Origin of the sequence: Planobispora longispora (assembly GCF_016863135.1) — a bacterium.
GTDB classification, from domain to species: Bacteria; Actinomycetota; Actinomycetes; order Streptosporangiales; family Streptosporangiaceae; genus Planobispora; species Planobispora longispora.
The window spans coordinates 1-56,217 of sequence record NZ_BOOH01000026.1 but is presented as its reverse complement, the minus strand read 5'-3'; the positions used below and the strand labels follow the sequence as shown (position 1 = coordinate 56,217).

At 70.4% G+C, this 56,217-nt stretch carries 52 protein-coding genes and 1 tRNA gene (1 of these 53 only partly in view); 23 read left to right on the top strand and 30 right to left on the bottom strand.

All coding sequences use genetic code 11. The features are described from left to right. The 11 genes from Plo01_RS18110 to Plo01_RS18060 form a co-directional block, all read right to left on the bottom strand. On the bottom strand, positions 1 to 92 hold the beginning of the coding sequence (locus tag Plo01_RS18110) for a glycosyltransferase family 2 protein (protein ID WP_203891795.1). It extends 850 nt beyond the left edge of the window; the window shows 92 of its 942 coding nt (coding positions 1–92); it begins with the start codon at positions 90 to 92; its stop codon lies beyond the left edge, outside the window. Then, positions 89 to 1,057, bottom strand: a complete 969-nt coding sequence (locus tag Plo01_RS18105) for a sulfotransferase family protein (protein ID WP_203891794.1) — start codon at positions 1,055 to 1,057, stop codon at positions 89 to 91. The genes Plo01_RS18110 and Plo01_RS18105 overlap by 4 nt, the downstream gene beginning before the upstream one ends. 285 nt (positions 1,058 to 1,342) lie before the next feature. Then, on the bottom strand, positions 1,343 to 2,605 hold the full coding sequence (cysN, locus tag Plo01_RS18100; protein ID WP_203891793.1) for a sulfate adenylyltransferase subunit CysN: 1,263 nt from the start codon (positions 2,603 to 2,605) through the stop codon (positions 1,343 to 1,345). Next, complete coding sequence (gene cysD, locus Plo01_RS18095; RefSeq protein WP_203891792.1) at positions 2,605 to 3,519, bottom strand: sulfate adenylyltransferase subunit CysD; 915 nt, start codon at positions 3,517 to 3,519, stop codon at positions 2,605 to 2,607. The genes cysN and cysD overlap by 1 nt, the downstream gene beginning before the upstream one ends. Before the next feature lie 32 nt (positions 3,520 to 3,551). Then, a complete protein-coding gene (locus Plo01_RS18090; RefSeq protein ID WP_203891791.1) occupies positions 3,552 to 4,319 on the bottom strand; it encodes a 3'(2'),5'-bisphosphate nucleotidase CysQ in 768 nt (255 codons plus the stop codon). Next, a complete protein-coding gene (locus tag Plo01_RS18085; protein WP_203891810.1) occupies positions 4,319 to 5,755 on the bottom strand; it encodes a sugar transferase in 1,437 nt (478 codons plus the stop codon). The genes Plo01_RS18090 and Plo01_RS18085 overlap by 1 nt, the downstream gene beginning before the upstream one ends. Positions 5,756 to 5,941: 186 nt before the next feature. After that, positions 5,942 to 6,538: an aminoacyl-tRNA hydrolase gene (pth, locus tag Plo01_RS18080; protein WP_239316579.1), complete on the bottom strand. Its 597-nt coding sequence runs from the start codon at positions 6,536 to 6,538 to the stop codon at positions 5,942 to 5,944. Positions 6,539 to 6,668: 130 nt separating this feature from the next. Beyond that, positions 6,669 to 7,298 carry a 50S ribosomal protein L25/general stress protein Ctc gene (locus Plo01_RS18075; protein WP_203891789.1) on the bottom strand — a complete coding sequence of 210 codons (630 nt, stop codon included), beginning with the start codon at positions 7,296 to 7,298 and terminating at the stop codon, positions 6,669 to 6,671. 235 nt (positions 7,299 to 7,533) lie between these two features. Continuing rightward, positions 7,534 to 8,511, bottom strand: a complete 978-nt coding sequence (locus Plo01_RS18070) for a ribose-phosphate diphosphokinase (protein ID WP_203891788.1) — start codon at positions 8,509 to 8,511, stop codon at positions 7,534 to 7,536. Further along, on the bottom strand, positions 8,508 to 9,962 hold the full coding sequence (gene glmU, locus Plo01_RS18065) for a bifunctional UDP-N-acetylglucosamine diphosphorylase/glucosamine-1-phosphate N-acetyltransferase GlmU (protein ID WP_203891787.1): 1,455 nt from the start codon (positions 9,960 to 9,962) through the stop codon (positions 8,508 to 8,510). The genes Plo01_RS18070 and glmU overlap by 4 nt, the downstream gene beginning before the upstream one ends. A 164-nt stretch (positions 9,963 to 10,126) precedes the next feature. Further along, positions 10,127 to 10,198 (bottom strand) — tRNA-Gln (locus Plo01_RS18060). A 410-nt stretch (positions 10,199 to 10,608) separates the two neighbouring features. Here Plo01_RS18060 and Plo01_RS18055 point away from each other — a divergent pair. From Plo01_RS18055 to Plo01_RS18040, 4 genes are all read left to right on the top strand, one after another. Then, a complete protein-coding gene (locus Plo01_RS18055; RefSeq protein WP_203891786.1) occupies positions 10,609 to 11,553 on the top strand; it encodes an acyl-CoA desaturase in 945 nt (314 codons plus the stop codon). Positions 11,554 to 11,740: 187 nt separating this feature from the next. Then, on the top strand, positions 11,741 to 12,754 hold the full coding sequence (locus Plo01_RS18050; RefSeq protein WP_373871698.1) for a TetR family transcriptional regulator: 1,014 nt from the start codon (positions 11,741 to 11,743) through the stop codon (positions 12,752 to 12,754). Positions 12,755 to 12,799: 45 nt separating this feature from the next. After that, positions 12,800 to 14,863 (top strand): RNA degradosome polyphosphate kinase, encoded by a 2,064-nt coding sequence (locus Plo01_RS18045; protein ID WP_203891785.1) that lies wholly within the window; start codon positions 12,800 to 12,802, stop codon positions 14,861 to 14,863. Then, entirely contained in the window at positions 14,856 to 15,734 is an 879-nt protein-coding gene (locus Plo01_RS18040; RefSeq protein ID WP_203891784.1) for an NUDIX hydrolase, read from the top strand. The genes Plo01_RS18045 and Plo01_RS18040 overlap by 8 nt, the downstream gene beginning before the upstream one ends. A gap of 142 nt (positions 15,735 to 15,876) precedes the next feature. On the opposite strand, the gene Plo01_RS18035 is transcribed toward Plo01_RS18040, so the two are convergent. Continuing rightward, the gene (locus Plo01_RS18035; protein ID WP_239316575.1) at positions 15,877 to 17,349 is read right to left on the bottom strand and encodes a CYTH and CHAD domain-containing protein; all 1,473 of its coding nucleotides are present in this window, start codon (positions 17,347 to 17,349) and stop codon (positions 15,877 to 15,879) included. A gap of 50 nt (positions 17,350 to 17,399) precedes the next feature. Continuing rightward, complete coding sequence (locus tag Plo01_RS18030; RefSeq protein WP_203891782.1) at positions 17,400 to 18,182, bottom strand: trans-aconitate 2-methyltransferase; 783 nt, start codon at positions 18,180 to 18,182, stop codon at positions 17,400 to 17,402. Between the two features lie 69 nt (positions 18,183 to 18,251). On the opposite strand from Plo01_RS18030, the gene Plo01_RS18025 reads away from it, so the two are divergent. Next, positions 18,252 to 18,782 carry a MarR family winged helix-turn-helix transcriptional regulator gene (locus tag Plo01_RS18025; protein ID WP_203891781.1) on the top strand — a complete coding sequence of 177 codons (531 nt, stop codon included), beginning with the start codon at positions 18,252 to 18,254 and terminating at the stop codon, positions 18,780 to 18,782. A 90-nt stretch (positions 18,783 to 18,872) separates the two neighbouring features. On the opposite strand, the gene Plo01_RS18020 is transcribed toward Plo01_RS18025, so the two are convergent. The 5 genes from Plo01_RS18020 to rsmA form a co-directional block, all read right to left on the bottom strand. Continuing rightward, complete coding sequence (locus tag Plo01_RS18020) at positions 18,873 to 19,799, bottom strand: CPBP family intramembrane glutamic endopeptidase (RefSeq protein WP_203891780.1); 927 nt, start codon at positions 19,797 to 19,799, stop codon at positions 18,873 to 18,875. After that, positions 19,796 to 20,398, bottom strand: coding sequence for a PadR family transcriptional regulator (locus Plo01_RS18015; protein WP_203891779.1), 603 nt, complete (start codon positions 20,396 to 20,398; stop codon positions 19,796 to 19,798). The genes Plo01_RS18020 and Plo01_RS18015 overlap by 4 nt, the downstream gene beginning before the upstream one ends. A 234-nt stretch (positions 20,399 to 20,632) precedes the next feature. Next, the gene (locus Plo01_RS18010; protein WP_203891778.1) at positions 20,633 to 22,459 is read right to left on the bottom strand and encodes an ABC-F family ATP-binding cassette domain-containing protein; all 1,827 of its coding nucleotides are present in this window, start codon (positions 22,457 to 22,459) and stop codon (positions 20,633 to 20,635) included. A gap of 103 nt (positions 22,460 to 22,562) precedes the next feature. Then, a complete protein-coding gene (locus Plo01_RS18005; RefSeq protein WP_203891777.1) occupies positions 22,563 to 23,486 on the bottom strand; it encodes a 4-(cytidine 5'-diphospho)-2-C-methyl-D-erythritol kinase in 924 nt (307 codons plus the stop codon). A 107-nt stretch (positions 23,487 to 23,593) separates the two neighbouring features. Continuing rightward, positions 23,594 to 24,439, bottom strand: a complete 846-nt coding sequence (rsmA, locus tag Plo01_RS18000; protein WP_203891808.1) for a 16S rRNA (adenine(1518)-N(6)/adenine(1519)-N(6))-dimethyltransferase RsmA — start codon at positions 24,437 to 24,439, stop codon at positions 23,594 to 23,596. A 127-nt stretch (positions 24,440 to 24,566) separates the two neighbouring features. Here rsmA and Plo01_RS40340 point away from each other — a divergent pair, with 127 nt between their 5' ends. After that, positions 24,567 to 26,627: a serine/threonine-protein kinase gene (locus Plo01_RS40340; RefSeq protein WP_239316573.1), complete on the top strand. Its 2,061-nt coding sequence runs from the start codon at positions 24,567 to 24,569 to the stop codon at positions 26,625 to 26,627. Beyond that, positions 26,624 to 28,006 (top strand): hypothetical protein, encoded by a 1,383-nt coding sequence (locus tag Plo01_RS17990; RefSeq protein ID WP_203891776.1) that lies wholly within the window; start codon positions 26,624 to 26,626, stop codon positions 28,004 to 28,006. Before Plo01_RS40340 ends, Plo01_RS17990 begins: the two co-directional genes overlap by 4 nt. A 43-nt stretch (positions 28,007 to 28,049) precedes the next feature. Here Plo01_RS17990 and Plo01_RS17985 read toward each other — a convergent pair whose 3' ends face one another. The 3 genes from Plo01_RS17985 to Plo01_RS17975 form a co-directional block, all read right to left on the bottom strand. Beyond that, entirely contained in the window at positions 28,050 to 28,895 is an 846-nt protein-coding gene (locus Plo01_RS17985) for a TatD family hydrolase (RefSeq protein ID WP_203891807.1), read from the bottom strand. Between the two features lie 140 nt (positions 28,896 to 29,035). Next, complete coding sequence (metG, locus tag Plo01_RS17980) at positions 29,036 to 30,826, bottom strand: methionine--tRNA ligase (RefSeq protein WP_203891775.1); 1,791 nt, start codon at positions 30,824 to 30,826, stop codon at positions 29,036 to 29,038. A 66-nt stretch (positions 30,827 to 30,892) separates the two neighbouring features. Continuing rightward, positions 30,893 to 32,122, bottom strand: a complete 1,230-nt coding sequence (locus tag Plo01_RS17975; protein ID WP_203891774.1) for a glycosyltransferase — start codon at positions 32,120 to 32,122, stop codon at positions 30,893 to 30,895. A gap of 101 nt (positions 32,123 to 32,223) precedes the next feature. Here Plo01_RS17975 and Plo01_RS17970 point away from each other — a divergent pair, with 101 nt between their 5' ends. After that, on the top strand, positions 32,224 to 33,795 hold the full coding sequence (locus Plo01_RS17970; protein WP_203891773.1) for a hypothetical protein: 1,572 nt from the start codon (positions 32,224 to 32,226) through the stop codon (positions 33,793 to 33,795). Here Plo01_RS17970 and Plo01_RS17965 read toward each other — a convergent pair. Together Plo01_RS17965 and rsmI are read right to left on the bottom strand one after the other, a co-directional pair. Continuing rightward, positions 33,743 to 35,305, bottom strand: coding sequence for a dolichyl-phosphate-mannose--protein mannosyltransferase (locus Plo01_RS17965; protein ID WP_203891772.1), 1,563 nt, complete (start codon positions 35,303 to 35,305; stop codon positions 33,743 to 33,745). The two genes, Plo01_RS17970 and Plo01_RS17965, sit on opposite strands and share 53 nt — an antisense overlap. Before the next feature lie 140 nt (positions 35,306 to 35,445). Beyond that, entirely contained in the window at positions 35,446 to 36,306 is an 861-nt protein-coding gene (gene rsmI / locus Plo01_RS17960) for a 16S rRNA (cytidine(1402)-2'-O)-methyltransferase (protein ID WP_239316587.1), read from the bottom strand. 205 nt (positions 36,307 to 36,511) lie between these two features. Between rsmI and Plo01_RS17955 the strand changes: the two genes are divergently transcribed. From Plo01_RS17955 to Plo01_RS17945, 3 genes are all read left to right on the top strand, one after another. Beyond that, on the top strand, positions 36,512 to 38,131 hold the full coding sequence (locus Plo01_RS17955) for a dolichyl-phosphate-mannose--protein mannosyltransferase (protein WP_373871697.1): 1,620 nt from the start codon (positions 36,512 to 36,514) through the stop codon (positions 38,129 to 38,131). A 110-nt stretch (positions 38,132 to 38,241) separates the two neighbouring features. Next, on the top strand, positions 38,242 to 39,462 hold the full coding sequence (locus Plo01_RS17950; protein WP_203891770.1) for a hypothetical protein: 1,221 nt from the start codon (positions 38,242 to 38,244) through the stop codon (positions 39,460 to 39,462). A 186-nt stretch (positions 39,463 to 39,648) separates the two neighbouring features. Next, the gene (locus tag Plo01_RS17945) at positions 39,649 to 40,953 is read left to right on the top strand and encodes an AI-2E family transporter (RefSeq protein ID WP_203891769.1); all 1,305 of its coding nucleotides are present in this window, start codon (positions 39,649 to 39,651) and stop codon (positions 40,951 to 40,953) included. On the opposite strand, the gene Plo01_RS17940 is transcribed toward Plo01_RS17945, so the two are convergent. Further along, entirely contained in the window at positions 40,840 to 41,601 is a 762-nt protein-coding gene (locus tag Plo01_RS17940; protein WP_203891768.1) for an SDR family NAD(P)-dependent oxidoreductase, read from the bottom strand. The two genes, Plo01_RS17945 and Plo01_RS17940, sit on opposite strands and share 114 nt — an antisense overlap. An 81-nt stretch (positions 41,602 to 41,682) precedes the next feature. Between Plo01_RS17940 and Plo01_RS17935 the strand changes: the two genes are divergently transcribed. Beyond that, positions 41,683 to 42,060 (top strand): MerR family transcriptional regulator, encoded by a 378-nt coding sequence (locus Plo01_RS17935; RefSeq protein ID WP_203891767.1) that lies wholly within the window; start codon positions 41,683 to 41,685, stop codon positions 42,058 to 42,060. Here the strand turns inward: Plo01_RS17935 and Plo01_RS17930 are convergent, their stop codons facing one another. Beyond that, positions 42,061 to 43,194, bottom strand: a complete 1,134-nt coding sequence (locus Plo01_RS17930) for a winged helix DNA-binding domain-containing protein (protein ID WP_203891766.1) — start codon at positions 43,192 to 43,194, stop codon at positions 42,061 to 42,063. It lies immediately after the preceding gene. A gap of 287 nt (positions 43,195 to 43,481) precedes the next feature. Beyond that, complete coding sequence (locus tag Plo01_RS17925) at positions 43,482 to 44,576, bottom strand: SMP-30/gluconolactonase/LRE family protein (RefSeq protein ID WP_203891765.1); 1,095 nt, start codon at positions 44,574 to 44,576, stop codon at positions 43,482 to 43,484. Positions 44,577 to 44,676: 100 nt separating this feature from the next. Here Plo01_RS17925 and Plo01_RS17920 point away from each other — a divergent pair, with 100 nt between their 5' ends. Then, positions 44,677 to 45,120 carry a MarR family winged helix-turn-helix transcriptional regulator gene (locus Plo01_RS17920; RefSeq protein ID WP_203891764.1) on the top strand — a complete coding sequence of 148 codons (444 nt, stop codon included), beginning with the start codon at positions 44,677 to 44,679 and terminating at the stop codon, positions 45,118 to 45,120. A gap of 110 nt (positions 45,121 to 45,230) precedes the next feature. Here the strand turns inward: Plo01_RS17920 and Plo01_RS41490 are convergent, their stop codons facing one another. Then, entirely contained in the window at positions 45,231 to 45,746 is a 516-nt protein-coding gene (locus tag Plo01_RS41490; protein ID WP_239316571.1) for a DoxX family protein, read from the bottom strand. Between the two features lie 152 nt (positions 45,747 to 45,898). Then, on the bottom strand, positions 45,899 to 46,507 hold the full coding sequence (locus tag Plo01_RS17910) for a TetR-like C-terminal domain-containing protein (protein WP_203891763.1): 609 nt from the start codon (positions 46,505 to 46,507) through the stop codon (positions 45,899 to 45,901). An 85-nt stretch (positions 46,508 to 46,592) separates the two neighbouring features. On the opposite strand from Plo01_RS17910, the gene Plo01_RS17905 reads away from it, so the two are divergent. The 4 genes from Plo01_RS17905 to Plo01_RS17890 all read left to right on the top strand — a co-directional run bounded on the left by Plo01_RS17905 (position 46,593) and on the right by Plo01_RS17890 (position 49,062). Then, positions 46,593 to 47,765, top strand: coding sequence for a DUF418 domain-containing protein (locus tag Plo01_RS17905; protein WP_203891762.1), 1,173 nt, complete (start codon positions 46,593 to 46,595; stop codon positions 47,763 to 47,765). A gap of 63 nt (positions 47,766 to 47,828) precedes the next feature. Then, positions 47,829 to 48,212, top strand: coding sequence for a nuclear transport factor 2 family protein (locus Plo01_RS17900; RefSeq protein WP_239316570.1), 384 nt, complete (start codon positions 47,829 to 47,831; stop codon positions 48,210 to 48,212). Between the two features lie 169 nt (positions 48,213 to 48,381). Then, positions 48,382 to 48,576 (top strand): hypothetical protein, encoded by a 195-nt coding sequence (locus tag Plo01_RS17895; protein WP_203891760.1) that lies wholly within the window; start codon positions 48,382 to 48,384, stop codon positions 48,574 to 48,576. Between the two features lie 126 nt (positions 48,577 to 48,702). Next, positions 48,703 to 49,062: a hypothetical protein gene (locus Plo01_RS17890; RefSeq protein WP_203891759.1), complete on the top strand. Its 360-nt coding sequence runs from the start codon at positions 48,703 to 48,705 to the stop codon at positions 49,060 to 49,062. Between the two features lie 63 nt (positions 49,063 to 49,125). Here the strand turns inward: Plo01_RS17890 and Plo01_RS17885 are convergent, their stop codons facing one another. Beyond that, positions 49,126 to 49,413, bottom strand: a complete 288-nt coding sequence (locus Plo01_RS17885) for a DUF4287 domain-containing protein (protein ID WP_203891758.1) — start codon at positions 49,411 to 49,413, stop codon at positions 49,126 to 49,128. A gap of 409 nt (positions 49,414 to 49,822) precedes the next feature. On the opposite strand from Plo01_RS17885, the gene Plo01_RS17880 reads away from it, so the two are divergent. From Plo01_RS17880 to cutA, 6 genes are all read left to right on the top strand, one after another. After that, a complete protein-coding gene (locus tag Plo01_RS17880; protein ID WP_203891757.1) occupies positions 49,823 to 50,185 on the top strand; it encodes an antibiotic biosynthesis monooxygenase in 363 nt (120 codons plus the stop codon). Positions 50,186 to 50,229: 44 nt separating this feature from the next. Further along, entirely contained in the window at positions 50,230 to 50,931 is a 702-nt protein-coding gene (locus tag Plo01_RS17875) for a DsbA family oxidoreductase (protein WP_239316568.1), read from the top strand. Positions 50,932 to 51,395: 464 nt separating this feature from the next. Next, positions 51,396 to 51,797 (top strand): tyrosine-type recombinase/integrase, encoded by a 402-nt coding sequence (locus Plo01_RS40330; RefSeq protein WP_239316566.1) that lies wholly within the window; start codon positions 51,396 to 51,398, stop codon positions 51,795 to 51,797. A 76-nt stretch (positions 51,798 to 51,873) separates the two neighbouring features. Next, complete coding sequence (locus tag Plo01_RS17865) at positions 51,874 to 52,044, top strand: hypothetical protein (RefSeq protein ID WP_203891756.1); 171 nt, start codon at positions 51,874 to 51,876, stop codon at positions 52,042 to 52,044. A gap of 1,248 nt (positions 52,045 to 53,292) precedes the next feature. After that, a complete protein-coding gene (locus Plo01_RS17860) occupies positions 53,293 to 54,132 on the top strand; it encodes a hypothetical protein (RefSeq protein ID WP_203891755.1) in 840 nt (279 codons plus the stop codon). A 240-nt stretch (positions 54,133 to 54,372) separates the two neighbouring features. Continuing rightward, the gene (gene cutA / locus Plo01_RS17855; RefSeq protein ID WP_203891754.1) at positions 54,373 to 54,699 is read left to right on the top strand and encodes a divalent-cation tolerance protein CutA; all 327 of its coding nucleotides are present in this window, start codon (positions 54,373 to 54,375) and stop codon (positions 54,697 to 54,699) included. On the opposite strand, the gene Plo01_RS17850 is transcribed toward cutA, so the two are convergent. Continuing rightward, positions 54,668 to 56,077: a helix-turn-helix domain-containing protein gene (locus tag Plo01_RS17850; RefSeq protein ID WP_203891753.1), complete on the bottom strand. Its 1,410-nt coding sequence runs from the start codon at positions 56,075 to 56,077 to the stop codon at positions 54,668 to 54,670. The two genes, cutA and Plo01_RS17850, sit on opposite strands and share 32 nt — an antisense overlap. Between the last annotated feature and the right edge of the window lie 140 nt (positions 56,078 to 56,217).

Below are 56,217 nucleotides of genomic sequence, written 5' to 3'. Positions count from 1 at the left end.
TAGTCCTGCGCCAGAGCGGCGCGTACGGCGGCGCGCAGCTGGCGGGGCCGGTGTCCCCTGGTGGGGATGACCACGCCCACCGATGGACTCATCGGAACCTCCAGGAATAGTCGTATCGGATCATGAGTGGCCAGGTCAGTGCGGTGACCAGGCGCAGGTGCCGGGACGGGGCCGAGGTGCGCCAGCGGTCGTCCCGGGCGAGCTCGACGCGGCCCACCGTGAAGCGCATGGGGTTGCCCGAGACGGTGTGCGCGGGCGACAGCTCGGCCGTGCCGCCGTCGAGGAAGCCGAGCGGCGGCGGGCGCAGGCCGAACCCGCCGACCAGCTGCCCGAGGATCCGCGCGGGATCGGCCAGCAGGTCCTCGTAGCGGACCCGGGTGACCGGCACGCCCCGGCGGGCCAGGAGTTCGAGGCCGAGGTTCTGGGCCAGCCAGTGCAGCGAGGTGCGGGCCGGCGGCCAGCGGGTCATGTGGGCGCCGTCCTCGGGGCGGGAGACCCGCCGGTGCCAGGAGTGCGCGACCGCGCGGGGGTCGCGCACGACGTGCACGACGTGCACGTCGGTTCCGGCCGCCGCCAGGCAGAAGGCCAGGGAGGCGTGCTTGCTGGAGTCGACGACGACCGAGCGGCCCGCCGCCTCGCCCGCGGCGTCGTAGAGGCGGCGGTAGGCGGCGGCGTATTCTTCCAGCTCGGTGGGCTCCTCCAGGAGCCGCCCGCCGTCTCCGGTCCCCGTCTCCTCCCCGGCGAGGAGGGCCGCCAGCGCGGGGATCCGCCGGGTGCGGTCCACCCGCCAGCGCAGCGCGAGCATGCGCTCGGCCCGTTCGCGGGACCATCCGCCGAACGCCCTGTCGCCGACCTGGAGCCAGAAGGGGCACGCGCCGAACGGCTCGCCGCACCCGCAGGCCTCACCGGCCAGCACGCCCCGCTCCCAGAGGTGGACCACCTCGCCGAGCGCGGCGATCCCGGGGACCTCCCCCAGCAACCGCTCCAGCAGCGTGGTGCCGCTACGGCCGAGGCCACCCAGGAAAACGACCCGGACAGGGGACGGACTGGTAGGCACGGGCACGAATCCTCACCACGGCGGATACGGAACGTGCCGACCCTAGCGCGGAGAGTAACTCGCCAGTCAGTGAACGGTCAAACAATCTACCTACGGCCCCGGCGAGATGATCATGGTCGTCGCGCCTCGGGAACCGTACGGCGACGGCGCCCGCCGCCGCCGTCCGCGCAGCGGCGGACAGCGGTGACAGGCGCCGCGAAAGCACACGTCAGAGCGTGTTCTCCGGACCGTCCGGCCCGCCGTGGCCGCTCACGGGACCACGGCGGCGGAGACCGGGGAGGCGGTCTACCGGGCGTCGACGATCATGCCGGCGCCGACGGTGTTGTTGGTGGACTCGTCCACCAGGATGAAGCCGCCGGTGAGGCGGTTCCTCGCGTAGTCGTCCACGAACAGGGGCTGGGTGACCCGGAGGGAGACCCGGCCGATCTCGTTCAGGCCGAGCGACTGCGCCGCCTCGTCGCGGTGCAGGGTGTTGACGTCCAGCCGGTAGTGCAGGTCGCGCACCAGCGCCCGCGCCGTCCTGGTGGTGTGCTTGATGGTCAGCTTGGTGCGCGGGCCCAGCTTGCTCGCGTCGGTCATCCAGCAGACCATCGCCTCCAGCTCCTGGGCGGCGTGCGGCTGGTTGTTCGGGCGGCAGATCATGTCGCCGCGCGAGATGTCGATGTCGTCCTCCAGCCGGAGGGTGACCGACATCGGCGCGAACGCCTCCTCCACCGGGCCGTCGTAGGTGTCGATGGAGGCGATGCGGGTGCTCAGGCCGGACGGCAGGTGCATGACCTCGTCCCCCGGCTTCAGCACGCCCCCGGCGACCTGGCCCGCGTAACCGCGGTAGTCGTGCAGGGCCGGGTCGGTGGCCCGCTGGGGGCGGATGACGTACTGGACGGGGAAGCGCACGTCGACGAGGTTGCGGTCGGAGGCGATGTGCACGTTCTCCAGGTGGTGCAGGAGCGACGACCCGTTGTACCAGGGCATGTTCTGCGAGCGGGACACCACGTTGTCGCCGAGCAGCGCCGAGATCGGGATGAACGTCAGGTCGGGCGCGTTCAGCTTGGAGGCGAACGCGGTGAACTCCTCGCGGATCTCCTCGAAGCGCTCCTCGGAGTAGTCGACGAGGTCCATCTTGTTGACGGCCAGCACCAGGTGCGGCACCCGCAGCAGGGTCGTCAGGAACGCGTGCCGCCGCGACTGCTCCAGCACGCCCTTGCGGGCGTCGATCAGAATGATCGCCAGGTCCGCGGTGGAGGCGCCGGTGACCATGTTCCGGGTGTACTGGATGTGCCCGGGGGTGTCGGCGATGATGAACTTGCGCCGCGGGGTGGCGAAGTAGCGGTAGGCCACGTCGATCGTGATGCCCTGCTCCCGCTCGGCCCGCAGGCCGTCGGTGAGCAGCGACAGGTCGGTGTACTCCGTGCCGCGGTCGCGGGAGGTGCGCTCGACCGCCTCCAGCTGGTCCTCGAAGATCGCCTTGGAGTCGAAGAGCAACCGGCCGATCAGGGTCGACTTTCCGTCGTCGACGCTTCCCGCGGTGGCAAAGCGAAGAATGTCCATCAGAAGTAGCCTTCCCTCTTGCGGTCTTCCATCGCGGCCTCGGAGGCGCGGTCGTCGGCGCGGGTGGCGCCGCGCTCGGTGATGCGGGTGGCGGCGATCTCGTCGATGATCTCCTCGACCGTCCCGGCGCTCGACTGCACCGCCCCGGTGCAGGTGGCGTCGCCCACCGTGCGGTAGCGCACGACGGCCTCGAAGAGCGGCTCGTCGTCGCCCCGGGTGATCCACGGGTTGTCGGCCAGCAGCATGCCATCGCGCTCGAACACCGCGCGGCTGTGCGCGAAGTAGATCGACGGGATCTCGATGCCCTCGCGGCGGATGTAGTCCCAGATGTCCAGCTCGGTCCAGTTGGACAGCGGGAAGACCCGGATGTGCTCGCCCTTGCGGATCTTGGCGTTGTACAGGTTCCACAGCTCGGGCCGCTGGTTCTTCGGGTCCCACTGGCCGAAGTCGTCGCGGAAGGAGAACACCCGCTCCTTGGCGCGGGCCTTCTCCTCGTCGCGCCGCGCGCCGCCGAACACGGCGTCGAACTCGTTCTCCTCGATGGCGTCCAGCAGCGTGGTGGTCTGCAGGCGGTTGCGGGAGGCCCGGCGGCCGGTCTCCTCCACCACCCGCCCGGCGTCGATGGAGTCCTGGACGGAGGCCACGACCAGGCGCGCGCCCAGCTCCTCGACCCGGCGGTCGCGGAACTCGATGACCTCGGGGAAGTTGTGCCCGGTGTCCACGTGCATCAGCGGGAAGGGGATCGGCGCGGGCCAGAACGCCTTCTCCGCGATGCGGAGCATCACGATGGAGTCTTTGCCCCCGGAGAAGAGCAGACACGGACGCTCGAACTCGGCTGCCACCTCACGCATGATGTGGATGGCCTCCGCTTCGAGGACATCGAGCTGCGACGTGGTGTAGTCGCGCTGGAGCATCTGACTCTCCTCGGGGATGAGAGGGTCTTCCTCTATCGGTGCAGATCCCGGATGCCGGCGAGCAAAGTTGACGCCAGTCCAGGTAGGGAAACCAGAATATCCGGTAGTGAGGGGTTGCCCTGGTTGTAGGTCAGGGATGAGCCGTCGATCCTGCTCGCGTGGGCTCCGGAGGCCAGCGCCACGGCGACCGGCGCGGCGGAGTCCCATTCGTACTGACCGCCGGCGTGGACGTAGGCCTCGACCTCTCCGGTGAGCACCGCGGAGATCTTGGCGCCCGCCGACCCGATCGGCACCAGGTCGGCGCCGACGAGACCGGCGAGGTTGCGCACGAACTCCGGAGGCCGCGTCCGGCTGACCGCGATCCGGGGCCTGGCCTCCGCCGGGAGCGGCGGCAGCGCCGGGGGATTCCCGGTGAACAGCGTCCTGCCCTGGGCGGGCAGCGCCACCGCCCCGGCGACCAGCTCGCCGCGCTCCCAGAGCGCCACGTGGACCGCCCAGTCCTGGCGGCCCTCCTCGGCGAACTCCCGCGTGCCGTCCAGCGGATCGACGATCCACACCCGGTCGGCCCTGAGCCGGCGGGGATCGAGCCGCTCCTGCTGGGTCGCCTCCTCGGACAGCACACTGTCACTCGGGCGCAGTCGCGTGAGCGCCTCCATCAGGAACCGGTGCGAGGCCGCGTCGCCCTCCTTGCGCAGCGCGGACGGGTCGCCGAAGCCCTCCTTCTCCCGGAGGGCCAGGAGCCTCTCGCCCGCGTCCTCCGCCAGATCCCTGGCCAGCTCATGATCGTCGCGAATCGTCATCAGTACGCTCCAGCTCCTCGCGCGACAGCCGACCAAGTCTTCCACAGGATCTGAAGATCCAAAGTGAGGGACCAGTTCTCCACGTAACGCAGGTCGAGCCGGACCGATTCCTCCCAGCTCAGATCGGACCTCCCGCTCACCTGCCACAGCCCCGTCATCCCCGGCTTGACCACCAGCCTGCGCCGGACGTCGTCGCCGTACCGGGCGACCTCCTCCGGCAGCGGCGGCCGGGGGCCCACCAGCGACATGTGGCCGAACAGCACGTTGATCAGCTGCGGCAGCTCGTCCAGGGAGTGACGGCGCATCCGCGCGCCCAGCGCGGTCACCCGCGGGTCGTCCCGGATCTTGAACAGCACGCCCCCGCCGTCGCTCACCAGCCCGATCTTCCGCCCCTCGGCGTCCACCGCCATCGTCCGGAACTTGTAGATCGTGAACTCCTCGCCGTCCCGCCCCACCCGCGTCTGCCGGAACAGCACCGGGCCCGGGCTCGACGCCCGGACCGCCAGCGCCAGCCCCAGCAGCAGCGGGAGCAGCGCGACCAGCAGCACCCCGGCGACGAGCCGGTCGAACAGGTTCTTGACCACCTGGCGCACGCCGACCAGCTCCGGGTGCTCCACGTGCAGCAGCGGCAGGCCCGCCACCGGGCGGATCGTGGTCCGCGGCCCGGCCACCTCCATCAGCGCCGGGGCGACCACGAGATCGGTGTGCGTCTTCTCCAGCCGCCAGGCCAGCCGGCGCAGCGCCAGCCCGTCCATCTCCGGGCAGGCCAGCACCGCCACGGTGTCGGCCTCCGCCTGTCCCACCGCGAGCGGCACGTCGGCGAAACCGCCCAGGACCGGGACCCCCGCCACCTCGTCTCTTCCGGTGTACGGCGTGCAGGCCCCCACGACCTTCATCCCGTGGTACGGCTCGCGGCGGAACCGGTCGACCAGCTCGGCGACCGCCGTACGGTGCCCCACCGCGACGACCCGCCGCATGCACCCGCCGCGCGCCCGCCTCCGGTGCAGCATCCGGCGCAGGCCGTAGCGCGCGAGCAGGGTCAGGACGGTGGTCAGCGGGACCGCCAGCACGACGTAACCCCGCGCCACGTCGGTCTTGGTCACGTAGGCGCCCACGGCGAGGGCGGCGGTGAGCATGAACCCGCACTGGATGACCCGCTGGAACTCCTCCGGGCCCAGCCCGATCAGCCGGGGCTCGTAGGCCCGGTTCAGCGCGACCGCGCACACCCACACCACGGGCAGCGCCGCGCTCAGCGCCACATAGGGCGCGACGTACGGCGTGACCTCGCCGAAGCGCACGAACAGCGCGAGGGCGCCGGCGAGACAGGCGCAGCCCACGTCCGAGACGACGGCCCGCACCCGGTGCCCGCGCACCCAGCCCGGCACCCGCGGACGGGCCGCGGGCGCCGGCCCCGGCGCCGTCTGCACGGCGGTCACGTCACGCACTCGGTTTCCTCCGTGTAATCAACCATCTACGGAATGCAATGGGATGGTATCGACGGGAGGAAAGCCCCGGAGGTTGAAGACCGAAACGTCTACGTCTATGGAAGTTGGACCTCATGCCCGGTTCGCCGGGAAAACGGATACCCGATCGGCCGGGGGAACGGCCCCGGCCCGGCGGCCCTACCGGGGCGGCCCGGACGGCTTCAGGTCGGCGGCGTGGAAGGTGTTCTGCGTCGGCTCCAGGCCCGCCTTCACCAGAGACTCCACCACGTCGGCGGCCCGGTCGACGAGGAAGCCCAGATCCTTGCGCTCGGCGGTGGCGAAGTCCTTCAGGACGAAGGAGGCGGCGTCCATCCGGCCGGGCGGGCGGCCGATGCCGAACCGCAGCCGCAGGTAGTCCCTGGTCCCCAGCGACTTCGTGATCGACTTCAGGCCGTTGTGGCCGTTGTCGCCGCCGCCCAGCTTGGCCCGGAGCGCGCCGTACGGGACGTCCAGTTCGTCGTGGACGACGATCACACGCGCCGGATCGACCTTGTAGAAGTCGGCGACGGCCTTGACCGGGCCACCCGAGAGGTTCATGAACGACAGGGGCTTGACCAGCACGGCGGGGGCGCCCGCCACCCGGCCGGTCAGCACCTCGGCCCGCGACTTGTGCGCCTTGAAGCGCTCACCCGCCCGCGCGGCCAACTCGTCCAGCACCATGAACCCCACGTTGTGCCGGTTCCCGGCGTACTCCGGCCCGGGGTTCCCCAGACCCACCACCAGCCAGCGGTCCACGGTCGGCGTCCCTTCGTCTCCATGGCGTCCATGCCGTATCCACGTCCACAACGAACCCATGCCCGGCCTCACACGCGCGTCAGGGCAGCCCGGTCCCGGACTGCCCTGACAGGTGTAGCAGAGAACGCCGTTACTCGGCGGCCTCGGCGGCCTCACCCTCGGCCGGAGCCTCGGCGGTCTCGCCCTCGGCCGGAGCCTCGGCGGCGGTCTCGCCCTCGACGGCCTCGGCGGTCGGCGCGGCGGAGATCACCAGCACCATCGCCTCCGCGTCGGCGACGAGCGTCGCGCCCTTGGGCAGCTTCAGGTCGCCCGCGGTGATCTGCGTGCCCACCTCCAGGCCCTCGACGCTGACCTCGACGCCCTCGGGGATGTGGGTCGCCTCGGCCTCGACCGAGACGGCGACCATCTGCTGGTCGAGGATGCCGTCGGCCACCTCGCCCACGACGGTGACCGGGATGTCCACGGTGACCTTCTCGCCGCGCTTGACGAGCAGCAGGTCGACGTGCTCCAGGAAGCCCTTGAGCGGGTCGCGCTGGACGCCCTTGGGCAGCGCGAGCTCGCTCACCGCGCCCTCGAGGCGGATCAGGACGTTCGGCGTGCGCAGGGCGAGCAGCAGCTCGTGGCCCGGCAGGGTCAGGTGCTGCGGGTCCGTGCCGTGGCCGTACAGGACGACGGGCACCTTGTGCTCGCGACGGATCTTGCGGGCGGCGCCCTTGCCGAACACGCTGCGCTGCTCGGCCTTGATGACTACCTCGGACACGGCGGATCTCCTAGGGATCGTCGATGACGGAGAGGCGCGCTCCCCCTCACCCGCCCTAGCGGAAGGCGTTACGAGCGCGCGCAACCTTTACAGCCTATCCTGCCCGCGGCAGCGCTCGGCCCCGCCGGGCCCGCCGCCGGGTCCCGGCCCAGCCGGCCCGGCCGGTCCGGCGCGCCCCCGGACACAGGACCGGCCCGGGGACCGCTGGTCCCCGGGCCGGTCTCTCAAGGGTCTCTCAGCAGTCGCCCTCGAACATGCTCGTCACCGAGCCGTCGCTGAACACCTCGGTGATCGCACGCGCGATCACCGGAGCGATCGACAGCACGGTCAGCTTGTCGAACTTCTTCTCCTCCGGCAGCGGCAGCGTGTTGGTGACGATGACCTCCGACACCTGCGAGTTCTTCAGGCGGTCCACCGCCGGATCGGAGAACACCGCGTGCGTGGCGGCCACGATCACGTCGGTCGCGCCCTGCTCGTACAGCGCGTCGGCGGCCTTGCAGATCGTGCCCGCCGTGTCGATCATGTCGTCGATCAGCACGCAGGTGCGGCCCCGCACCTTGCCGACGACCTCGTTCACCTTCACCTGGTTGGCCACGTCCAGGTCACGGCGCTTGTGGATGAAGGCCAGCGGCGTGCCCAGCGTGTCGGCCCAGCGCTCCGAGAGCCGCACCCGGCCGGTGTCCGGCGAGACGACCGTGGTGTTGGCCAGGTCGATCTTGTCCTTCATGTAGTTGACCAGCACCGGCATCGCGAACAGGTGGTCCACCGGGCCGTCGAAGAACCCCTGGATCTGCGAGGTGTGCAGGTCGATCGACATCAGCCGGTCGGCGCCCGCCGTCTTGAACAGGTCCGCCATCAGGCGGGCCGTGATGGGCTCGCGGCCCCGGCCCTTCTTGTCCTGGCGGGCGTAACCGAAGAACGGCATGACCACGGTGATCCGCTTGGCGGAGGCGCGCTTGAGCGCGTCCACCATGATCAGCTGCTCCATGATCCACTTGTTGATGGGCTCGGTGTGGCTCTGGATGACGAACGCGTCGCTGCCCCGCACCGACTCCTGGTAGCGGGCGTAGATCTCACCGTTGGCGAAGTCGCGCAACGTCGTCGGCGTGAGCTCCACTCCCAGATGGCTGGCCACCTCCTCCGCCAGCGCCGGATGCGAGCGCCCGGAGAAGAACATCATCTTCTTCTCGCCGGTCTGCTTGATGCTGCTCATGTGGAGGTGCTCCCCTGCTGATCTCCGGCCTCGGCCGCGCGCTGCGCCGCCTCCGCCGATCTGGTGCCCGGCCGCTTGCGCGCCGTCCACCCTTCGATGTTGCGCTGCCGCGCCCGGGCCACCCCCATCGCCCCCGGAGGGACGTCGCTGGCGATGACCGAGCCCGCGGCGGTGTAAGCGCCGTCGCCGATGTCCACCGGCGCGACGAGCATGGTGTCGCACCCCACGAACGCGTGGTCCCCCACCGTCGTGTGGTGCTTGCTGACGCCGTCGTAGTTGACGAACACCGACGAGGCCCCGATGTTCACCCCTGCCCCGAGGGTGGCGTCGCCCACATAGGTCAGGTGCGGAACCTTCGAGCCCTCGCCCACCCGGGCGTTCTTCATCTCGACGTACGTCCCGGCCTTCGCCTTGCGGGCCAGCACGGTGCCCGGGCGCAGGTAGGCGTACGGCCCCACCATGGCCTCCGGCCCGATCTCCGCCTCCACGCAGACGGCGTTGCGCACCACCGCGCCCTCGCCGACCACCGTGTCCGTCAGCGTGGTCGCCGGCCCGATCTCGGCCCCCTCGCCCACCGACGTGCGGCCGTGCAGCTGCGTGCCCGGGTGCAGCAGGACGTCCTGCTCCAGGACGACGTCCGCGTCCACCCACGTGCTGTCCGGGTCCACCACCGTCACGCCCGCCCGCATGTGCGCCTCCAGCAGCCGGGAGTTGAGCACCTTGCGCGCGAACGCCAGCTGGACCCGGTCGTTGACGCCCTCGACCTCGACGTGGTCGGCCGCGACGTACGCGCCGACCCGGTGACCGTCCCGGCGCAGGATCGACAGGACGTCGGTGAGGTACTCCTCCCCCTGGACGTTGGCGGTGGAGACCCGCTTGACCGCGTCGGCCAGCAGCGCGCCGTCGAAGGCGTAGACGCCCGAGTTCATCTCCCGGATCGCCCGCTGCTCCGCGGTGGCGTCCTTCTCCTCGACGATCTCCAGCACGGCCCCGGTCCCGTCGCGGACGATCCGCCCGTACCCGTGCGGGTCCGGGACCTCCGCGGTGAGGACCGTGACGGCGTTGCCCTCCCCGGCGTGCCGCTCCAGCAGCCCGGCGAGAGTGCTCGTGCGCAGCAGCGGCGTGTCGCCGTACGTCACCAGCACCGTGCCCTCGACGGCCCCGACCTCCTCCAGGACGGTCCGGACCGCGTGCCCCGTGCCCCGCTGTTCGGCCTGGACCACGGTCTGCGCGTCGGGACTGGTGAGCGCCAGATGCGCGCCGACCCGCTCCCGCCCGTGGCCGATGACAACAATGAGCCGCTCGGGTTCGAGACCTCGAGCGGCGGTGAGCATGTGGTCCACCAGGGTGCGACCGCACAGCTCGTGCAGGATTTTGGGTGTTTTCGATTTCATCCGGGTGCCCTCGCCTGCGGCGAGGACGATGACGGCGGCCGGGCGCGGCACACTCACGGACGAGGCTCCCTCGGCATCGCGATTGAGACATGGCGAAGCGGGATGACGTACGGCTACCTCCCGGGCACCGCACCGTCACCCACTCGACAACGTGAGGATACCTGCCGGGCCGGGATCCACCCAGCCAACCTGCCGCCCTACAAAGAGGACAAAAATCACAGCTCCGGCACCAGGACTCGAACCTGGACAACAAGGACCAAAACCTTGGGGGCTGCCAATTACCCAATGCCGGATCGCCCGGACGGTTCTCACAGGTCACGACCTGACAGAACCGCTCCGTCCCCACCTTACCGATAAGCCAGGCGACTCGCCCCTTTATGGATCAGCCGCCGGCTCCGCCGTCCGGCCATCAGCCGCCGGCTCCGCCGTCCGGCCGTCCCCGCCGCCCGCCCCTCGCGCCGTCGGCGCGGACACTTCGCGGCCACCACCCGTCCCGGAACGGTGGATTAGCGACCGTCCGGCGGGGCAGACGTACAGGGCTCGTTCCTTACCAGGTCAGAAGAGCTGGAAGCAAGGTTCGCCCGTGCCAGGAAATTCCCAGCGAAGTCGTGTTGGTTCTTGGCCACTCCTAACTTACTCTAGCGTAGGTTACGGTTGCGTAGCCGGACAAAAGGTCCATCCTTCTCCAACCGCGAGGTAGCGCATGACAGTCACCACGGACCGTCCCACCCCAGGGCCCAAGCCGGACATCGACCCGGAGCTGAAGACCACACCCGAGCTCATCACCTTCGGCGTGGTCGTGGGGGCGCCGCTGGTCGCCCTGGCCGCCGCCGTCCCCATCGCCTGGGGGTGGGGACTACTGGGCTGGACCGACGTCGTGATCGCCGGCGTCTTCTACCTGGTGTCCGGGCTGGGCGTCACCGTCGGGTTCCACCGCTACTTCACGCACGGCTCCTTCAAGGCCAAGCGCCCGCTGAAGCTCGCGCTGGGCATCGCGGGCAGCCTCTCGCTGGAGATGTCGGTGCTGGACTGGGTGGCCACCCACCGCAAGCACCACAAGTTCTCCGACAAGGACGGCGACCCGCACTCGCCGTGGCGGTTCGGCCCCGGCTTCTGGTCGCTGGCCAAGGGCCTGCTCTGGGCGCACATGGGCTGGCTGTTCGAGTCCACTCGCGCCAACCGCGAGAAGTACGCCCCCGACCTGGTCAAGGACCCGGACATCATCAAGCTGCACAAGTGGTTCCCGGCGCTGGCGATCTTCTCGATGACGGCCCCGGCGGTGCTGGGCGGCCTGCTGACCTGGTCGTGGCAGGGCGCGGCGACCGGTTTCTTCTGGGGCACGCTGGTCCGCATCGGCCTGCTCCACCACGTGACCTGGTCGATCAACTCCATCTGCCACGTCTTCGGCGAGGAGGCCTTCGAGTCGCGCGACAAGTCGCGGAACGTGTGGTGGCTGGCCATCCCGTCCTTCGGCGAGTCCTGGCACAACCTGCACCACTCCGACCCGACGTGCGCCCGCCACGGCGCGCTGAAGGGGCAGATCGACCTCAGCGCCGGCATGATCCGCTGGTTCGAGAGGTTCGGCTGGGCCCACGACGTCCGCTGGCCCACCCCCGAGCGGCTGGCGGCGAAGCGCATTGCCTCCTGACCATACCGAGCCGTCTGGGCACGCCAGGCTATCCGGGCACGCCGGTCCGCCTGGCCCTCCCGGACACACCGGCCGTCCCTCCACCGCCGTCGCGATCCGCGCGGCGACGCCCGCCAGTCGGCCCGCTCCGGCGGTCCGATCCGGCGGGCGTCCCGTTTCGTCGGCCGGGAACGTCATTATGGGAACTGTGAGCGAACCCCGACGAAGGATGACCGGCAAGGAGCGCCGGGAGCAGCTGATCCAGATCAGCCGGACCCTGTTCGCGGAGAAGGGGTTCGACGGCACCTCGGTCGAGGAGATAGCGGCGACCGCCAACGTCTCCAAGCCGGTGGTCTACGAGCACTTCGGCGGCAAGGAGGGCGTCTACGCCGTCGTCGTCGACCGCGAGATGCAGAAGCTGCTCGGCATGGTCACCGAGGCCCTGTCGGCCTCGCACGCGCTGGTGAAGCTGGAGCGGGCCGCGCTGGCGCTGCTGGCCTACGTGGAGGAGAACAGCGAGGGCTTCCGGATCCTGGTCCGCGACTCCCACGCGGCGTCGGGCACGGGCACGTTCGCCAGCCTGATCAACGACATCGCCAGCCAGGTCGAGGATGTCATGGTCGACGAGTTCGCCGGGCGCGGCTACGACCCGAAGCTGGCGCCGATGTACGCCCAGATGCTGGTCGGCATGGTGGCGCTGACCGGCCAGTGGTGGCTGGACGTGCGGCGGCCCTCGCGCGAGGAGGTGGCCGCGCACCTGGTCAACCTCGCGTGGAACGGGCTGACGGGCCTGAACCCGCAGCCCCGCCTGACCTCCGGCTCCCGGCTGATCGAGGAGCGGCGGGCGCCGCTCCTGCCGCGCCCGACCGAGAAGGAGCTGCGCGAGCGCGAGCGCGCCAGGGAGCGCGAGCTGCGCGAGGCCGAGAAGGCCCGCGAGCGCGAGCTGAAGGAGCGGGAGAAGATCCGCGAGCGCGAGCTGCGTGAGGCCGAGAAACTGGCGCGCGAGGCCGAGAAGGCGCGGCTGCGCGAGCTGAAGGAGCAGGAGAAGATCCGCGAGCGCGAGCAGCGCGAGGCCGAGAAACTGGCGCGTGAGCAGGAGAGGGCGCGCGAGCGGGAGCTTCGCGAGGCCGAGAAGGCCCGCGAGCGCGAGCAGCGCGAGCTGGAGCGGGCCCGGATCCGCGAGGCCAGGGAGGCTGAGCGGGCAAGCAACAGCAGCCGTTGAGCCGAAATTAACGTCCCGTTCAACAAAAGCGGGCATTGTGGTCATATGTCCGTCGAACCCGTGCATCCTGCCCCAGAAGGGCCACCTCTCCCACAGGAGCGCTTCCTCAACCGGGAAGAGAGCTGGCTCCAGTTCAACCAGCGTGTCCTGGAGCTGGCGGAGGACCCGTCCCTGCCGTTGCTGGAGCGGGTCCGCTTTCTGGCGATCTTCGCCAGCAACCTGGACGAGTTCTTCCGGGTACGGGTGGCCGGGCTGAAACGACGGATGGCCACCGGCCTGCTGCTGCGCACCAAGAGCGGGATGAAGCCCCGCGAGGAGCTGGCCAGGATCGCCGCCATCGCCGACGAGCTGGCGCAGCGGCACGCGACCTGCTTCCACGAGCGGGTCTCTCCGCAGCTCGCCGCCGAGGGCATCGTGATCGTCCGCTGGGACGATCTGAGCCGCGACGAGCGCACCGAGATGCGCAAGCTGTTCCGGGAGCGGATCCGGCCGGTGCTGACGCCGCTGGCCGTCGATCCCGCCCACCCGTTCCCCTACATTTCGGGTCTCTCCCTCAACCTCGCCGTGACGGTCCGGAACCCCTCGACCGGGCACACGGTGTTCGCCCGGGTGAAGGTGCCGGGCCGGCTGCCCCGCTTCGTCGCGGTGTCCAGGGACCGGTTCGTCCCGCTCGAAGACGTGATCGCGGCCCACCTGGGCCAGCTCTTCAAGGGCATGGAGATCGTCGAGCACCATGTCTTCCGGGTCACCCGGAACGAGGATCTCGAGGTGGACGAGGACGTCACCGAGAACCTCATGCAGGCGCTGGAGAAGGAGCTGCTCAAGCGGCGCTTCGGCCCGCCGGTCCGGCTGGAGGTGGAGGACAGCATCACGCCGGGCGTGCTGGAGCTGCTGGTGGAGGAGCTCGGCGTGGCCGAGCACGAGATCTACCGGCTGCCCGGCCCGCTCGACCTCACCGGGCTGCACACGATCGCCGACCTGGACCGGGGGGAGCTGAGCTTCCGCCCGTTCGTGCCCGCGGAGGTCGTCCACGTCGAGGACGACATCTTCGCGGTGCTCCGCGAGCGGGACGTGCTGCTGCACCATCCGTACGACTCGTTCGCCACGAGCGTGCAGCGCTTCATCGAGCAGGCCGCCGCCGACCCGAACGTGCTGGCGATCAAGCAGACGCTCTACCGGACCAGCGGCGACTCCCCGATCGTGGACGCGCTGATCGACGCGGCCGAGGCGGGCAAGCAGGTCGTCGTGGTGGTGGAGATCAAGGCGCGGTTCGACGAGCACGCCAACATCAGCTGGGCGCGCAAGCTGGAGCGGGCCGGGTGCCACGTGGTCTACGGCGTGGTGGGCCTGAAGACCCACTGCAAGCTGGCCCTGGTCGTCCGCCAGGAGTCCTCCGGGGAGCTGCGCAGCTACTGCCACATCGGCACCGGCAACTACAACCCCAAGACCGCCCGGATGTACGAGGACCTGGGGTTGCTGACCGCCGACCCGCTCGTCGGCGAGGACGTCACGGACCTGTTCATCCACCTGACGGGATACTCCAACCACTCGGCCTACCGGCGGCTGCTGGTCGCCCCGCACTCGCTCCGGGGCGGGCTGCTGGCCAGGGTCGAGCGGGAGATCTCCCACGCGCTGGCGGGCCGTCCGGCCAGGATCCGGATGAAGACGAACTCCCTGGTGGACGAGCCGATCATCGACGCCCTCTACCGGGCGTCGCAGGCGGGCGTCCCGGTGGACCTGTGGGTTCGAGGAGTGTGCACGCTGCGGCCGGGTATCCCCGGACTGTCGGACAACATCCGGGTCAGAAGCGTGCTGGGCCGGTTCCTGGAGCACTCGCGGATCTACGAGTTCGGCCAGGGCCGCCGTCCGGAGATCTGGATCGGCAGCGCCGACCTGATGCGGCGCAACCTGGACCGCCGGGTGGAGGCGCTGGTCAAGGTCGTCAGCCAGCAGCAACGGTCCTACCTGGGCGATCTCCTCGACCGGGCGATGGCGGACACCACGGCGACGTGGTGGCTCAACGCGGACGGTTCCTGGACCCGGCACACCGGCGACGACCTGCAGAGCCACCTGATCGGCACCCGCCGATGGAGGACCATCGATGACTGAGCCCGACGTCCACCCGACCGACGTGATCCGCGCGGCCGGGGCGGTGGTGTGGCGGGGCGAGGAGTCGGCCCCGGAGGTCGCCCTCGTCCACCGGCCCAAGTACGACGACTGGACCTTCCCCAAGGGCAAGCTGAAGCCCGGCGAGCACGTGATCGGCGGCGCGCTGCGCGAGGTGGCCGAGGAGACGGGGGCCGCGGTCGTCCTGGGCCGGCTGCTCCCGCCGGTCCACTACATGAAGGGCGGCCGGCTCAAGCGGGTCGACTACTGGCTGGCCCGCGCGGTCTCGGACGGCCGGCACACCGGACTGGACGAGGTCGACGAGGTGGCCTGGGTGCCGCTGGAGGAGGCCCGGCGGCGGCTGACCTACGAGTGGGACGCCGGTCTGCTCCGCGCGCTCACCGCGCTCCCGCTGACGACCACGCCGCTGCTGCTGGTCCGGCACGGCGTGGCCGGTTCGCGCCAGGAGTGGCGGGGCGACGACGACCTGCGCCCGCTGGACGAGACCGGCACGGCCCAGGCCGGGGTGCTCGCGGACGCCCTGTACGGCTACCGCCCGGTGGAGCTGGTCAGCTCGCCGAGCAGGCGCTGCGTGCAGACCCTGGAGCCGTACGCCGAGCGGGCCGGGCTGGAGATCCGCCACGAGCCCCTGCTCTCGGAGCGCGACTACGACCTCCGGGCCTCACGCCGCCTGGTCGCCGAGGCGCTGTCCGCGGACCGGCCGGCGGCGCTGTGCAGCCACGGCAAGGTGCTCACCGAGCTGATCTCCGGGATCGTCGACCGGCCCGCCGACTCGCACCTGCGCAAGGGCGCGTTCCTGGTCCTGCACCGCGCCGGGGGCCGGGTCGTGGCGATGGACCGTTACACGACCTGAGGCCCCTCGCACCGCCCGCGGCCCCGACGCCCGGCTGACAGGCTCCGTCACACCGCCCGCGGTTTCACCGTACGTCCTGAAGAGGCCCGTCACACCGCCCGCGGCCCCGACCCACATCCTGCCGTCCGTCGTGCGGCGGCGGTCACAGGAGCTTGGCGACCGCCTGGGTGGTCTTCTCCCACACGCCGGGGAACTCCTTGGAGGCGCGCGCGGCCCGGGCCCGTTCGAGGCCCGTCAGGACGCCGTAGGTGAAGGTGTCCTCCCCCGCCTGCCGCGCCCGCCCGGCCTCCGCGGTGAGCCGCTCCTGGGCGACCAGGCCGTCCCGGTGGGCGCCCAGCACGTCCTGCACGGCCTCCGCCCGGTCGGCCAGCTCGGACATGCCGAGCACCTCGGCGGTGTAGCGGGCGCGTTTGGCGGCCTTGCGCACCTCGTGCATGGCGGTCTCTCGCTTGTCCGGGTCCTCGACGGCCTGGGCGGCGCCGTAGGCGCGGGTGACCCGGCGCCAGCTCTTGGCGGCGACGGCCTCGAGGGTCGCGGCGGGCTTGGCGGCCGCCTTGGTGAGCTGAGGGGCCGCGACCAGGTCGTCGAGGGCGTCGAGCAGGGCGAAGTACCGTTCGCCGGTGAGCGCCTGTCTGATCCGCTCGTACGCCTCCTGCTCGTCGTCCAGCAGGTCGGAGCCGAGCCGGGAGCGAACCGGCCCCACGATCAGCTCGCCGTCCAGGGAGTCGAGGGCGTGGGAGAACCGGTCGCGGATGACCTCCAGGTCGCGTGCCTCGCCGAGGACCCCGCCCAGCCACTTGAGCTCCTCCTGCAGGGGCTCGGTGTTCTCGGCGATCTTCCTGAAGGACTTGAGCGCGCTGCGCATCCGGCGGCAGGCCACGCGCATCTGGTGCACGGCGTCCGGCTCGGCCCGCCGTACCCGGGGGTCCTGGGAGAACAGGGCCGCCACCTGGGAGGACAGATAACCGACGATGATCTCACCGGCGCTCCCCTTCCCGGTCTTGGCGACCCGGACCGCGGGGATCTCGCGGGCGGCGCCGAGCAGGCGGGCCAGCTTGCTGGACGATCCGGCGGGGCTCGCCCCGGCCTTGCGGAGCCGCTTGCCGACCCGCTCCAGCAGCTTCCCGTCGCCCGTGCCCAGCTCGGCCTCGACCTCGCGCCAGCGCTCGACGTGCGGCTCCTCGCCGAGCACGGTGCCCTTGACCCGGTCGTCGGCGACCTCCACGAGCGTCACGCCCGCGCCGTTGCGCAGCAGGGTGACCGAGCGGCGGGTGTCGAGCTCGGCGACGGGGACGAGCGGGGCGCCCCGGGTGAAGGCGAGGACCAGGTCGGCCAGCTCCGGCGGCACCGTCTTGATGCTCCGGGTCAGCGGGTGGGTGATCTCCTGCCGGGCGCCTCTGGTCTTGGGCAGTTTCAGGTGCCAGCCGGGATCGGTGCCGCCCCTGCGCCGCCGCAGGGTGATGCCGCGCGCGGCGAGCCTGAGGTCGGGGGTGTCGAAGTAGATCGCCACGAGCTGGTGGGATCGAGGGCCGACTATGTCGTCGCAGCCCGGCAGACCCGTCAGGTCGGGAATCTCGTAGTCCGCCGGGACGTCGAACTTGTCTTCGATCTCCATCGCCACAGGCCGGCCCCATTTACCTGGTATCTACTGTGCCCTCGAAGTATTTATTGATCCTCCCCTACCCGTCCAGGGCCGGGCTTGCGCGCCACGACGAAGATTCTCCGGAAGGGGAAGACGGTGCCGTACGGCCGGCGCGGGTAAGCCTCGTTCAGCTGGGCCGCGAAGTCGGCGATGAACTCGTTGCGCTCGGCGGGGGGGAGGCGGTCGATCACCGGGCGCAGGGCGGTGCCGCTGACCCAGTGGAGCACGGCGTTCTCCCCGGGCAGGACGTGCAGGTAGGTCGTCTCCCAGGCGTCCACCGCGCACCCGAGGGCGGCGAGCCGCTCCAGGTATTCGGCCGGGCTTCCCACGGGTTCGTTCCTGACCAGGTCTCCGAGCCATTCGAGCCACTTGGTCCGGCACAGGTCGCGCAGGATCACGTGGCTGGGGGCGTCGAAGTTGCCGGGCACCTGGAAGGCGAGCCACCCTCCGGGCGCGAGCGCCTCGACCCAGCGGGACAGCAGGTCCCGGTGCTCGGGCACCCACTGCAGGACGGCGTTGGAGACGATCACGTCCACCGGGCGGTCGGGCCGCCAGTCCATGACGTCGCCGACGGAGAAGGAGAGGCGCTCCCCCGCCGGGGCCTTGTCGATCATCGCGGTCGAGGAGTCGAAGCCGTGCACTTCGGCTCCGGGCCAGCGCCTGGCCAGCTCGGCGGTGAGATCACCGGTGCCGCAGCCCGCGTCGACGACGTAGGCGGGGTCCACGGCGGCTATCCTGCCGGTGAGATCGAAGAACGGGCGCGACCGCTCGTCGGCGTAACGGCCGTAGGTCTCTGGGTCCCACATATCTCTTGACATCAAGATAATTGATATCCCCGGAGATATCTCGATGTCAAGAAAGATAGACTGCGTGTCATGACCCCGCATGACCCGGACCAGGCCCACGATGAAGTCGATCACCTGGTCGCGGCCTGGCGGCAGGAACGCCCCGACCTGGACGTGGAGCCGCTCCAGGTGCTCAGCCGCGTCTCCCGGCTGGCCCGCCACCTCGACCGCGCCCGCCGGGCCTCCTTCGCCGAGCACGGGCTGGAGAGCTGGGAGTTCGACGTCCTCACCGCCCTGCGCCGGGCCGGCAAGCCGTACGAGCTGAGCCCGGGAGCCCTGCTCCGCGCCACCCTGGTCACCTCCGGCACGATGACCAACCGGATCGACCGCCTCGCCGCGGCCGGGCTGGTACGGCGCCGCCCCGACCCCGAGGACCGGCGCGGCGTCCTGGTCTCGCTGACCGAGGCCGGGCTCAAGCGGGTGGACGACGCCTTCGCCGACCTGCTCCGCCGCGAGCACGAGCTGCTGGCCGGCCTCGGACAGCGCGAACAGCAGGCCCTCGCGGGCCTGCTGCGCACGCTACTCATCCCTTTTGACGCGACCGACACCGGAGCGCATTGATCCCACTCTGCCCTGTCCCGGGGGCCTAAACCCGATCAAGAACGAAACGGTCGCCCACCCCCGCTCACTCCCCCGGACGGCGGCCCGCGCTCACTCCCCCGGTCGGCCGCCGCTCCGGCGCCGGCGGCGCAGGAGGACGAGCCCCACCCCGCCGAAGACGAGGACCGAGGCGAGTGAGTTCGGGGCGACGCCGAACAGCACGTCGCCGTTCCCCCGGTAGCTCAGATGGCCGTTGAGCAGGAGCGGGTTCACGAGCGCGTTGTTGACCGTGTGGAGCACCACGCCGGGCCAGATCGAGCCGGTCCGCACGCGCATCTCGCCGTAGAGGACGGCCAGCGCCATGATGCCCGCGAAGAAGAGCGGCAGGTACCACGCCCACGGCAGCGACGTGGTCCGGCGGAAGTCCTCCTGGGACATCCAGACCGTGTACAGCGGAAGGTGCCACAACCCCCAGACCAGCCCGACGAGCAGGTGCGGGGCGACGCCGCGCAGGCCGAGGGCCATCGCGGTGCGCGTGCCGTAACCCCGGAAGATGAACTCCTCCAGCAGGTTCTTGACCAGCAGGAAACCGAGCCCGGTGGCGAAGGCGACGGGCAGGGACGGCGCGCCGGCCGAGGGGGCGACGGAGAACGTCGCGACGCCGGCGGCCGTCGCCGCCGCCACCGCGACGACGGCCGTGACCGGGGAGAGCGCCGTCGCGAACCCGAACCAGCGGGCCCGGCCCGCGAACCGCGGCGTGAGCCCCACAGGCCCGGCGCCGTCCCGGCTGAGGAAGTAGAGGACGAGGGCGGTCAGCGCCGGGACGGCGATCCACAGCTCCTGCCCGTTCGTACCGCCGCTCGTGGAGCCCACGCTCCCGGTGCCGACGGTCTCCCCGGCGGCCCGGTCCATGGCCGCGAAGAGCCAGCCGCCGCCGGCGGCGACGGCCGAGAAGATCGCGAAGTTGATCCGGGCGCGGAGCCGCGAGACCGGGCGGCGCCGCGACGCGACGTCCCCGAGATCGGCCGGTGCGGTCATCGTGATTCTCCGTTCGTGGAGGCGTCGTTCACGGGAGCGTCGTTCACGGGAGCGTCGTTCACGGGAGCGTCCTCAAGCAGGGCGAGGGCTTCGTCGACCCAGGCGACGACGCCTTCGGCGCTGTGCCTGCCGGCCGAGATGGTCGTCAGGATGTAGGGCAGGTCCGGGGAGCCCTTCTCCTCCTCGGAGAGCGCGCGGGCCAGGTCGTCGTATTCGGCCAGGCTCCGCACGGCGTCCGCCTTCGCCTCCAGCAGCAGCTCCCGGCACTTCCGCGCGCCCAGGGTCCGGCCGAAGAACAGGCGCAGCAGGAGGCCGTTCCGCGGCGGCGCCGCCGTGATCGGCTCGCTCAGCAGCTCGTGCAGGCGCGCGGTGCCGGAGTCGGTGATGACGAAGGTCGACGAACCGGCGCGCGGACCCTCCCGGCGCTCCACATGGCCCTGCTGTTCGAGGGCGTTGAGCGTCGGATAGATCTGCCCGAAGCTCTCGCTCCAGAAGTGCCCGAGCACGTCCCGGATCGCCTCCCGCAGCGCGTAGGCCGTCATCGGATGCATGCTCAGGCCCCCCAGGACCGCCGTCTCCGTCTGGCTCCGCCGTGCCATCGGCACCTCCTTGTCTCTGTCAGATATATCTAACAGAGACAATTGGTGGGCGCAATCCTCCGGATTGTGGAAATCGAAGGGGTTTCTCCCCGGACCGGGACCGTCCGGCGGATCCCCGACGGCCCCGACGGCCCCGACGGCCCCGACGGCCTTCAGACCGTCGGGGCCGTCGCCGTAGAGACCGTCGGGGCCGCCGCCGTACGGCGGGGCTCGGCGCCGCCGTACGGCGGGACGTCACTCGCCGAGACGGTCGGCGACCTCCAGCCACTCGGCCTCGATGGACTCCTTCTCCGCCTGCACGGCCTTGAGGTCGGCGTCCAGCTCGGCCAGGCGGCCGTAGTCGGCGGCGGCGTCGGCCATGGAGGCGTGGAGCCTGGTCTCCCGGTCGCCCAGCTTGTCGAGCTGACGCTCCAGGCGGGAGAGCTCCTTGCGGAGTTCGCGCTCCTCCTTGGCCGAGAGCCCGGCCCCGGCGGCCGCAGCCGGGCCGGAGCCCGTGGCGGTCACGGAGGCCACGGAGGTCGCAGAGCCCGAGGAGCCCGTCGCCGCCCGGGCCGACAACGCCCCGCCGGACGCGCGCCGCTGCAGGTATTCGTCCACCCCGCCGGGGAGCATCGACAACCTGCCGTCGCCCAGCAGCGCCACGCAGCGGTCGGCCACCCGCTCCAGGAAGTAGCGGTCGTGGCTGACCACGATCAGCGTGCCCGGCCAGCCGTCGAGCAGGTCCTCCAGCTCGTTCAGCGTCTCGATGTCGAGGTCGTTGGTCGGCTCGTCGAGCAGCAGCACGTTCGGGTCGTCCATGAGCAGCCGGAGCAGCTGCAGGCGGCGGCGCTCGCCGCCCGACAGGTCGCCGACGACCTTCCACTGCGCCTCGCCCTTGAAGCCGAGGCGCTCCAGCAGCTGGGAGGCGGTCCACTCTTTCTTGCCGACCTGGATGAACTTGCGGATCTCCTCGACCGTCTCCAGCACCCGGCGGGCGGGGTCGAGCTCGGCCAGCTCCTGCGACAGGTGCGCCAGGCGGACCGTCTTGCCCTGCACGAGCCTGCCCGAGTCGGGCCGGACGGTTCCGGCCAGCAGGCGCAGCACCGAGGACTTGCCCGAGCCGTTCACGCCGATCAGGCCGATCCGGTCACCGGGGCCGAACTGCCAGGTGCAGTGGTCCAGGACCTGCGGGCCCCGGCCGGGGCCGCCGGCGTGCAGGGTCACGTCCTCCAGGTCGTAGACCGTGCGGCCCAGCCGGGCGGCGGCGAACTTGACCAGCTCGACGCTCTCGCGGGCCGGCGGCTCGTCGGCGATCAGGGCCTGGGCGGCCTCGATGCGGAACTTGGGCTTGGAGGTGCGGGCGGGCGGGCCGCGCCGGAGCCAGGCGATCTCCTTGCGCATCAGGTTCTGGCGGCGGGCCTCGGAGGCCGCGGCGATCCGGGCGCGCTCGGCCTTGGCCAGCACGTAGGCGGCGTAACCGCCCTCGTAGCGCTCGACCGCGCCGTCGACGACCTCCCAGGTGCGGGTGGAGACGGCGTCCAGGAACCACCGGTCGTGGGTGACGACCAGCAGCGCGCTCTTGCGCGCCGACAGGTGCCTGGCCAGCCAGTCGATGGCCTCGATGTCGAGGTGGTTGGTGGGCTCGTCGAGGATGATCAGGTCGTGCTCGCCGATGAGCAGCCGGGCCAGGGCCGTGCGGCGGCGCTCGCCGCCCGACAGGCTCCCGGCCGGGGACGACAGGTCGATGTCGCCGAGCAGGTTGGCGAGGATCTCGCGGACGCCCGCGTCACCGGCCCACTCGTGCTCGGGCCTGTCGTCGAGGACGATGTCCCCCACCGCGCGCGCCGGGTCCAGGTCGTCGCCCTGGGACAGCACGCCGACGTGCAGGCCCCGGTTGTGCGTGACGCGCCCGGAGTCGGGCTTGAGGTTCCCGGCGATCACCGAGATCAGCGTCGTCTTACCGCCGCCGTTGCGGCCCACCACGCCGATCCGGTCGCCCGCCTCGATGCCGAGGGAGACGTCCTTCAGCAGCGGCTTGGGACCGTAGGAGTGGGAGACGGACTCAAGGTTGACCAGATTCATCGTGCGACAAGGGTATCCGGTGCGGAACCGTCCCCACGCGGGCGCGGCGACCGGTCCGCCCGGACGTCACCGCGCCTTCGCGAGCTCCCGGAGGAACGGGGTCTCACCGGGGCTTCGGGGACTCGTGGACGACCGTGGGCCCGGGGACGGGGCCGTGGGCGGTCAGGACGTCGCGGGCGACGTTCTCGGTCTTCAGGGCGGCGGCCAGCGTCTCGGCGTGGGCCGCGGACTCCGCCAGGAAGGCGCAGGTCGGGCCGGAGCCGGAGACGACGGCGCCCAGGGCCCCGTGCTCGCCGCCGGCCTGGAGGGTGCGGGCCAGGGAGCCGCGCAGGGACAGGGCGGCGGGCTGCAGGTCGTTGGTGAGCTCGGCGCCGAGCGCCTTCGCGTCGCCGGCGCGGAGCGCGGCCAGCAGCGGCTCGGCGGCCCGGGGGTGCCCGATCCGCTCTCCGCCCCGCTCGCGGATGCGGTCGCACTCGCCGTACACCTTCGCGGTGGACAGGCCGCCGTCGGCCAGGGCGAAGACCCAGTGGAACGTTCCGCCGACCTCCAGGGGGGCCAGCCGCTCGCCCCGGCCGGTGCCCACGGCGGTCCCGCCCAGCAGCGCGAACGGGACGTCGCTGCCGAGGTCGGAGGCGATCTCCATGAGGTCCTCCAGCGGCAGGCCGAGACCCCACAGCTCGTTGCAGGCGACCAGGGCCGCGGCCGCGTCGGCGCTGCCGCCCGCCATGCCGCCCGCCACCGGGATCGCCTTGCGGATGGCCAGGCTCACGCCGTAGGAGCGGCCGGCGTGCCGGGCCAGCGCGACGGCGGCCTGGATGGCGAGGTTGTCGCCGTCCTCCGGCACCTGGTCGGCGGACTCGCCCTCGACCCGGACGCTCATCCCGGTCTCCGCGCTGGCCGTCACCTCATCGAAGATCGAGACGGCGTGGAAGACGTTCACCAGGTCGTGGTAGCCGTCATCGCGGAGCGGGCCCACCGCCAGCTGCAGGTTGACCTTGGCGGGAACGCGGACGGTCACGGAGTTCATGCGTCCCCCTCGGCACGCTCGCTAGTCACGGTCTCCGATCGTAACGGGACCGCTCCGACACCAATGCCAACAGATCGACAAATCACGCCATGGGCGGCTCGTCCTCACTACGGGCGGTTCTCGGCGATCCGGGCGAAATCCTCGACCGTGAGCTGCTCGCCGCGCGCCGAGGGGTCGATCCCGGCCCCGCGCAGGGCCCGCTCGGCGGCGGCGGCCGTACCGGCCCAGGAGGCCAGGGCGGCGCGCAGGGTCTTGCGGCGCTGGGCGAAAGCGGCGTCCACGACCTCGAAGACCTCCTCGCGGGCGGCCCCGGTGGCCGGAGGCTCGCGGCGGGTCATCGCGACGAGGCCGGAGTCCACGTTGGGCACCGGCCAGAAGACCGTGCGGCCGACGGGGCCGGCGCGGCGGACGTCGGCGTACCAGGCCGCCTTGACCGAGGGGATGCCGTAGATCTTCGAGCCCGGTACGGCGGCCAGCCGGTCGGCGACCTCCGACTGGACCATGACCAGGACGTTCCGGAGCGAGGGCAGGGTCTCCAGCAGGTGCAGCACGACCGGCACCGAGACGTTGTAGGGCAGGTTGGCGACCAGCGCGGTCGGCTTCTCCTCGGGCAGCTCCTCCGGCCGGACGCGCATGGCGTCGGCGAGCACCACGGTGAGCCGCCCGGCCAGCTCGGGGGCGCGCTCGGCGACGGTCAGGGGGAGCTGCCCGGCCAGGACCGGGTCGATCTCCACCGCCACCACCGCGCGGACCTCGGGGAGCAGCGCCAGGGTGAGCGAGCCCAGTCCGGGGCCGACCTCGATGACCACGTCGTCGGGGTCGAGCCCGGCGGTCCGGACGATCCGGCGGACCGTGCCGCCGTCGATCACGAAGTTCTGGCCGAGCTTCTTCGTCGGCCGAATGTCCAGCTTCTCCGCCAAATTACGTATTTCTACGGGCCCGAGAAGGCTCATGCTGGTTCCCCGCCCGTTCTCTTCCCGACTCCCCACGACATCCAACAAGTTTCGCGCATCGAACACGATGCGGCGACGCATGATGAAGACGAGAGGTCCCGTTGTGGATACGGTTACCCCACGGGGGATGGCCACAGGAGAAGGGGAGCTCCCCCGTGAGCACTACGTGAACCAGCCCGGTGTCGGGGGACTGCGCGCCGGCGACCCCGAGCAGATCGGCCCGTACCGCCTGCTCGGCCGGCTCGGCGAGGGCGGCATGGGCACCGTCTACCTCGCGCTGGCCCCGACCGGGCGTCCGGTCGCGGTCAAGGTCGTCAAGGCGGAGTTCGCGATCGAGGAGGGGTTCGCCGCGCGCTTCCACGCCGAGGTGGACAACGCCCGGCGGGTGGCCTCCTTCTGCACCGCCCAGGTGCTCGACAACGGCAACGCCGACGACGGCCGGCCGTACATGGTGACCGAGTACATCGCGGGGACCCCGCTGTCCCGGCAGATCACCGAGCACGGCGCGCTCGAACCCGGGCCGCTGCACGGCGTCGCCCTCGGGGTGGCCGCCGCGCTGGCCGCCATCCACGTGGCCGGGCTGGTCCACCGCGACCTCAAGCCCGCCAACGTGATCCTGTCCATGTCGGGCCCCCGCGTGATCGACTTCGGCATCGCCCGCGCGCTGGACGCCACCTCCGGGTTCACCAAGTCGGGCGAGGTGCTCGGCAGCCCCGGCTGGTGGGCCCCCGAGCAGGTGCGCGGCCAGGAGATCACCCCGGCGGCCGACGTGTTCGCCTGGGGCTGCATGGTCGCCTACGCGGGCAACGGCCGCCACCCCTACGGCCGGGGCGACATCCTCACCATGGCCACCCGGCTGCTCAACAGCCCGCCCGACCTCGGCGCGCTCCCGGCCCCGCTGAACGACCTGGCCCGCCGGGCCACCACGATGGACCCCTACCAGCGCCCCACCGCCCAGGACCTGCTGATCGCCCTGGTCGGCGGCGGGATCGCGGCCCCGTCGCCGAGCCCGGCGGTCGAACGGCCCGCGCCCACGCTGGTCGCCACCGACCTGATCAGCGGGTCGTGGGAGCCCCCGCCCAACATCGAGGCCGACTCCACCCAGACGCTCGGCGCCATCGGCTCGCTCGGCACCGAGACCACCCCGCCCCCGTACCCCTGGACGACCGGGCCGTCCTCCGTCCCGCCGGGGGCGGCGTCCACCGTTCCCCCGCGGACGGGAGCCTCCCGTCCCGCGCCCGCGACCGCCCCGGAACCGGCCTCCTCCCCGGAGCCCGGCCTCTCCCCGCGGGAAACCCCTCCCACCGGCGGAGCCCCCGCGCGCGAGACCTCCGCCTACGGCGCCCCTCCGCGCGAGACCTCCACGCGGGAGACCTCCGCGCACGGGGCCCCTCCGCGCGAGACCCCGGCACGCGGGACCCCCGCGCCTGGAACGTTCTCCGTCTCCGGGGCCTTCCCGCCGGGCGCCCCCCCGCGGCCGGGATCCCCGCCCCGGCCGTCCCCGGAACCGGTGGGCGTCCCGGGTGACCGGTCCACGATCCCGCCCGCCCCGGGGGGCCGGCCCACGATCCCGCCCGCCCCGGGGGGCCGGCCCACGATCCCGCCCGCCCCGGGAGCCCCGCCCGGACCGCCCTTCCCCGGCCCGGGCGAGCCCGTCCCGGCCCGGAGCCGGCGACGCTGGATGATCGCCGGGCTGGCCGCGGTGGCCGCGCTGGCGGTGACCGCGGTCGTTCTGATCAACGCCGTCGGCGGGACCGCCGGGACCGGCACGCCCGGCGGCCGGACGCCCGCGCCGGGCGCCACCGCCGTCACCGACGTCGGCCGCCGCATCCCGCTCGGCTCTCCGCTCACGGACCCGCAACTGGTCATCCCCCGGCCCCCGACCTGCGGCCTGACCTCCTACCAGGGCGCGACCCCGGAGCGCGGCCGGTTCTGCGTGATCGACTGGACCCTGATCAACACCGGCGGCGAGCTGGTCCCGATCGGCCGCACCCCGCCCGTCCTGATCGACGACCGGGGCACCGCCCACACTCCCGCGCCGCTCACCTCCGAACTGCCCAGCGCCCTGATCCCCGGGGCCAAGGTGGACGGCGAGCTCGTCTACGACCTTCCCCCGGCCCGCAACCCGGCCAAGCTCACCGTCCAGGTGATCGAGGGCGGCAAGAAGATCGAGGTGAAGCTGTCGTGAAGACCCTGTTCTCCCTCCTCCTCGCGGCGGCGCTGCCCCTGCTGCCCCCCGCCTCCGCGGCCGTCCCCGTGACCGCCGCATCTCCCGACCCCTGCGCCGCGGCGGGCGCGAACGACTTCGACGGCGACGGGACGGACGACGCCGTGACCGGCGACCCGCTCGCGGACGCGGCGGACACCGAAGGCGCGGGGGCGGTGCACGTGCTGTCCGGCCGGGGCGGGAGCGGGATCGCCGTGACGGCTTCCGAGCCCGCGGCGGGTGACGGCTTCGGGTGGTCGGTGAAGCTGACCCACCTCGACGAGGACCGCTGCGCCGACCTGCTGGTCGGCGCGCCGTACGCGGACGTGTCCGGCGCCGAGGACGCCGGCGCGGTCTACGCGGTGTACGGCGGAGCGGAACGCAGGATCACCCGCCTGACCGCCCGGGAACCGGAGGCCGACGCCCACTTCGGCTGGTCCCTGGCCGCGCGCGGCCCCCTGGTCGCGGTGGGGGCGCCGCACGAGAACGCCGACGGGGTCAACGACTCCGGCGCGGTCCACCTGTTCGAGGCCCGCGGCCTCGGCGACGCCCGGCGGATCTCCCAGAACACCGAGGGGGTCACCGGCAACGGCGAGGTCGGCGACATGTTCGGCTGGGCGGTGGAGCTGGGCGGGCTGGGCGGGGACGCCGACGAGATCGATCTCGCCGTCGGCCTGCCGTACGAGAACGACGACGGGACGGGTGTGCAGGTCGACGAGGGGAACCTCGACTCGGGGTCGATCGGGATCCTGTTCGACGTGCGGAAGAACCGGGGGGAGCAGGTCAGCAAGAAGTGGGACCTGCGCGAGGTCGCGAAGGCCGAGGCCGGCGACCGGTTCGGCTACGCCCTGGCCTACGGCGAGGAGGGGGGCACGGGCTACCTGGCGGTGGGCGCCCCCCTCGGCGACAGCGGCTCGGTGAAGGACTCCGGGCTGGTCCAGCTCTTCAGGGCGACCGAGGCCGAGGAGATCGCCCCGGTGGCGACGTTCACCCAGAAGGAGCCGGCCTCGGGCGAGGGGTACGGTTTCTCGCTGGCGTTCTCCGGGGGCGAGGGGCTGCGGCTGGCGGTGGGCGCCCCGTTCGACGGGCCCGACCGCCGCGGCGGCGTGAGCCTGTTCCCGGTGGGGTCCCCGGACCAGGAGCGGCTGGTGGGCGGGGCCGGCCCCGACGAGCGTTTCGGCTGGTCGGTGGCCGCCAGCGGGAACAAGCTGGTGGTCGGGGTCCCGGACCGCGGAAGCTCGGGAAGCGTGGCGCTGCTGGGCCGCAACGACGGCGCGGTCACCCCGCTCACCCCGGGCTCGGGGGACATCCCGGCCCTCGACGGCGGCGTCTCGATCGACTTCGGCGCGGCCACGGGGTGAGCGCCGCCGGTCGGCGGACGGTCACCAGGCGGTCGCCAGGCGGTCACCAGGCGCCGAAGACGGTCTCCCCGTTGGCGCGGATCGCCGCGGCCAGCTCGCCGGGGTCCATGCCCTTGACCTCCGCCAGGCAGCGCAGGACCAGCGGGATGAGGTAGGGCGCGTTCGGCTTGCCCCGGTGCGGGACGGGGGGCAGGTAGGGCGCGTCGGTCTCGACGAGGATCAGCTCCTTGGGGGCCGTCTCGGCCGCCTCACGGAGATAGCCGGCGTTCTTGTAGGTGACCGGGCCGGAGAAGGACATGAAGTAACCGGCGTCGGCGCACTTCCTGGCCAGCTCGGCGTCGCCGGAGAAGCTGTGGAAGACCACGACGTCCGGGGCTCCCTGGTCGGCGAGCACGCGCAGCACGTCGTCGTGGGCGTCCCGGTCGTGGATGACCAGGGCCTTGCCGGTCCGTTTGGCGATCTCGATGTGCGCCCGGAAGCTGGCGTGCTGGTCGTCCCGGGACGCCCAGTCGCGGTAGTAGTCGAGCCCGGTCTCCCCCACCGCCCTGACCTGGGGCTCGCCCGCCATCTCCTCGATCTCCGCCAGGACCTCGGGGGTGGCGGCGTGCGCCTCGTTGGGGTGGATCGCCACCCCGGCGTAGACGTCCGGGTGGATGCGGGCGACATCGGTGTTCCACCGCGAGGAGCCCAGGTCGTAGCCGATCGTGACCAGCCGGGTCACCCCGACGGCCCGGGCCTCCTCGAGGATCCGCTCCACGCTCGCCTCGGCCGCCTGCGCGGCCTGCGCCACGGGGTCGCCCGAGGACGCCTGGCGGTTGCCCACCATGATGTCGAGGTGGCAGTGGCTGTCGAAGACATCGCCGGTCAACGGCTCCGGCGCGGCCGGCATGCTGGTCACATCGCCAAACTTACCGCCAGACGACCGGCGGGCGTCCTGAGAGCGCCCCTCCGGGGAGGGTGAGAGCCCGCCGCCGCACGGCGCGGCCGCCCGGACCGGGGTGGTCCGGACGGCCGTACGGCTCCGGCGGGCTACTCGCCCAGGCGGGCGAGCTCCTCGTCGACGATCTTGGGGTCGAGCTTGCGGAACAGCGGGGTCGGCGGGGCGAGCGGGGTGCCCGGCCGGATCGGGACGGACTCCCAGCGGGCCGCCCCCTCGTAGGAGCCGCTGATGACCGGGTAGCTCCGGCCGCCCTCCCCGCCCTCCTCGGCGACCTCCTGCAGCTCGGGCATGCCCGACCAGACGCCGGTGCCGCCGAGCATCGAGTAGATCTTGTTGGAGGAGTTGGGCAGGAACGGGGTCAGCAGGGTCTTGGCGTCGTCGACCACCTGCAGGGCGACGTGCAGGATGGATCCGACCCGCGCGGGGTCGTCCTTGATCTTCCAGGGCTCCTGCTCGGCGAGGTAGCGGTTGGCGTCGCGGACGACGTCGAACGCCTCGGTCACCGCGTTCTTGAACCGGGAGCGGGCCAGCTCCGCGCCGACGGGGGCGAAGGCCGCGCGCGAGCGCTCCAGCAGCGCCCGGTCGGCGTCGGTCAGCTCGCCCGCCTCGGGGACGGCCCCGAAGTTCTTGGCGGCCATCGAGATCGAGCGGTTGACCAGGTTGCCCCAGGCGGCCACCAGCTCGCCGTTGTTCCGGTTGAGGAACTCCGACCAGGTGAAGTCGGTGTCCTGGTTCTCCGGCCCGGCCACCGCGATGTAGTAGCGCAGCGCGTCGGCGTCGTAGCGCTCCAGGAAGTCGCGCACGTAGATGACGACCTGGCGGGAGGAGGAGAACTTGCGCCCCTCCATGGTCAGGAACTCGCTGGAGACCACCTCGGAGGGGAGGTTCAGCGCGCCGAGCGAGCCCGGCGTGCCGCCCCTGGCGCCCTGGCCGTTGTAGCCGAGCAGCAGCGCGGGCCAGATCTCCGAGTGGAAGACGATGTTGTCCTTGCCCATGAAGTAGTAGCCGCGGGCCTCGGGGTTCTGCCACCACTGGCGCCAGGCGTCCGGGTCGCCGGAGCGGCGGGCCCACTCGATGGAGGCGCTGAGGTAGCCGATGACCGCGTCGAACCAGACGTACAGCCGCTTGTTGGCCTGGTCGCTCCAGCCCTCCAGCGGGATCGGCACGCCCCAGTCGAGGTCACGGGTGATCGCCCGCGGGTGCAGGTCGCCGAGCAGGTTGAGGGAGAACTTCAGCACGTTGGGCCGCCACTCGCCCTGCTTGGACTGCAGCCAGCCGCCGAGCACCTCGGCGAAGGCGGGCAGGTCGAGCATGAAGTGCTCGGTCTCCACGAAGATCGGCGTCTCGCCGTTGATCCGGCTGACCGGGTTGATCAGCTCGATCGGGTCGAGCTGGTTGCCGCAGTTGTCGCACTGGTCGCCGCGCGCCCCGTCGTAGGAGCAGATCGGGCAGGTGCCCTCGATGTAGCGGTCGGGCAGGGTGCGGCCGGTGGACGGCGAGATCGCGCCCATCGTGGTCTTGGGGAAGACGTAGCCGTTGGCGTGCAGGCCCTTGAAGATCTCCTGCGCCACGGCGTAGTGGTTGGCGGTCGTGGTCCGGGTGAACAGGTCGTAGGAGAGCCCCAGGGCCGTGAGGTCTTCGGCGATCACCCGGTTGTAGCGGTCGGCGACCTCGCGGACGCCCAGGCCCTCCTTGTCGGCCTGCACCTGGATGGGCGTGCCGTGCTCGTCGGTCCCGGAGACCATCAGGACCTTGTTGCCCGCCATCCGCTGGTAACGGCTGAAGACGTCGGACGGCACGCCGAATCCGGAGACGTGCCCGATGTGGCGGGGGCCGTTGGCGTAGGGCCAGGCGACCGCGGTCAGGATGTGCTGGGACATGGCTCCAAGCCTAGTGCCGGTCGCCTGTGAATCTTGTGCCTACCCGTGACACGCCCGGATTCCGGGTCAGGCGGTGCTGCTCTCGCGCCGCTCCCGGGTGACGGCCTCGGCGGCCTCCTCCGCGGCCGAGGCGGCCACGTCGATGGGCGTCTCGCGGGTGCGGCGGATGCCCAGGATGCTGATGAACAGCGAGGCGAAGATGGTCTGGAAGCTCATGATCAGCGCCGTGGCCGAGGGCACGACGAGGCGCAGCGACTCCGACGGGATCAGCGGGCCGAAGCTGCGGGTCTGCCAGTGGACCAGCGAGGCGACCAGGCCGCCGAGACCGGCCAGGGCCAGCAGGCCGCCGGCGATCAGGCCCTTCTCCAGCGAGACGATGTCCACGAGCTTGCGCACCCGCCGGTCCTCGGGCAGGAAGCCCTCCTCCGCGGCGTACACCTTCGTGAACAGGGCGAACAGCACCGCCTGGAAACCGATCACCAGCATCGCCGACGCGCCGACCAGGGTGTCGACGTCGAAGCCGAGCTTGCCGATGTAGACCGGGCCGAAGGTCAGCGCGGTGCCCGCGACCAGGCCGAGGGTCATCATGACCAGGCCGGGGATGAAGAACAGCCAGCGCGGGCTGTACAGCATCAGGAAGCGCAGGTGGCGCCAGCCGTCGCGCCAGGAGCGCAGGTGCGGCGGGCGGGAGCGGCCGTCGGGCGAGAGCGTGGTGGGCACCTCGCGCACGTCCAGCCCTGACAGGGTCGAGCGGACGACCATCTCGCTGGCGAACTCCATGCCGCCGGTCTGCAGGCCCAGCCGGAGGATGGAGTCGCGGCGGAAGCCCCGCAGGCCGCAGTGGAAGTCGCCGATGGCGCTGGGGAAGAACAGCCGGCCGATGAAGGACAGCACCGGGTTGCCGAGGTAGCGGTGGAGCGGCGGCATCGCGCCCGGGGCGATCCCGCCCTTGAAGCGGTTGCCCATCACCAGGTCGGCGCCGTCGCGCAGCTGCTCCACGAACGGCAGCAGCGCGGTGAAGTCGTAGGAGTCGTCGGCGTCTCCCATGATGACGAACTTGCCGCGGGCGGCGCGGATGCCGCCCATGAGGGCGTTGCCGTACCCCTTGGCGTCGACGTGCACCACCCTGGCTCCGGCGTCACGGGCCAGCTGCTGCGAGCCGTCGGTGCTGCCGTTGTCGGCGATCAGCACCTCTCCGTCGATCCCGTGCTCGCGCATGCAGGCCAGGGCCTTGCGCACGCACGTCTCCACGGTCTCCGCCTCATTGAGGCAGGGCATGACCACGGTCAGTTCCACGTCTCGAACCCTTCAGTCACAGCAGAGGCAATCCCACCATGATGCCCTCTACCTCGCCATGCCCGCGTCGTCTCGGCCAAACGGCTGGCATTCTGTAATGCATGGTGACCGTCGCGGATCGACCACGCCTGGACATGCCCCCGCCCGGAAGGAAGGCCCGGGTGCTGCTGTTCCTGTACCGCCACCGCGTGTTCGCGGCCGTTCTGGCCGCCGCCTTCCTGCTGCGCATGGTCACCATGCTCGGGTACGGCCCGGCGCTGTGGTTCAACGACTCCTACGAGTACGTCTCGGGGGCGGTCTACCCCGACCGGCCCAGCGCCCTGCGCCCGAACGGCTACTCGTTCTGGCTGCTCCTGCTGCGCCCCTTCCACAGCTTCGCCCTGGTGGCCTTCACCCAGCACCTGATGGGGCTGGCCGTGGGCGGGCTGGTCTACGCGCTGCTGCGCGCGCGGTTCGGGCTGCCGGGCTGGGGAGCGGCGCTGGCGGCGGCGCCGGCGCTGTTCGACGCCTACCAGATCCAGCTCGAACACATGATCATGTCCGACACGATGTTCACGCTGCTGGTCGTGGGGGTCATCACGCTGGTGCTCTGGCACCGCACGCTGTCCTGGAAGCTGGGCGCGGCGATCGGGCTGCTGCTCGCGATCACCGCGCTGACCCGGTCGATCGGGCTGCCGATCCTCGCCCTGGTCGTGGTCTACCTGCTGGTCAAGCGGACGGGGTGGAAGCCGGTCGCGGCCATGGTGACCGTGTGCGCGGTGCCGGTGGCCGGATACATGGCCTGGTTCGCCTCGGCGCACGGCAACGTCGCGATGACCAACAGCGACGGCGCGATCCTCTACATGCGCACCGCGATGTTCGCCGACTGCAAGAAGATGGGGATCAATCCGCGCGAGGAGCTGGAGCTGGCGCTGCTGTGCATCAGCGACCCTCCCGAGCAGCGGCAGTTCGGGCAGAAGTACCTGTGGTGGGCCAGGAACGGCCAGCGCTTCCACGCCTTCGGGACGGGCACCACGTTCACCCCGGAGATGAGCCGGACCGCGGGGGATTTCGCCAAGCGGGCCATCCTGTCCCAGCCGGGCGACTATCTCGCCATCGTGGCCACCGACTTCTTCCGCGCCTTCCACTGGGGCCGGCCGCGCTTCCCCGACGCGGCCACCTACCAGCAGTACGAGTTCCCCCTCGCCAACAAGGTGCTCCCGTCGTGGTCCTCTCCCAAGAGCAGCACCACCGACCGCGACGCCCACGAGTACGACCCCGGCCTGCCGAGCGTGCTGATCGCCGAGAAGCCGCGGGTGGTCGGCACCGACCTGCACGACCCGTGGGCCGGCTTCATGCAGGGCTACCAGCAGATCGTCCGGCTGCCCGGCATCGTGCTGGGCGTCCTGCTGCTGGTCGGCCTGGCCGGGGTGGTCGCGCGCTGGCGCAAACTGGGCGGGCCCGTCCTGCTGCCGTGGCTGGCCGCCTTCGGCCTCCTGCTGGCCCCGGCGGCGACCGCCGAGTTCGACTACCGCTACGTGCTGCCGGCGGTCCCGCTGGCCTGCGTCGCCGCGGCGATCTCGCTGCGGCACGGGGTCGCCCTGCCGGGCCGGCTGCGCCTGTCCCGCCGGGCCTCCCGGGTCACACCCACCCCCGCAGCAGCATCCGCCGCCACCAGTCCTCGTGAGGGATGACCTCCCCGGAGAGAACGGGGTGGAGCCACCCGAAGTTGGCGAGCGCGAGCAGCGCGAAGGTGCCCGCCAGCGCGGCCCCCAGCGCCCTGCGGTTGGGCGGGGCGCCCGCCGGGCCGACGAGCAGCCCGGCGGCGAGCACGATCGCCAGGGCCATGAACGGCACCGCCGGGGCCATGTAGAACAGGTACATGGTCCTGTCGTCGGCGAACGCGTAGTAGAACCAGGGCAGCCAGCCCGCGGCGTAGGCCGACAGCACGGCCCCGGCCCGCCAGTCACGGGCGGCGACGTACCAGGCGATCATGACGATGAACGCGGCGAGCGCGCCGTACCAGATGACCGGCGTGCCGACCCCGAGAACCTCCTGCGCGCACCGGGCGGCGCCGCACCCGCTCGGCGGGGTGTCCCAGTGGAAGGGCACCGGGCGCAGCAGCAGCGGCCACTGCCACGGCTCCGACTGGTAGTCGTGCGGAGTCGACAGGCCGCTGTGGAAGTCCAGGACCTGGAAGTGGTAGGCCAGCCACGACCGCAGCGAGTCGAAGACGAAGTAGAACGGCCCCTGCGAGGCGGCCTGCTCCCAGTTGCGCCCCCAGCCCAGCGGAGTGGCGAACCAGCCGGCCCAGGAGGCGACGTAGACGGCCGCCGGGACCAGCACCATGCCGGACAGCGCGGTGGTCGCGTCCCTGTTCACGGCGCCGGTGTACGGCCGCCGCAGCCCGATCGCCCTGCGGGCTCCCGCGTCCCAGACCAGGGACATGACGGCGAAGGCGAGCAGGAAGAAGATCCCGGACCACTTGACCGCGCAGGCCGCCCCCAGGCACGCGCCGGCCGCGAGCCGCCACGGGCGCGCGCCCAGCCCGGGTCCCTGCTCGCTCAGCGGGGAGGATTCGTACCAGTCCACCAGCTTCGAGCGCATGTGGTCGCGGTCGACCACCAGGCAGGCGAACCCGGCCAGCACCCAGAAGGCCAGCAGGCCGTCCAGCAGCGCGGTGCGGGAGAGCACGAAGTGCAGGCCGTCCAGCGCCAGCAGGAGCCCGGCCAGGCAGCCCAGCAGGGTGGAGCGGGTCATCCGGCGGGCCACCCGGGCCAGGATCAGGATCGAGGCCACCCCGGCCACCGCCACCGCGACGCGCCAGCCGAACGGGTTCGCGCCGAAGAACTGCTCACCGGCTCCGATCATCCACTTGCCCAGCGGAGGGTGGGCCACGTACAGGGGGCAGGCACCGCTGTCCGGCGGGACGCACGTCTCCCAGATGCGGGTGTCCCCGGCGATGAGCATGCGGTCGGCGACGGGGTCCTCGACGCTGCCGAACGCCTTGCGCTCCACGCCGAAGGTGATCAGCGCGAGCGCGTCCTTGGCGTAGTAGGTCTCGTCGAACATGACCGCGTGCGGGCGGCCGAGGTCGGCGAAGCGCAGGACCGCGCCGAACGCGGCGACCAGCAGCGGACCCAGCCAGCCCCACAGCACGTTGCCCGGCATGGGCGGCACCAGCCGCTCCCGCGTTGATCCCATTTGGGAAATTATGCTGACAAGTCAGCTCCAATGGGCGGCATCGCGAAGACCGCGTTCGGGTCGGCCCCGGTGAACGCCAGTCAGCCCCCGTGGACGCCAGTCGGCCCCCGTGGACGCCAGTCGGCCCCCGTGGACGCCAGTCAGCCCCGGTGGACGGCGTCGTAGAGCTCCCGCTTGGGGATGCCCGCGGCCTTGGCCACGTCCACGATCGCCTGTTTCCGCGGCACGCCCGCCTCCTCGCGCCGCGCGACCTCGGCGACCAGGTCGTCCATGACCGGCTCCAGGTCTCCCGGGACGTGCCCGGCGACGACCACGGTGATCTCGCCCTTGACCCCTCCGGCCGCCCACTCGGCCAGCTCGCCCAGGCCGCCCCGCCGTACCTCCTCATAGGTCTTGGTCAGCTCGCGGCAGACGGCCGCGGGCCGGTCGGCGCCGAACGCCTCCGCCATCGCGGCCAGGGCCGCGGCCAGGCGGTGCGGCGCCTCGAAGAAGACCATCGTGCGCTCCTCGGCGGCCAGGGCGGTCAGCCTGCGCGCCCGCTCGCCCGCCTTGCGCGGCGGGAAGCCCTCGAAGCAGAACCGGTCGCTGGGCAGCCCGGAGATCGCCAGCGCGGTGGTGACCGCGGAGGGGCCCGGCAGCGAGGTGACGGTGACGCCGGCCTCGACGGCCAGCCGGGTCAGGCGGTAGCCGGGGTCGGAGACGCCGGGCATGCCCGCGTCGGTGATGACCAGCACGGTGTATCCGGCCTGGAGCACCTCCAGGAGCTCGGCGGCCCGGCCGGTCTCGTTGGCGTCGTAGTAGGAGACGATCCGGCCGTCGATCCGCGCGCCCAGCTCGGCGGCGAGACGGCGCAGGCGGCGGGTGTCCTCGGCCGCCACCACGTCGGCCGTCTCCAGCGCGTCGCGCAGGCGTGGCGAGGCGTCGCCCGCCTGCCCGATCGGGGCCCCGGCCAGAACCAGTCTCCCCCCGCCGGACGCGCCGCCGGACGCACCTGCGGTCACGCCGGCGACCGGGCTCCCGGCCGGAACGCCCCGCTCACCGGTCACACCGTCTCTCAAGCTGTCGGTCACCCCCTCATCCTCCCCCACCCCGGAGTAGAGTCCGGACGGGGAAGAACCCCTGACCATCCTGGGAGAAGCTCCCTAATTATGGGTGTATGCGGTGTTTCCCGGGTGGGGTGGCCGGGCTGCCCCTTACGATGTCCGGGTGGCCGTGACCGATTTCCCTGACCAGGCGTTCGACCAGCCGGAACCCCGGCCCTCCGAGCGCGCGCCCAAGGACTCCGTGCACGACCGGCTGGTGCCGCCCATGCCGGGCAGCGTGCTGTGGGGCTGGCTGGGCCCGCTGCTGGTCGCGATGTTCGGCGCCGTCCTGCGCTTCGTCAACCTCGGCCGCCCGAACACGGTCATGTTCGACGAGACCTACTACGCCAAGGACGCCTTCGCGCTGATCACCTTCGGCGCCGAGCACAACCCCGTCAAGGACGCCGACAAGCTGCTGATGCAGGGCAACCAGAACATCTGGCAGCAGTGCGCCCCGGCCGAGATCGACAAGTGCGCCTCCTACGTCGTCCACCCGCCGCTGGGCAAGTGGATGATCGGAGCCGGTGAGCAGTTCTTCGGCATGACCCCGTTCGGCTGGCGCGTCGCGGTGGCGGTGGCCGGGGTGGCCTCGATCCTGATCCTGGCCCGGGTGGCCCGCCGGATGACCCGCTCCACCCTGCTGGGCTGCCTGGCCGGGCTCCTGCTGGCGCTGGACGGCCTGCACTTCGTGCTCTCCCGCACCGCGCTGCTGGACATCTTCCTGATGCTCTTCGTGCTCGCCGGGTTCGCCTGCCTGGTGGTCGACCGCGACCGCGCCCGGGCCCGCCTCGCCGACTGGTACGTCTCCTCGCGGCTCACCGAGGACGGGCCGTGGCTGGGCATGCGCCCGTGGCGGATCGCCGCCGGGGTGATGCTCGGCGCGGCCTGCGCGGTCAAGTGGTCCGGGATCTTCTTCCTGCTCGCCTTCGCCGTCATGTCCCTGGTCTGGGACGCGGGAGCCCGCCGGGCCGTCGGGCTGCGCCGGCCGTACACCGGCGCCCTGGGCAAGGACGCCCCCACCGCGCTGTTCGCGATGTCGCTGGTCCCCGCGGCGACCTACGTCGCCTCCTGGGCCGGCTGGTTCGCCACCCCGAACGGCTGGGGGCGCAACTGGGACCAGGCCGTCTCGCAGGGACCGTTCTACTTCGTCTTCGACTCGGCCCGCTCCTGGCTGGCCTACCACTTCCAGGTCCTGGACTTCCACAGCGGCCTGTCGACCCCGCACGGCTACCAGTCGGAGCCGTGGCAGTGGCCGCTGCTGCTGCGCCCGGTGGCCTTCCACTACGAGTCCGTCAAGCCCGGCTGCGGCGACGCCAACGGCTGCTCCGAGGCGGTGCTGGGCGTCGGCACGCCGGTCATCTGGTACGGCGCGCTCGCCGCGCTCATCGCCATGATCGCCTGGTACGTCGCCACCCGCGACTGGCGGGCCGGCGCTGTTCTGCTGGCCTACGCCGCGGGCTGGCTGCCCTGGTTCTACTACGCCATCGCCAAGGACCGGACCATGTTCCTGTTCTACGCGGTCCCGATGGTGCCGTTCATGATCCTGGCGATCGTGCTCGCGGCCGGGCTGCTCATCGGCCCGGCGACCGCCCCGGTGCAGCGCCGCATGGTCGGCGCCGGGATCGTCGGCGCGTTCACGCTGCTCGCGCTCGCCAACTTCTGGTGGCTCTACCCGGTGCTCACCGCGGAGGCCATCCCGTATACGGACTGGCATGCGCGGATGCTCTTCAAGGGCTGGATCTGACCGTTCGCATACGAGCCGCTTAGAGCCGATTTCGTAGGGTAGGCGACGTGCGCGATCCACTACGTCACGTTCATCGTCAGGGCATGCAGTCATACGGCAGACTTCGGAGCATGCCTGCACCGGACGTGGCCGCGCTCCTGATCGAGATGGAGCGATCCGAACCCGACTACGCCGAACACGCCCGGAGCGCGATCGAGTGGTTGACCGGCGGCGAGCCGCTGGAGACGATCACCGAGCTCAACGTGTGCGAATTCCTCTGGTACACCTTGCCCACCAAGGTCGGCGGCGACCGGCCCGCGGTCGCCCGGGCCCTGGGCCGGCTGCTGCGCCGGGGCGGGCTGGAGCGCTACGCCGCGCTCTGCGTCGCCCCGGTGACCTCGCAGATCCTGCGCGCCTACGCCCGCTCCGGCGAGGACGCGGGCCTGGCCGCCTACCAGGCGGCGCTGGACGCCACCGGGGTGCTCCCGCCCGACGTTCCGGAACTGCGCTGGAGCTCCATCATGGGCCCGGAGGAACTGGGCGCGCACGGCGCCTGCTCGGCCGCGCTGGAGCTGGCCATCGTCTCCGGCGAGCTCGACCCGGGATCCTCCCCGGACCGGGAGCGGCTGACCCGGCACTGGCTGACCGCTCCCCGCACCGAGCTGGGCGGCGACAACTGGCTCCACCGCGTCCAGGGCGAGCGGCTGAACCGCTGGGTCCTGGGCCGGGGCACGGCCTGGCGCGATCTGGCCCAGCCCTTCGAGGTGCGCCTGCACGCCCCCATCCCGGTCCCGAGGGGGGATCATCTCCAGGCGCTGCGCTGGCTGCTGCGGGCGGGCCGCCGTCCCGGCGGGATCCCGCTGACCCCGCAGGGCGGTCTCGCCCCCGTCGTGCTCGACGAGAGCCGCTGGAGTGACGCCGAGCTGGCGGCGGTCCGCGAGGCCGCGCTGGAGATGGGCACCCTGCGCGAGGAGGACGCGCCGCGGAGGCTGGTGACCACCCCGGACGGCGGACGCCTGCTCGGGGCCCCGGACCTGCTCTGGGAGACCGCCACGGCCACGCTTCTGGTCGCCACGGCCGGGGAGCACGACTTCAGGGTGTCCGCCAGGGAGGTGGCGCTCATGTTGCTGGCCGAGGGGCGGCCCGCCGACCGGGAGAGCGTGACCGCCGTGATCGGCTGCGAGGAGTGGCGCCACCCGGAGATCGAGGCCTCCCTGACCGAATTGACCCGCCGCCTGGACGCCCTGGGACTGCGCCGGGAGGGCGCGCTCACCTCCGAGGGGCGATCGGCCGCCCTGGCGGCCCTGCGCGGCCACGCTCTGCGTCCTCGCCGCTATGTCAGCATGACCTGAACCGTGGTCGGCGTGATCTGAACCCCGTAGGCGCGGTGACCTGAACCCCGTAGGCACGGTGACCTGAACCGCGTGCCAGGGTGACGTGCGTCGGCCGGGCGGGGGGAGACGGCCGCCGCCGAAGGGATATGACGGGTTTACCTCGCTTTTCCGACTATTTCCCCAGTCGGGGGGAAGTGGAGGGGTGTGCCCGCACCCGTCTCCCGTGACGGCGATTCCCCGCCGGAACCGCGACCGGCAGGACCGGCTCCCGAGCCGGTCCTGACCTCCGCCGGTCCCCTGTCCGATCTCGGCGCCGCGGCGCCGGTCCCGCCCGCCGCGGGGTCCCCGATCGCCCCCGTCGGCGCCTCGGGACCCGCCGGGCCGGGCGACCCCCGATCCCCGGACCTCGCCGGACCGGACGACTCCGCCGCGCCCGCCGTGGACATCACCGTGGCCGACGGGCCCTTCGGGCGGCCCGGCCGGTCGATGCGCGGCAGCCCGTTCGCGTTCGGCTTCACCGCGGCCCTGGGCGTCCTCACCGCCTGGTGGCTGGTGCAGGCCATCGTGAGCGCGGGCTCGGTGATCATCCTGATCGTGGTCTCGCTCTTCCTCGCCGTCGGGCTCAACCCGGCCGTCGAGTCCCTCCAGCGGCGCAACCTGCCGCGCATGGTCGCGATCACCATCGTCTTCCTCGGGGTCATCGCGCTCTTCGTCGTCTTCGGCCTGGCGGTCGTGCCACCGCTGACCACGCAGTTCACCCAGTTCGTGGACAACGTCCCCGACTACGTCCGGGAACTCCAGAACAATCCGATGATCCGCGACCTCGACCAGCGCTTCCAGCTGCTGGACAAGCTCCAGCAGTACGTCACCAGCGGCGCCTTCGGCACCCAGATGTTCGGCGGCGTGCTCGGCCTGGGCACGGTCCTGCTCGGCGCGGTCTTCAACTCGCTGACCGTGCTCGTCCTCACGCTCTACTTCCTGGGCTCGCTCACCTCCATCAAGGAGATCAGCTACCGCCTGGCGCCCCGGTCCCGCCGGAACCGCGTCCGCCTGCTCGGCGACGAGATCATCCAGCGCATCGGCGGCTACGTCGCCGGCAACCTGATCATCTCGCTGATCGCCGGAGTGACGACCTTCATCTTCCTGAGCATCATGCGGGTGCCGTACGCCCTGGCCCTGGCCCTGATCGTGGCCCTGACCGACCTGATCCCCATGGTCGGCGCCTTCATCGGCGCGGGCGTGGCCTCGCTGGTCGGGTTCTTCGTCTCCCCCACGGTCGGCATCGTCTGCATCGTCTTCTTCACCATCTACCAGCAGATCGAGAACTATCTGATCGCCCCGAAGGTGATGCTGAGCTCGGTGGAGGTCCCGCCGCTGGTCACGGTGGTCAGCGCGCTACTCGGCGGCGCGCTGCTCGGCGTGGTGGGCGCGCTGCTGGGCATCCCGCTGGCCGCCGCGGCCCTGCTCATCCTGCGCGAGGTGATCCTGCCCCGGCAGGAACGCGCCTGAGCCCGCGTGCAGCGCCTCCCGCTCCCACCGGTGCCGCGGCTGGGTGTGCAGCCGCCAGTAGTGTTCGGCGATGTCGTCGGGGTCGAAGCCGGTCCCGGGAGCGACCGGGCCGGCCACGGTCACGCTCGCCACGTGCACCCCGGACGGCCCGTACTCCCGGTCGAGCAGCTCGACCAGGGTCCTGACCCCCGCCTTGCCCAGCGAGAGGCTCACGTACCGCGGCTCCGGCTCCGGCATGCCGCCGGTGACGAGGAACGTCCCGCTGCCGCGGGCGGCCATGGCGGGCGCGACGTGGGCGGCCGCGTTGAGCGCGCCGACCACGTTGACCGCCCACGCCTCCAGGTGGCCGCGCACCGACAGCTCGCCCGGCGCGTCGGCCTGGATGATCGCGGCGTTGTACACGACGACGTCCGGCAGGCCGTGCTCGGCGGCCGCCCCGTCCAGCGCCGCGCGCAACGCCTCCCGGTCGGCGCCGTCGGCCGCGAACGCGACCACGGGCACACCGCTGGGCGCGACCGCTTCCGCCGCCGCCCGCAGCGTGCGGTCGCTCCGGGCGACCAGGGTGATCGGCATCCCCTCCCGGGCGAACCGCCTGGCCACCGCCTGCCCGATCCCCGGGCCCGCCCCAATGATCACTGCTCCGGACATCGGCGTCCCCTCGCTTCTCTTGATCGGTGATACTGGCGACCGTAAGGCGTCACACCGATGTGAAGGTCAAGGAGGAGCCGCATGCGGATCGGCGACCTGGCTCTCGAGACCGGGGTGAACCGGCGGCTGCTGCGTTACTACGAGGAGCAGGGCCTGCTCAGACCCGTCCGGCTCGCCAACGGCTACCGGGAGTACGCCCGGGCGGACGTCGCGACGGTGCGCCACATCCGCGCCCTGCTCGCCGCCGGCCTGCCGACCGCGGTCATCGCCCGGCTCCTGCGCTGCGTCCACGACGACGAGGAGCTGATCGCGGCGGCCGCCTGCCCCGCCTTCATCGAGGACGTACGGCGCGAGCGCGCCCGCGTCACCGAGACGATCGCCCAGCTCCGGAGCTCCCGGCGGGCGCTGGACGCGATCCTGGACAGGCAGGCCCCGGACGGATCCGCGACCAGGAGATGATCAGCCCGGGAGCACCCTGACCTCGGCGCTCGGCATCTGCTTGGCCCACCAGTGGGCGTAGCGGCGGTAGACGGCCGGCTCCCGTCCCGCCAGGAACGTCACCAGCGCGCCCGCCTCGGCCGCGAGTCCCTCCCACGTCTCCTCGTCCAGCCGGTGGAAGGCCGTCGCCTCGACGCCTCCCTCGACCGGGCGCCACACCCCGGCGACGTAGCCGTCGACGAGCAGGGTCGGCAGGACGTCGCCGTTGCGCCGGGTGATCAGCGGGCGGTAGTCCGGCGGGACGACGCGGCTGCGATCGGAGTAGGCGAGCAGAGTGCTGTCCCACATGGGCAGCAGCCGCGGCGGCGCGACGGCGTCCCCGGCCGGGATCGACGCCCCGGCCACGTCGAACAGCACCTCCCCGTCCGGGCCTTCCAGCTCCTCGACCCCGCCGCCCAGGGCTTTCAGCGCCTGCGCCGCCACCGGCCGCCTGAGCATGGTGAACTGCGCGAAGTCACGCACCGAGGCGGGGCCGAACCCCTGCAGATACCGCAGGGCCAGCCACCGCGCGGACTCGTCCTCGCCGTCGGGGTCGGGCTTGGCCGGGGCGGCGACGAACGACGACGGCCTCGTGAACGACCACGGCCCGCCGGTCGGCGCGTGGTGCAGGGGCGCGAAGGTCCGCAGCGCCCACCACGCGCCCCGCTTGCGCTCACCGAGCCGGGCCGCGAGCAGGCCTTCGACCTCGGTGACGGTGCGCGGGCGGACCGTGAACTCCGCGAGGTGGGGCAGGAGCGCGTCGGCGTCGGCGACGGACAGCCCGCTCGAGGTGAAACGGGAGTCGCCCAGCCGCGCGGCCCGCAGGGTGCGCCACATCGCGTTGTGGAACTTCGGATAGTCCTCGGCGTGTACGGCGTGCAGTGTGATGCGCATCAGCGACGCCTTGACCACCGCGCGGTCGGCGAACGCGGCGTCGAGGTCCGCCGGGTCGAAGGCGGTGATCCGGTTCCACAGGGCGATGTACGGTGACGCGGCCTCCTGCGCCTGCACCGCGACGATGCGGCGGACGGCATCGGCCACGTTCAGCGGTTCGCGGCGCAGGAGCAGTTGCCGGTCGAGCGTGGCCCGGTTGAGCTGTCGGGCGGTGAGGCTCATGCGGAATCCTTGTCTTGGGCGGCGGGCGGCGGGCGGCGGGCGGCGGGCGGCGGGCGGCGGGCGGCGGGCGGCGGACAGCGGACAGCGGACGGACGGGCAGCGGACGGACGGGCAGCGGACGGGTGCCGGCGATGGTCCACCCGGGTCTCCGCAAGTACCGAGAAAATCGCCATCCGACTGTGTTGTCCACCGGATGTCCCCATCGTTGTCCACCGGATGTCCCCATCCGCCCGCCCAGCCGCCGGTCCCGGGAGGCCGTTCCCCGGGACCGCCCGCTCACCGAGGACTCAGAGACCGCGCACGGCGGCGACCGTGAAGGGCGTGCGCGGGGTGCCCTCGCCCAGCGGACCGCCCTTGTCGAACTGCGAGCGGACCACGTAGAGCGTCCCGCGGACGCGCACCAGCGTCGTCGGGAGCTGCAGCGCCTCGTCGGTCACCTTCCGCTCCGCCCGGGCCGATGAGCCGTCCTCGGACAGCCGCCACCGGCTGATGGCGTCGGCGGTGTTGTGGACCACCCAGAGCCTGCCCTTCTGCAGTTCCAGCCCGTCGGCGTGGAGCATGTCGCCGCCGTGCAGGGCGACCCGGCGGACCGCCCCCGAGACGGGGTCGAGGCGGTAGAGGTCGCCGCCGGTCATGTCCACGGTCAGCAGGTGGCGTCCGGACGGATCGGCGACGATCCCGTTCAGGGTGAAGGCGCCGGGCGCGTGCGCGTCGAGGACGCCGCTCAGGTCGAAACGGGGGGTGAGCGCCACGGGCTCGTCGCCGGCCTCGGCCAGCTGTTCCGGGGTGACGCGGTAGACCACGGCACGGACGCTGTCGGTCAGGTAGGCGCTGCCGTCCGGGGTGATGGCGAGATCGTTGACGAAGCGCGCCCCCTGCCCCGGGACCTCGAAGCGCGCCAGCAGACGGCGGCTGCGCGTGTCGTAGACGGAGACTCCGGTGCTGGAGTCGGTCACCCAGAGCCGTCCGGACCGGTCCGCCTTCAGCCCGTTGGCGGTACGGCGACCGTCCGCGCCCGGCGGCAGGAAGACCTGGGCCGCACGCCGTCCCGGGGTCATCTTGAAGATCGTGCCGTCGGCGAACGATCCGGCGTAGAGGTCGCCGGTACGCGGGTCGGCGGCGATGCCCTCGGGGTAGACCCGCTCACCCGGCAGCTCGTACGCCGTGGAGATCCGGGGGCGCGTCCCCTGACCGGCCGGCGCGAACGGACCGGCCGGGGCGGTCAGGGCGGCCTGGGTGCTTTCGGCCTGAGTGCTTCGGACGGCTGGGGCGGCTTGGGCGGCTTGGGCGGGCGGGGGGCAGGACAGGGCGGCGGCGAGAGCCGCGGTCACCATGACGACGGACTGGCGGGTTCGGGGCACGGCGCTTCTCCACTCGATCATTCAACAAAGTTAGCTATCTATGATCTGATTGGATGCTAATCATAGTTAGAACTCTAATAGAGGTCAACGTACAAACCTTCTACGCCGTTACCATTCGGGGATGACGTCGATGCCGATCCCGGAGCGCCTGGGCTCCCACCTCAAGCGCGCCGAGCAGGCGCTCAACGCGGCCAAGCACGCCGCGCTGAAACCGGCTCACCTGACGGTGTCGCAGTACGCGGCGCTGCTGTATCTGTCACAGAATCCCGGCATCTCAGCCGCCGCGCTCGCCCGGGCATGCGCCGTCACCCCGCCGACCATGACCACCGTGCTCAAGAACCTCCAGGAGAACGGCCTGATCGAGCGCACCCCGCACCAGTGGCACAAGAACATCCTGGAGACCCGGCTCACCGAGAAGGGCGGGCGGGTGCTGGCCGACGGGGACGCCCGCGCGGTGCGCATCGAGCGAGGACTCGCCGCCGAGTTCAGCGAGGAGGAGCGGGAGACCCTGATCTCCCTGCTGGGCCGCTGCGTCGCGTTCCTCGAGACGGCCCGCCCGGACTGAGGCCCGGCCCGTGAAGCTCCGGAACAGCAGACCGGCGCCGGTCGCGGCCGGAGGGACTCTCCGGCCGCGAACTCCCCGGGCCCGGAAGGCACATCGCCGGGCATCCCCTCTCAACGCGCGGGAAACGCGCCGCTCGCGGGGGCCGTACGGCCCGCACGCGTCCCCATGACGCCTGCCGCCCAGAGCGCCACGCCGATGTAGAGGACCTGCTCGGGGATGCGCTGCCACAGCGGCGACGCCGCCTCTCCCGCGAAGGCCACCCCGGCCAGCGCGGAGTGGATGTTGGCCGGAAGCATGAGCACGAACAGCGCCGCCAGGCAGACTCCGGCCGCCCGCCGGGTGGCCGGGATCACGAGTCCCACCGCCCCGGCCAGTTCCAGGACACCGGTCAGGTAGACCACGAGCGCGGGGAACGGGACGAACGGCGGGACCATGGCCACCAGGTCGGCGTGGTTCGGCATGAAGGTCACGTCCGACGGGACGAAGTGGGCGCTCGCCGTCATCACGAGCATGCACGCCAGGCCGTGTGCGGCGCTCACCCGCCAGGCGGCGAATCGGGCCAGGCCGAATACCGCACCCGACAGACGGAAGGCCAGTGTGGCCACGACAAGAACGATCACGGTCATAGAACTCACTCTCCTTAGATAGCGATGGTATCCAATTTTAGATAGTTCCGCTATCCAATAGAGGCGTTCATTGCGACGAGCCCCTCGATCCGCCCGCCCTCCAGTCCACCCCCGGAGCCGGTTCGCCTACGGAAGGGCGCCGTTCCCCGAGCTCACGCCCGGGGCGCTCGCGGGCCGAGCCCGATCGCGGGCAGGATCGCCTGGTCGACGATCGCCGCGAGGTCCTCGTCGGCGGGCGGCGCCCCGGTGTCGATCAGGCGCTTGGTGACGAGGGCCTCGCCGATGTCGGCCACGACAGGGGTGAGCAGCTCCGCCGGGAAGCGGCCCCGGTCGGCGTAGTGCCGCAGCACGGTCCGGGTGAACGTGCCGCCGCGACTGGCGAAGACCCGCTCGAACAGCGCCTCGGACATCAGCGCGGCGCTCTTGGGGTCGGTGAGGATCGCGGCGACGGCGCGGCCCGCCGGACTGAGGGCCCACTCGACCATGAGGCGCAGGGCCCGGATGAGGTCGCCGCGCAGGTCGTCGGCCCCGGGGGCCGGCTCCTCGACCGGGTGCTGGTGGTAGAGCGCGTCGAGGAGCACCTCGATCGGATCCGACCAGCGGCGGTACAGCGTGGTGCGGGGTGTCGCCGCACGCCGGCCGATGCCGTCCATGGTCAGCCGTCCCACGCCGACCTCCACCACCTCTTCCAGCACGGCGTCGTGAATGGCCCTGATCAGCTCTTCACCGCGCCGGCGCGTCCGGGCGCCGCGATCGCTCACCACCACACCCCCTTGATTAGATACACAAATGTATCCTAGTCTCAGAATTAGCTACATTCCTGTATCTAATTCTGAGGGGACAGCCATGTCCATCGCCCCACCGGCTCCCGCTCACGGAGCCACCCCCGTCGCCCAGCGCGCGCTCGCACCCGACCTCGCGCGCGGGCTGATGCTGCTGCTCATCGCGCTGGCGCACGCGCACATGTACCTGTCGGGCCACGAGACGGGCTTCCGCGGCTACGCTCTCGACGGCGGCGTCCTCGACCGGCTGGTCGCCGGGGTCCAGATCCTGCTGGTGGACGGGCGCGCGCTGCCCATGTTCGCCGCCCTGTTCGGCTACGGCCTGGTGCAGCTCGCCGACCGGCAACTCGCCACGGGCGGGAGCTGGCCCCAGGTGCGCAAGGTGCTGCGCCGCCGGAGCCTGTGGCTGCTGGCGTTCGGGTTCTTTCACGCGCTGCTGCTGTTCTTCGGCGACATCCTCGGGGCGTACGGGCTGATCGGGCTCGTGCTCGTCGGGTTCATCCGGCGCGAGGACAGGGCCGTGCTGCGAGCCGCCGCCGTCGGACTCGTGCTGCACGTCGTGGTGCTGTCCGGCTTCGGGCTGCTCACCGTCTCCGCCCCCAAGGGCGACACGCCCGCCGCCATGGCGGACCCGATCGAGGCGACGGTGATGCGGCTGATCGGCTGGTCCGGGATGACGCCCACCTACTTCGCCGCCAGCGTGGCGCCGGCCTTCCTGCTCGGGATCTGGGCGGCCCGCCGCCGCGTGCTGGAGGACCCCGCGCCGCACCGGGACCTGCTCTCCCGCGTCGCGGTCCTGGGCACGGGACTGGCCGTCGCCGGCGGAGCGCCGCTGATGCTGATCGACACCCGGCTCTGGACGCCGTCGGACATGGTGGCCGTGCCGGCGTACGCGCTGCACAGCGTGACGGGCATCGCCGGCGGACTCGCGTACGCGGCGATCATCGGGCTCATCGCCGGCCGGATGAGGCACGGTTCTCCCGGTGTGATCGTCCGAGCCCTCGCCGCGTGCGGTCAGTGGTCGCTGACCTGCTACCTCCTCCAGTCAGTGATCTTCGTGGCGCTGTTCGCGCCGTACGCCGGAGGGCTCGGCACGCGTGCCGGCGACGCCGCGGCGTCCGGCATCGCCGTGGTGACCTGGCTGGTCACGGTGGTGCTCGCCGCGCTGATGGCCCCCGGCGGACGGAGAGGACCCGCCGAGACCGCGCTGCGGCGCCTCACCTACCGGCGCCGGTGACCCGTCCATCCGAAGCCGTTCGGAGGAGGCCGGGTGTCGGTGCCCGGATGTAACGTCCGGCGCATGGACGAGACCTCCGAAAGCCGGCGTGCCGTACACGCCTACATCGACAGCGCCGAACGGCGTGACTGGGAGCGCTTCGGCGCCCTGCTCGCCGAGGACGTGGTGTACGAGATGCCGCAGACCCGGGAGCGGATCCGCGGGAAGTCGGCCTTTCTCCGGTTCAACATGGACTATCCCGGCGACTGGCACCTGCAGGCGCGGCGTGTCGTCGCCGACGGCCGCCACGCCGCGGCGTGGATCGACGCGCGTGTCGGCGACGAGCATCAGGACGCGTGCGTGTGGTTCGAGCTCTCCGGCGAAGGGCTGATCAGCCGGGTCGTCGACTACTGGCCGGATCCGTACGACCCGCCGTCCGACCGCGAGCACCTCGTGGAACGCTGGTAGCACCCCCCGCCGGACAAGGCCTGCGGCAGGGACGGCAGCCGTCCCTGCCCGATGCCCCTGGAGGGAGCTGCGGCAACGGACCAGATCTTCCCGGAGGACTCCTCTTCACGGGAGGATCTGAGGCGGTAAAACGATCTAGCTCTTGTGAGCCTCGCCGCAAGGACCGCCCATGCAACGTCACCGCAACCTGTACCTGCTCCCCTTGGGCGTCGGATGGCTCATCCTCGTCTTCGCCCTCTTCATCGCCTTCTTCGGAGACGCCGGGGCGAACGACGTCCCCTCCGTGATCGCGATCATAGGCATCGGCCTGGGATTCCATCTGACGGCGATCGCCGTAGCGATCAACGACCGTTGGCCGCGCTGACCAGGAACGCACACTCACTCAATTGGTCACCCTGCGCGGGCCTCCGGCCACCTGAGACAGACATGACGGCGTCCGGCGACCTGGGACATGAAGGCGTCCGGCGCTTACCGCTTCAGGGCTTCAGGCGTGTACGCCGCCGACACCACGGAGATCACCCAGCAGCCGGAGGGGACAGGCCGGTCCCGGGCGATCAGCATCGGCCGGGAGTTCTCCCCACAGGCCTACGTGCGGTCCGAGGACGGCGAGTACGTCCGGAAGTCGCCGTCGACGGTGGGGAAATGGAGCTACGGGCGGAACCTGGCCGGAGTCATCCGGGGAGAGGACCTGATCAACGGGATCAACCCGGGCTTCCTCAAACTGGTCGCCTCTCGCGGTGCGGCCGGCGCCGACGGCGGAACGTCCGAGGGAACCGAGGATGGGGAACCCCCGTCAGGATCACGGCCCCGCCCGAGCACCTCATCACCGACGACTGGTGATCGACGGTGACGGTCGGACGAACCTCAGCCCGACCCGCGCCCGACTCGACGCGATCGGCGGTGGCCGGCCGCGTCAGGGCCGGTTCTGCTTTCCGTCCAGCCAGAGCGTGTCGGACTCGTCGCGGTGGGATCCGGAGCCGCCGACGTGCTTGGCGTCGATCTTCGGCCCCTTCTTGATCACATGCACCAGCGCCATCGCGTGTCCCCGCCCGAGGCCGTAGTCCTGCTTCAGCCAGTCAATGATCACACCCGCTTTCGTGGACGGGGCGTCGAAACCGCGTTCCTCAGCCAGCGCGATGAACTCACGCGGGGTGAGGCCGGTCTTGTCCTCGATGTTGTCCAAGTACGCCTGGAACGACATGCGTCTCTCCGTTCGCCGCGGCCGCCGGTCCGCGGTGTCCCGCCCGTACGGTTCCGCCTGGACAGTTCCTACGACGGGCCCACCGGCCGATCCCGTTCCGGTCGCTCATCACTGCCGCCGATCCACGTCGCCGGCGCGTGATGTCTCCCATCACATTTCCGGGAGTAAACGATCCCGTATGGCAACGACCGGATCAACACGCGATCATGCGGTCCGACCGGACCCCGCACGGCGCCGCGGACGACAGGACGATCCTCCCCGCCCTCCTGCACGGTGCCCCGCCCATCCGCTGGGGACCCGTCTGGCTCGCCGCCAACTCCAGCTGTTCAGGCTTGATCTCAACCATGGTCGAGGTCGCAGGATGGGCCACTGGGCCGTGTACCCCGCAACCGATCATGAGGAGCATCACGTGAGTCCTGATCCCGGGTTCTATTCGATCATCGACTACACCGTCGACGGCTTCGACACGCAGCATGAGCTCGTGGAGGCCTTCGCGGAGATCCAGGAGCGGTGGGTGCGTTTCTACCCCGGCTACCGCTCGGCCCGCTTCCATGTGAGCACCGACGGCACCCGCGTGTACAACATCGTGCACTGGGCCAGCGAAAGGGACTACCGCGACTTCGTGGAGACCTCGGACACCGAGGGACGGATGGCCGCCATCCGCGCGGCCCTGGAGGGTCTGTCAGGGAGGGCCGAAGCGCGTATGAGCGGTGCGCCCACCTACACCGTCGTCCGCGAGGTCGGTCCCGGACCGCAACGCCCCGGCTCCTGACCGCACCTGCGTCTCGCCCGGAGGACCGTCTCCCGGCGGGCCGGGTGGAGACCCCGCTCATCCACGCCATCGAGGTGAAGTGCCACCGTCGGCGGCGGTTCATCGAGGAGAGGACGTTCATGAAGGTCGAGATCTACGCCGACGTGCTGTGCCCCTGGTGCTACATCGGCAAAAGACGTCTGGCGGCGGCGCTGGAGACGGTCACCGATCGTGACAGGGTGCAGCTCGTGTGGCGCAGCTACGAGCTCGCGCCCGGCGAAGGCCGGACTCCCGGGCCGACGGCCGCCGAAGCCATGACCGGATGGTGGGGTGATCAGGCTGCGGCCCGTGTCACGCGGATCCGATCGTTGGGCGCCGCCGAAGGACTGGAGCTCAACCTGCACCTGGCCCGGCCGGTGAACACTTTCGACGCGCACCGGTTGTGCCATCTGGCGGCCGATCGCGGTCGGGGAGACCAGATGATGGAACGCCTGCTGCGTGCCTATCACACCGAAGGTCTGAACGTGGCCGACCCGCAGGTTCTGCGGCTCCTGGGCGGCGAGACCGGTCTGGCGGATGACGAGGTGCACGCCGTCCTCGCCGGTGACGGCTACGCCGATGCCGTACGGGCGGACCGGCGCCGCGCGATCGAGTGCGGTGTCACCGGAGTCCCCTCCCTGGTGATCGACGGCGCCCGGCCGGTCCCCGGCGTCCAGTCCCCCGCCGCGCTGCGTGAGCTGCTGGAGCCCGGCCGAGTCCTTCCCTGACCTACGACGCCGCTACCCGGCCTGACTCGTCTCCCGCGTCGTCCCCGTCAACGACGTCACCGGCCGATGGGTCGGGCTCGCCATCGGGCAGGCCGACCGTGAGTTCCCATCGACCTCCTGGCGGCGGTCGGAACCATGCCACTCCCTCGGGTCTCGTGGTCGGCCGCTCCCGGAATGAGTGTGAGCACCCCGGTTCCCCGCACCCTCGTTTCGGAGTACGGCCACGGCCCGGTGCGGCGCCTAGGTTCGAAGCCGATCCCGCTGAGGGTCATAGCAGTTCAGTCCGAGTTCAGCCGCGACCTGGACCGCATGCGCCGAGACTTCGTCTGCGCTGCCGTACCCCGTCTCGGCTGACCAGCTCTCTCGTTCGGAACGAACTCCCGCGCACAGGCTCGCGACGAGGTGAAGCGGAACGCGGTGCTGCTGTGTGAGATCCCCAAGGGCAAGGCGGGCCGTCCATCCAAGTGCCTCCCCCCTGGGAGCAGGCGGAAGCCGTACTCAAGGCGTCCGAGGGTACGGCGCCGCACGCCTACATCGTGCTGTCGCTGCCGCTGGGAGCCCGTACGGAGGAGCTGAGACCGCTCACCTGGCCCCATGACCTCGACGGCGCCCCGCCGTCCATCATGGTCTGGCGCTCGTTCCGGGCCGTGCTCAAGAAGGCCGGCCTGAACGAGAAGAAGTGGACACCCCGCGAGATGCGCCACAGCTCCGTCTCACTGCTGTCCGACCCCGGAATCCCGCTGGAGAACATCTCCCGCCCGGTCGGCCACCGCAACACCAGCGTCACCGAAACCGTCTACCGCAAGCAACTCCGGCCCGCGCTTCTGGAGGGAGCAGAGGCCGTGGACCAGTCGTTCCCTGACTGATTCACGCCGTGACATCATCGTCCGGCTGGCCTACCCCCGCGGAGGATGATCAGTGAAACCTCAGAATCGATCTCACATGTTCCCGCTGACCATCGGGTGGGCCGTTCTTCTCCTGGGAGGATGCGGAGCGGTTGCCAGCGGTGTCGACAACGACGCTGTTCCCTTTCTGATCGCCAATTCCGCCGTCGGACTGGGCTGCATCCTGACCTCCGCCGTGATGGCGATCTCCGGTCGCGACCCCGAGTAGCGGGCGTAGTCACCCAGTCGGTCGCTCAGCAACGCAGAAGGCCGCTCCCGATCTCTCGGAAGCGGCCTCTGACCTGGTGGAGATGAGGGGATTCGAACCCCTGACCCCTTCGATGCGAAGGTAAACAGGCAAGTCTGACCACGTCGATCTGAGTCGATCGGGCGCCTCTCACCTTACAGAACACTCCGGGGAGGACGCGGGGAGTCTGAGGGAGCCGCAGGGTGGTGGCTCCCAAAATTGGCTCCCGTGACTCCTCCCCGGAGCGGGCGGGGAACCCCATGATCAACGAGTATCCCCTGAAGACAATGACGGGCGGTTTTCCGAGGAACGCTCCCGTCCTCGTCAGGCACTTCCTACACGATGACCGGAATGACGACCGTAACTAGTAGTCATGGTAACCGGATATCGCTAGACGCCTCAGACTCGATCCGCTCTAATCTCGTTCTCTGCGATCCAGAGATTGATTGAGTGGCCAGGTGTCGACTCCCCAGGGATGGGCGTTCCAGGATCTTCCCAGCCCTTCTGGGACGCGCGGACGAAATCTCCGTCTGGCGCCCACCGCTGCCATATATACCAGAGAACTTGGTCAGTGGTGGTGTCGATAATGAGGAGACTGTGACCGATCAGCTCGTTTTCATTTCGTGCCCAGGGAACCCAGCAGTTACCTACGTTCACTGTTTGCTGAGGAGAGATGATGCGGTTGTTGCCCGAGTTTTCGGTGTTAATGAACTGAACCCCACTACCCCGGACGTTTGTCACGTTCTGTACACCCGTGATGGCCATTGCGCCTCCTTTGTATGGGAGTCAAAGGATCAGCTTAAAGAGAGATGTTGCATGGGGCATCAGGAATCGACCTAGGGAAACCCCTAGGTCGCGGCCCTCTCAACGAAAGAGGAGAGCAACCGACGATCAAAGGCGGACACCACACGAAGGAAACTTGTTTCCGCAGGCCAGAGGCCTGATCAAATTAACAGTCAAGCCTTCAGATTCAGAAGCACTCCCAGAGAGAGCAATGTACAGAGATTTTGTCCATACATTTATATGAGATACAAGCATGCAAATATTCAACATGCAAGAAAGAGCTACTACGTGCATTAGAGTGGACAGGAACAAGTCTTCTATTGTCATCATGCGAGACAGGTGTGTCTGAAGTTTAACATGTCAACTCTGCGGAGAATCGACATGCCGACTACCGCGCTGCAAGATAGGACCGCTACGCCCTTGTGGAACCTTAAAGGATAGGAACTGATGCGTAGACCGAGGAAAAAGACAGGGAGACCGCTGGCGAATCGCCGGGCGAGGAAGATACGAGAAACAAAACTCTCAACGCTCCGCAAGTGGCTTATCGGTCTTCTAGTAGCAGCCCTTGCCGCAACAATCACCAATATGACAACTGGCGCCATTTCATCACTTATCGCAACCATTCAAAAGAAGCTGATAAATGAAGATCCCATCACGGTTGCCATATCTCAGGATTTCATCCAATCCCGTCGATTTACTATGCGCTCCTCCGCCTATCTATTCCCTGAAATGGATGTAGCAGATCTCGGGAGTCCGCCAGAAAATATAATCGATATGGATCCAATCGATCTGGATCGATGGGCGCAGGCACATGGCGCCATCGATGGCCCATTTACGGATATATCCATTACCATTCAAGGAAAGGAATCAAAGCCTGTTGTTATCACAAATTTACGTGCACGGATTTTAGAACGACGCCCTCCCGTACCGTCAGGAGTTGTGATACCCCCGCGCGGCGCCGGGCCTATCGTATCACGGGCATTTGAGGTCAACCTTGACAGAACACCTCCCACGCTAGATTATTTCAACGGGGAAGAGGGGGACAACAAGCCAATAGTATTTCCTTACAAGGTTTCCGATACCGAACCCGAAGTCTTCCTGGTTCTAGCTACCGCCAACAAATGCGATTGCCTCTGGGAGTTAGATCTGAGCTGGGCTGCGGCGGGCCAGACGGGCGTGACCGTCATTAATAATGACGGAGTTCCTTTCCGAACGAGCTCCATTGTCAACGCTACATCATACATCCCCAAGGGTGATCGGTGGAAAAGAGGAGAAATTTGGGAATAACAACTTCCTTTTCGAAATATTCCAGATGAGAGTAGAAGCGCTTCTACTCCCATACCCTCAGATTTAGAGGAGTCAACTTGGGGAGTTGGCAAACTAAAGGACAGTAAAGCTCAAAATCGACTCGTCGAGGTTCAATCAAAGATTACATTTCCATAGACCCTACTGCAAGGTCCACACAATTGTCACCTCTAGCCTAAATAAAGCAATCTTTGGTATCCTGCAACCCAGAGAGGGGGAGGTATGGAATACATGCAAGTCCTAACAACTGTTGATAGTTTGGAAGTTAGCGAAAGTCTAGCGCGGAGCATTACGCAGGCGCGACTTGCCGCGTGTGTCCAGATCGTAGGGCCGATTCGTTCCATTTACTGGTGGGACGGAAAGCTGGAGACAGCTCAGGAGTGGCAGCTTCTCATTAAGACGACGGCCGATATGTTCCCCGCACTAGAGGAACACATCAAGGCGAACCACTCCTACGATACCCCCGAGATCATCGCAACTCCGATAGTTGCAGGAAGCCGGGAGTATCTGAGCTGGGTCAGCGAAGAGACGAAGCGAAGTGGCGCTTAGTCGTTGCGAGGTCTTCTAGGTACGCACGGACGGGCGGCTGAGCGCGCCACCTAGTCAATCCTTGACCGATCGCCTCGAACTTAGGTAGCCACATAAGGAACTCGGTCTCTCGCACGAGGGAGAGTCCTTCGCGTGCGAGCTTGCACGCTTCCTGTACGGAGCCTTGCGAGAGGTGGGCTACCGCGATCCCTTCGAGGATGATTACGGCCTTCTTCCGGTCTGGGTGCCCCAGCCGGGCCAGCAGAGCGCTTGCTGCCTCCTGTGCCTCGTCGAGCCTGCCGATATTCGCATATGTAGATATTCGGTAGGAGTCGAAGCGGTTCTGGTCGAGGAATCTCGTCCAGACTCTGTCCTCTTCGGTGTCGGTCATGCTGTATGCATCGTCAGCACGTGCCCAAGAGTTAAGCGCGACGGCCTTGTCTCCAAGGGCAGCACTTTCTTCCGCATGCCGAGCTGCGATCCACGACAGGGTTCCGGGAGACTCGGAGCGGCCCGACAGGGCTTCAAGCGCACTGGAGAGAAGTGCGCGAGAACGACCGTGCGCCCCCTTAACGCTGGGAGCATAGCTGCGATAGCCGAGCGAGCATGCAAGGATCGCAGGATCCTCCGCTTCTTTCGCCGCTCGCTCTGCCGTCTCGTAGTAGTTGCGTGCTGCTGCCGCATTCCCCATATCGCTCGCTGCCCATCCCGCGAGCACGCTGCTTTCCCCGGCCACCGCGACGAACCTCGTGCGGAGTTCATCTGATGCGTTCGCGGGAATTCCACTGAGGAGTGTCCCGAGCTCTCTTAGATGTACGGTCAGTCCCTTGAAGAGGACTGCAGCCGGGATTATTTCCTCCAGCCTATGGAACCCGGCTGAGCGAGCCTCCATCTCTCGGACTATTGATTCATCAAGAGAAGACGGCTTACTCAGTGCATGGGCTACCCGCTCCCATGCCTCAGTCTGTATTACTGCCGCGCTTGCGCCGACCTTCGCGACCATCGCCAGCATTTCGCGCCGTTTCACGACATCGCTCCTCTTCCCGACGGCTTCTGCCAGCACCTGGAGATCAAATGTGTCTCCGGGGATGTGTATACCCCCATCGACCATCAGAGTGCCGTTCACTTCGGTTCTGGCAGCAAGACCCAGGGCGCTACGCAGGTGGCCAGGCATACCCAAACCATCAGCGAACGCCTCAAACGTATGCTTCGCGGTCGGGATGCGCTTGCCGCTCTTGTACTCGCTGATGCGCCCCTGGGGGATTCCGGTGAGATTCGCGATCTGTCCTTGAGTGATGCCGTACTTGGTGAGGAGGCGGATCACCCCTCCGAGATCACGACGCTTGCACACGCCTTCCACGTCCTGACGTGCGAAAACAGTCTCAAGTACCTGTCGCACTCGCTCTTGATCCATAGTCATGGCGGCGTTCCGTTCCCCTGGTAGCACGCCTTTCGAGGGAAGTGGAGCTTCTCTAGTCCATCACACCGTGAGATATCACGGCGAGATTCTTCAGAACCACCTTGCTTGGAAACCTCACA

What these genes read in the sequence shown, in the direction of transcription:
- Plo01_RS17930 (WP_203891766.1), bottom strand. Translation starts at nt 43,194, where the DNA reads ATGAGCCTCACCGCCCGACAGCTCAACCGGGCCACGCTCGACCGGCAA.
- Plo01_RS18045 (WP_203891785.1), top strand. Translation starts at nt 12,800, where the DNA reads ATGTCCGTCGAACCCGTGCATCCTGCCCCAGAAGGGCCACCTCTCCCA.
- Plo01_RS17865 (WP_203891756.1), top strand. Translation starts at nt 51,874, where the DNA reads ATGTTCCCGCTGACCATCGGGTGGGCCGTTCTTCTCCTGGGAGGATGC.
- Plo01_RS18015 (WP_203891779.1), bottom strand. Translation starts at nt 20,398, where the DNA reads ATGGCACGGCGGAGCCAGACGGAGACGGCGGTCCTGGGGGGCCTGAGC.
- Plo01_RS18010 (WP_203891778.1), bottom strand. Translation starts at nt 22,459, where the DNA reads ATGAATCTGGTCAACCTTGAGTCCGTCTCCCACTCCTACGGTCCCAAG.
- Plo01_RS18030 (WP_203891782.1), bottom strand. Translation starts at nt 18,182, where the DNA reads ATGTGGGACCCAGAGACCTACGGCCGTTACGCCGACGAGCGGTCGCGC.
- Plo01_RS17895 (WP_203891760.1), top strand. Translation starts at nt 48,382, where the DNA reads ATGCAACGTCACCGCAACCTGTACCTGCTCCCCTTGGGCGTCGGATGG.
- Plo01_RS18025 (WP_203891781.1), top strand. Translation starts at nt 18,252, where the DNA reads ATGACCCCGCATGACCCGGACCAGGCCCACGATGAAGTCGATCACCTG.
- cysN (WP_203891793.1), bottom strand. Translation starts at nt 2,605, where the DNA reads ATGGACATTCTTCGCTTTGCCACCGCGGGAAGCGTCGACGACGGAAAG.
- Plo01_RS17860 (WP_203891755.1), top strand. Translation starts at nt 53,293, where the DNA reads ATGCGTAGACCGAGGAAAAAGACAGGGAGACCGCTGGCGAATCGCCGG.
- rsmA (WP_203891808.1), bottom strand. Translation starts at nt 24,439, where the DNA reads ATGAGCCTTCTCGGGCCCGTAGAAATACGTAATTTGGCGGAGAAGCTG.
- Plo01_RS18005 (WP_203891777.1), bottom strand. Translation starts at nt 23,486, where the DNA reads ATGAACTCCGTGACCGTCCGCGTTCCCGCCAAGGTCAACCTGCAGCTG.
- Plo01_RS18090 (WP_203891791.1), bottom strand. Translation starts at nt 4,319, where the DNA reads ATGACGATTCGCGACGATCATGAGCTGGCCAGGGATCTGGCGGAGGAC.
- Plo01_RS18040 (WP_203891784.1), top strand. Translation starts at nt 14,856, where the DNA reads ATGACTGAGCCCGACGTCCACCCGACCGACGTGATCCGCGCGGCCGGG.
- cutA (WP_203891754.1), top strand. Translation starts at nt 54,373, where the DNA reads ATGGAATACATGCAAGTCCTAACAACTGTTGATAGTTTGGAAGTTAGC.
- Plo01_RS41490 (WP_239316571.1), bottom strand. Translation starts at nt 45,746, where the DNA reads ATGACCGTGATCGTTCTTGTCGTGGCCACACTGGCCTTCCGTCTGTCG.
- Plo01_RS17885 (WP_203891758.1), bottom strand. Translation starts at nt 49,413, where the DNA reads ATGTCGTTCCAGGCGTACTTGGACAACATCGAGGACAAGACCGGCCTC.
- Plo01_RS17905 (WP_203891762.1), top strand. Translation starts at nt 46,593, where the DNA reads ATGTCCATCGCCCCACCGGCTCCCGCTCACGGAGCCACCCCCGTCGCC.
- Plo01_RS40340 (WP_239316573.1), top strand. Translation starts at nt 24,567, where the DNA reads ATGGCCACAGGAGAAGGGGAGCTCCCCCGTGAGCACTACGTGAACCAG.
- metG (WP_203891775.1), bottom strand. Translation starts at nt 30,826, where the DNA reads ATGTCCCAGCACATCCTGACCGCGGTCGCCTGGCCCTACGCCAACGGC.
- Plo01_RS17920 (WP_203891764.1), top strand. Translation starts at nt 44,677, where the DNA reads ATGACGTCGATGCCGATCCCGGAGCGCCTGGGCTCCCACCTCAAGCGC.
- Plo01_RS17965 (WP_203891772.1), bottom strand. Translation starts at nt 35,305, where the DNA reads ATGGGATCAACGCGGGAGCGGCTGGTGCCGCCCATGCCGGGCAACGTG.
- Plo01_RS17970 (WP_203891773.1), top strand. Translation starts at nt 32,224, where the DNA reads ATGGTGACCGTCGCGGATCGACCACGCCTGGACATGCCCCCGCCCGGA.
- Plo01_RS17935 (WP_203891767.1), top strand. Translation starts at nt 41,683, where the DNA reads ATGCGGATCGGCGACCTGGCTCTCGAGACCGGGGTGAACCGGCGGCTG.
- cysD (WP_203891792.1), bottom strand. Translation starts at nt 3,519, where the DNA reads ATGCTCCAGCGCGACTACACCACGTCGCAGCTCGATGTCCTCGAAGCG.
- Plo01_RS17925 (WP_203891765.1), bottom strand. Translation starts at nt 44,576, where the DNA reads ATGATCGAGTGGAGAAGCGCCGTGCCCCGAACCCGCCAGTCCGTCGTC.
- Plo01_RS18035 (WP_239316575.1), bottom strand. Translation starts at nt 17,349, where the DNA reads ATGGAGATCGAAGACAAGTTCGACGTCCCGGCGGACTACGAGATTCCC.
- Plo01_RS18020 (WP_203891780.1), bottom strand. Translation starts at nt 19,799, where the DNA reads ATGACCGCACCGGCCGATCTCGGGGACGTCGCGTCGCGGCGCCGCCCG.
- Plo01_RS17940 (WP_203891768.1), bottom strand. Translation starts at nt 41,601, where the DNA reads ATGTCCGGAGCAGTGATCATTGGGGCGGGCCCGGGGATCGGGCAGGCG.
- Plo01_RS18055 (WP_203891786.1), top strand. Translation starts at nt 10,609, where the DNA reads ATGACAGTCACCACGGACCGTCCCACCCCAGGGCCCAAGCCGGACATC.
- Plo01_RS18070 (WP_203891788.1), bottom strand. Translation starts at nt 8,511, where the DNA reads ATGAGCAGCATCAAGCAGACCGGCGAGAAGAAGATGATGTTCTTCTCC.
- Plo01_RS17950 (WP_203891770.1), top strand. Translation starts at nt 38,242, where the DNA reads ATGCCTGCACCGGACGTGGCCGCGCTCCTGATCGAGATGGAGCGATCC.
- Plo01_RS17900 (WP_239316570.1), top strand. Translation starts at nt 47,829, where the DNA reads ATGGACGAGACCTCCGAAAGCCGGCGTGCCGTACACGCCTACATCGAC.
- Plo01_RS17985 (WP_203891807.1), bottom strand. Translation starts at nt 28,895, where the DNA reads ATGCCGGCCGCGCCGGAGCCGTTGACCGGCGATGTCTTCGACAGCCAC.